42 protein-coding genes are annotated in these 41213 nt (G+C 43.2%); 11 read left to right on the forward strand and 31 right to left on the reverse strand.

Annotation, left to right across the window (positions count from 1 at the left end; all coding sequences use genetic code 11):
* Positions 1-47 precede the first annotated feature (47 nt).
* The gene (locus CCS02_RS13470; RefSeq protein WP_100636846.1) at positions 48-584 is read right to left on the reverse strand and encodes a DUF3750 domain-containing protein; all 537 of its coding nucleotides are present in this window, start codon (positions 582-584) and stop codon (positions 48-50) included.
* Between the two features lie 183 nt (positions 585-767).
* Positions 768-1406 carry an NAD(P)H-dependent oxidoreductase gene (locus CCS02_RS13475; protein ID WP_072838481.1) on the reverse strand — a complete coding sequence of 213 codons (639 nt, stop codon included), beginning with the start codon at positions 1404-1406 and terminating at the stop codon, positions 768-770.
* 223 nt (positions 1407-1629) lie between these two features.
* Here CCS02_RS13475 and sstT point away from each other — a divergent pair, with 223 nt between their 5' ends.
* On the forward strand, positions 1630-2853 hold the full coding sequence (gene sstT, locus CCS02_RS13480) for a serine/threonine transporter SstT (protein ID WP_072838480.1): 1224 nt from the start codon (positions 1630-1632) through the stop codon (positions 2851-2853).
* A gap of 99 nt (positions 2854-2952) precedes the next feature.
* Here the strand turns inward: sstT and CCS02_RS13485 are convergent, their stop codons facing one another.
* A complete protein-coding gene (locus CCS02_RS13485; protein ID WP_198432034.1) occupies positions 2953-4602 on the reverse strand; it encodes a methyl-accepting chemotaxis protein in 1650 nt (549 codons plus the stop codon).
* A gap of 223 nt (positions 4603-4825) precedes the next feature.
* On the opposite strand from CCS02_RS13485, the gene CCS02_RS13490 reads away from it, so the two are divergent.
* Positions 4826-6064, forward strand: a complete 1239-nt coding sequence (locus tag CCS02_RS13490; protein WP_100186186.1) for an MFS transporter — start codon at positions 4826-4828, stop codon at positions 6062-6064.
* A 127-nt stretch (positions 6065-6191) separates the two neighbouring features.
* Positions 6192-6710, forward strand: a complete 519-nt coding sequence (locus CCS02_RS13495; protein WP_072838478.1) for a glycine cleavage system protein R — start codon at positions 6192-6194, stop codon at positions 6708-6710.
* A 30-nt stretch (positions 6711-6740) separates the two neighbouring features.
* Here the strand turns inward: CCS02_RS13495 and CCS02_RS13500 are convergent, their stop codons facing one another.
* Positions 6741-7640, reverse strand: a complete 900-nt coding sequence (locus tag CCS02_RS13500; protein ID WP_100636847.1) for a LysR family transcriptional regulator — start codon at positions 7638-7640, stop codon at positions 6741-6743.
* A gap of 98 nt (positions 7641-7738) precedes the next feature.
* Here CCS02_RS13500 and CCS02_RS13505 point away from each other — a divergent pair, with 98 nt between their 5' ends.
* Positions 7739-8680, forward strand: a complete 942-nt coding sequence (locus CCS02_RS13505) for a DMT family transporter (RefSeq protein WP_100186184.1) — start codon at positions 7739-7741, stop codon at positions 8678-8680.
* A gap of 29 nt (positions 8681-8709) precedes the next feature.
* Here the strand turns inward: CCS02_RS13505 and CCS02_RS13510 are convergent, their stop codons facing one another.
* The 3 genes from CCS02_RS13510 to CCS02_RS13520 form a co-directional block, all read right to left on the reverse strand.
* The gene (locus CCS02_RS13510) at positions 8710-10275 is read right to left on the reverse strand and encodes a cryptochrome/photolyase family protein (RefSeq protein WP_100636848.1); all 1566 of its coding nucleotides are present in this window, start codon (positions 10273-10275) and stop codon (positions 8710-8712) included.
* Positions 10276-10277: 2 nt separating this feature from the next.
* Positions 10278-11603 (reverse strand): DASH family cryptochrome, encoded by a 1326-nt coding sequence (locus tag CCS02_RS13515; RefSeq protein ID WP_100186182.1) that lies wholly within the window; start codon positions 11601-11603, stop codon positions 10278-10280.
* A gap of 68 nt (positions 11604-11671) precedes the next feature.
* Positions 11672-12574: a LysR family transcriptional regulator gene (locus tag CCS02_RS13520; protein WP_011978170.1), complete on the reverse strand. Its 903-nt coding sequence runs from the start codon at positions 12572-12574 to the stop codon at positions 11672-11674.
* Positions 12575-12677: 103 nt separating this feature from the next.
* Between CCS02_RS13520 and CCS02_RS13525 the strand changes: the two genes are divergently transcribed.
* Positions 12678-13796: an FAD-dependent monooxygenase gene (locus CCS02_RS13525; RefSeq protein WP_072838470.1), complete on the forward strand. Its 1119-nt coding sequence runs from the start codon at positions 12678-12680 to the stop codon at positions 13794-13796.
* A gap of 1 nt (position 13797) precedes the next feature.
* Here the strand turns inward: CCS02_RS13525 and CCS02_RS13530 are convergent, their stop codons facing one another.
* The gene (locus tag CCS02_RS13530) at positions 13798-14190 is read right to left on the reverse strand and encodes an MAPEG family protein (protein WP_011978172.1); all 393 of its coding nucleotides are present in this window, start codon (positions 14188-14190) and stop codon (positions 13798-13800) included.
* Positions 14191-14404: 214 nt separating this feature from the next.
* Here CCS02_RS13530 and CCS02_RS13535 point away from each other — a divergent pair, with 214 nt between their 5' ends.
* Positions 14405-14746: a zinc ribbon domain-containing protein YjdM gene (locus CCS02_RS13535; RefSeq protein WP_100636849.1), complete on the forward strand. Its 342-nt coding sequence runs from the start codon at positions 14405-14407 to the stop codon at positions 14744-14746.
* Between the two features lie 109 nt (positions 14747-14855).
* On the opposite strand, the gene CCS02_RS13540 is transcribed toward CCS02_RS13535, so the two are convergent.
* From CCS02_RS13540 to CCS02_RS13555, 4 genes are all read right to left on the reverse strand, one after another.
* Positions 14856-15131, reverse strand: a complete 276-nt coding sequence (locus CCS02_RS13540) for a DUF3817 domain-containing protein (RefSeq protein ID WP_100636850.1) — start codon at positions 15129-15131, stop codon at positions 14856-14858.
* A 157-nt stretch (positions 15132-15288) separates the two neighbouring features.
* Positions 15289-15756 (reverse strand): GNAT family N-acetyltransferase, encoded by a 468-nt coding sequence (locus CCS02_RS13545; protein ID WP_157808001.1) that lies wholly within the window; start codon positions 15754-15756, stop codon positions 15289-15291.
* 201 nt (positions 15757-15957) lie between these two features.
* A complete protein-coding gene (locus CCS02_RS13550; protein WP_100636852.1) occupies positions 15958-16146 on the reverse strand; it encodes a YgaP family membrane protein in 189 nt (62 codons plus the stop codon).
* 251 nt (positions 16147-16397) lie between these two features.
* Positions 16398-16721 (reverse strand): winged helix-turn-helix transcriptional regulator, encoded by a 324-nt coding sequence (locus CCS02_RS13555; protein ID WP_100636853.1) that lies wholly within the window; start codon positions 16719-16721, stop codon positions 16398-16400.
* Positions 16722-16878: 157 nt separating this feature from the next.
* Here CCS02_RS13555 and CCS02_RS13560 point away from each other — a divergent pair, with 157 nt between their 5' ends.
* Positions 16879-17208, forward strand: coding sequence for a nuclear transport factor 2 family protein (locus CCS02_RS13560; RefSeq protein WP_100636854.1), 330 nt, complete (start codon positions 16879-16881; stop codon positions 17206-17208).
* Positions 17205-17987 carry an SDR family oxidoreductase gene (locus tag CCS02_RS13565; protein WP_100636855.1) on the forward strand — a complete coding sequence of 261 codons (783 nt, stop codon included), beginning with the start codon at positions 17205-17207 and terminating at the stop codon, positions 17985-17987. Before CCS02_RS13560 ends, CCS02_RS13565 begins: the two co-directional genes overlap by 4 nt.
* A gap of 18 nt (positions 17988-18005) precedes the next feature.
* On the opposite strand, the gene CCS02_RS13570 is transcribed toward CCS02_RS13565, so the two are convergent.
* The 17 genes from CCS02_RS13570 to CCS02_RS13650 form a co-directional block, all read right to left on the reverse strand.
* Positions 18006-18200: a type II toxin-antitoxin system Phd/YefM family antitoxin gene (locus CCS02_RS13570; protein ID WP_100636856.1), complete on the reverse strand. Its 195-nt coding sequence runs from the start codon at positions 18198-18200 to the stop codon at positions 18006-18008.
* A 3-nt stretch (positions 18201-18203) separates the two neighbouring features.
* On the reverse strand, positions 18204-18404 hold the full coding sequence (locus CCS02_RS22275; protein ID WP_198515380.1) for a hypothetical protein: 201 nt from the start codon (positions 18402-18404) through the stop codon (positions 18204-18206).
* Positions 18397-20058, reverse strand: coding sequence for a KAP family P-loop NTPase fold protein (locus tag CCS02_RS13580; RefSeq protein ID WP_100636857.1), 1662 nt, complete (start codon positions 20056-20058; stop codon positions 18397-18399). Before CCS02_RS13580 ends, CCS02_RS22275 begins: the two co-directional genes overlap by 8 nt.
* 38 nt (positions 20059-20096) lie before the next feature.
* Positions 20097-20351, reverse strand: coding sequence for a Txe/YoeB family addiction module toxin (locus tag CCS02_RS13585; RefSeq protein ID WP_100636858.1), 255 nt, complete (start codon positions 20349-20351; stop codon positions 20097-20099).
* Complete coding sequence (locus CCS02_RS13590; RefSeq protein WP_100636859.1) at positions 20348-20602, reverse strand: type II toxin-antitoxin system Phd/YefM family antitoxin; 255 nt, start codon at positions 20600-20602, stop codon at positions 20348-20350. Before CCS02_RS13590 ends, CCS02_RS13585 begins: the two co-directional genes overlap by 4 nt.
* Positions 20603-20841: 239 nt before the next feature.
* Positions 20842-22389 carry an alkyl hydroperoxide reductase subunit F gene (gene ahpF, locus CCS02_RS13595; RefSeq protein ID WP_100186171.1) on the reverse strand — a complete coding sequence of 516 codons (1548 nt, stop codon included), beginning with the start codon at positions 22387-22389 and terminating at the stop codon, positions 20842-20844.
* A gap of 92 nt (positions 22390-22481) precedes the next feature.
* Positions 22482-23039: an alkyl hydroperoxide reductase subunit C gene (gene ahpC, locus CCS02_RS13600; RefSeq protein WP_100636860.1), complete on the reverse strand. Its 558-nt coding sequence runs from the start codon at positions 23037-23039 to the stop codon at positions 22482-22484.
* Positions 23040-23146: 107 nt separating this feature from the next.
* On the reverse strand, positions 23147-24229 hold the full coding sequence (locus CCS02_RS13605) for a response regulator (protein ID WP_072838462.1): 1083 nt from the start codon (positions 24227-24229) through the stop codon (positions 23147-23149).
* A 5-nt stretch (positions 24230-24234) separates the two neighbouring features.
* Positions 24235-28095 carry a hybrid sensor histidine kinase/response regulator gene (locus tag CCS02_RS13610; protein WP_100636861.1) on the reverse strand — a complete coding sequence of 1287 codons (3861 nt, stop codon included), beginning with the start codon at positions 28093-28095 and terminating at the stop codon, positions 24235-24237.
* Between the two features lie 36 nt (positions 28096-28131).
* Complete coding sequence (locus CCS02_RS13615; protein ID WP_100186168.1) at positions 28132-29292, reverse strand: ABC transporter substrate-binding protein; 1161 nt, start codon at positions 29290-29292, stop codon at positions 28132-28134.
* A 135-nt stretch (positions 29293-29427) separates the two neighbouring features.
* Positions 29428-30351, reverse strand: a complete 924-nt coding sequence (locus CCS02_RS13620; protein ID WP_100186167.1) for a biotin-dependent carboxyltransferase family protein — start codon at positions 30349-30351, stop codon at positions 29428-29430.
* A complete protein-coding gene (pxpB, locus tag CCS02_RS13625) occupies positions 30341-31045 on the reverse strand; it encodes a 5-oxoprolinase subunit PxpB (protein ID WP_100636862.1) in 705 nt (234 codons plus the stop codon). Before pxpB ends, CCS02_RS13620 begins: the two co-directional genes overlap by 11 nt.
* A 3-nt stretch (positions 31046-31048) precedes the next feature.
* A complete protein-coding gene (locus CCS02_RS13630) occupies positions 31049-31816 on the reverse strand; it encodes a 5-oxoprolinase subunit PxpA (RefSeq protein ID WP_100186165.1) in 768 nt (255 codons plus the stop codon).
* A gap of 36 nt (positions 31817-31852) precedes the next feature.
* Positions 31853-33160, reverse strand: a complete 1308-nt coding sequence (locus tag CCS02_RS13635; RefSeq protein ID WP_100186164.1) for a TRAP transporter large permease — start codon at positions 33158-33160, stop codon at positions 31853-31855.
* Positions 33160-33678, reverse strand: a complete 519-nt coding sequence (locus CCS02_RS13640) for a TRAP transporter small permease (RefSeq protein WP_100636863.1) — start codon at positions 33676-33678, stop codon at positions 33160-33162. The genes CCS02_RS13635 and CCS02_RS13640 overlap by 1 nt, the downstream gene beginning before the upstream one ends.
* A 125-nt stretch (positions 33679-33803) precedes the next feature.
* A complete protein-coding gene (locus tag CCS02_RS13645) occupies positions 33804-34781 on the reverse strand; it encodes a TRAP transporter substrate-binding protein (protein WP_072838454.1) in 978 nt (325 codons plus the stop codon).
* Between the two features lie 101 nt (positions 34782-34882).
* The gene (locus CCS02_RS13650) at positions 34883-35683 is read right to left on the reverse strand and encodes a putative hydro-lyase (RefSeq protein WP_100636864.1); all 801 of its coding nucleotides are present in this window, start codon (positions 35681-35683) and stop codon (positions 34883-34885) included.
* A gap of 241 nt (positions 35684-35924) precedes the next feature.
* On the opposite strand from CCS02_RS13650, the gene CCS02_RS13655 reads away from it, so the two are divergent.
* Positions 35925-37205, forward strand: a complete 1281-nt coding sequence (locus CCS02_RS13655) for an amidase family protein (protein ID WP_100636865.1) — start codon at positions 35925-35927, stop codon at positions 37203-37205.
* Here the strand turns inward: CCS02_RS13655 and CCS02_RS13660 are convergent, their stop codons facing one another.
* Positions 37206-38111, reverse strand: coding sequence for a LysR family transcriptional regulator (locus tag CCS02_RS13660; protein ID WP_100186159.1), 906 nt, complete (start codon positions 38109-38111; stop codon positions 37206-37208).
* 158 nt (positions 38112-38269) lie between these two features.
* Between CCS02_RS13660 and CCS02_RS13665 the strand changes: the two genes are divergently transcribed.
* Both CCS02_RS13665 and CCS02_RS13670 read left to right on the forward strand, forming a co-directional pair.
* Positions 38270-38851: a DUF502 domain-containing protein gene (locus tag CCS02_RS13665; protein WP_100636866.1), complete on the forward strand. Its 582-nt coding sequence runs from the start codon at positions 38270-38272 to the stop codon at positions 38849-38851.
* A gap of 103 nt (positions 38852-38954) precedes the next feature.
* Complete coding sequence (locus tag CCS02_RS13670) at positions 38955-40199, forward strand: TIGR03862 family flavoprotein (RefSeq protein WP_100636867.1); 1245 nt, start codon at positions 38955-38957, stop codon at positions 40197-40199.
* 99 nt (positions 40200-40298) lie between these two features.
* On the opposite strand, the gene CCS02_RS13675 is transcribed toward CCS02_RS13670, so the two are convergent.
* Positions 40299-40844, reverse strand: coding sequence for a porin family protein (locus tag CCS02_RS13675; RefSeq protein ID WP_100636868.1), 546 nt, complete (start codon positions 40842-40844; stop codon positions 40299-40301).
* Positions 40845-41213: the final 369 nt, after the last annotated feature.

Consider the following 41213-nt stretch of genomic DNA (forward strand, 5'->3'; position numbering starts at 1 on the left):
CTGACTTAATTTCCGAGAAGCTCACCTCTCGGAAATTAATCGTTAGGTTAGTTGTCTGCGTAACCGCTGCCGATAGCATTAAAAGGCATATCAAGATTGAGTTCTGGGACTTGTAAGCCAATCCAGGTTGGGAAGGTGTTGCTGTTTGGACCAGGGAATACCGTGTATTCGTTTGCCCAAGGATAACGTTTCACTGCTTCGTTGATTTTTGGAATCAATGCTTCCGCTTTTGGGCCAATAATTGAAAGAACTTTCTCTGGTTTTGCGCCAAACCAATAGCGATCTGGCGTTGTGGTTTTATATTCAGATAAGGCTGGAAGTCCTCTATCTACTCTCCAACCAACGACTTCATGAACAGTATATTCGGCCGCGTTCTTCTCTTTGGTTGCCACCCAAGTATGGACTGCAAACCAACCGCGCCAGCTGAAAGCGTCGGCGGCATAAAATTCGATAACAGCGTCTTTTTCTTCTTCGGGTGATGGGGCTATGCCTGCGGGTTCTCGGCTTGCGGTGCGCCAGCTATCGTTAGAAGAGCAAGCGCTTAAAAATAGGGCGATAAATAATAGTCCTAAATACTTTGTCATGCTTTGTCCTTGGGCTGTTAGATCGTTTTAATGCTATTAACATACGCAAGTTTTGCTCTATTTGGGCCATTATTTTTTATCAAATATGTTTTATTTCATGGTTTTTGCCCAGTTCAAAAATTGGACATAAAAAAACGCCAGAAGACTGACGTTTTAGGTTTGTTGTTTCAACGAAACAGCAAATTAGTTCATTTCAGTAATAAAGTCTTCTGCTGAACGACGTACTTTTTTCAGGCCTTTTAACCAGTCACCTTCATCTGCGCGGTAACCTAAAGGAAGTAGAATCACAGAGCGAAGTCCACGTTCAGTTAGACCTAGAATTTCGTCTACTTTTGCAGGGTCAAAACCTTCCATTGGTGTGCTGTCTACGCCTTCTTCGGCGGCCGCGATTAATGCCGTTCCAAGACCGATGTATGCTTGACGGGCTGCGTGTTGGTAATTCACTTCGGCCTCGCGAGGAGGGTAAGCGCCTAAAATCATTTGACGGTAGTTTTCCCAGCCTTCGTTTTTAAAGCCACGTTCGTCGTTTACTAAGTCGAACATCTTGTTGATGCGTTCTTCTGTGTAGTTGTCCCATGCCGCAAAAACTAATAGATGAGAACCATCAGTAATTTGCGCTTGGTTCCAAGCGTGAGGCACGATGGCTTCACGTAATGCTTTGTTTTTTACTACGATGACTTCGTATGGCTGAAGTCCGCTTGACGTTGCTGTAAGACGAATCGCTTCTAGAATGCGGTCTACTTTTTCTTGCTCAACGGCTTTGCTTGAGTCCATTTTTTTAGTGGCATAGCGCCAGTTCAATTTATCTAACAAATTCGACATTTCAATTCCTTGGTAAGGTTTGTATATGGAAGCAATATGGGTCTAATGTTAGTTAAGTACAAGTGTTGTTTTAAGTAGAAAATGAGGAAGTTGAATGATCGGTTAAATGCCGAACTTTGTTGGTATCTTGCAATAGTTTCTTTAATAACGCCCTAAAATGGTTCATTTTTTTTGCGAGATGCAGTAAGGTGCGATTTCGTAAACTTCAATGGACCCCTTTTAAATGACGTTAAATCATAAATCATCAATATTACAGCGTTATTTGCGCGGTAGCTTAGTACTACAAATTGCTATCGGTATTATCTGTGGTGTCGTGTTGGCATACGTTTCACCTAACACCGCTTTATCGGCAAGTTTACTTGGTGATTTTTTTGTTAAAGCACTAAAAGCTATTGCTCCGATTTTGGTGTTTTTATTGGTAATGGCATCTATTGCTAATCATAAACAAGCTCAACAAAGTCATATTCGTCCGGTACTTGTCCTTTATTTGTTTGGTACGTTTGTTGCCGCTTTAACGGCAGTGGTGTTTAGTTTTGTGTTTCCAACACAGCTGCATTTGGTTGCTCCAGACTTAAGCCAAAGTGCGCCTCAGGGAGTAGGGGAAGTCCTGCGTACACTAGTATTTAAAATGGTTGATAACCCAGTAAATGCACTTGTTCAGGGGAATTATGTAGGCATATTGACTTGGGCTATTGGCTTTGGATTGGGTTTGCGTCATGCCTCCGAAGCTACAAAAGCATTGTTGCAGCATTTAGCGACCAGTGTGACAAGTATTGTGTCGGTGATTATTCGCTTGGCACCATTTGGGATCTTTGGCTTGGTTGCTAGTACAATCGCAGAAACTGGTTTTGATGCCTTATTTGGGTATTCTCATCTGTTAGCTGTATTAATTGGCGCTATGTTGTTTATTGCATTCGTTACCAATCCATTATTGGTGTTCTGGAAGATTCGTCGTAACCCTTACCCATTGGTTTTTAAGTGCTTAAAGGAAAGTGGCGTAACGGCATTTTTTACGCGTAGCTCTGCAGCTAACATTCCGGTCAACTTAGATCTGTGTAAGCGTTTAGACTTGGATGAAGATACCTATTCTGTGTCTATTCCATTAGGCGCGACCATTAATATGGCTGGCGCTGCGATTACCATTACGGTTTTAACTTTAGCGACGGTAAATACTTTAGGTATTACATTGGATTTTGGTACGGCGTTATTGCTTAGTGTGATAGCGGCTGTGTCTGCATGTGGCGCATCGGGCGTGGCTGGTGGTTCATTATTATTGATCCCATTGGCGTGTAGCTTATTTAATATTCCCAATGAGATTGCGATGCAGGTTGTTGCTGTCGGTTTCATTATCGGCGTATTGCAGGACTCCGCTGAGACTGCGCTGAATAGCTCGACGGATGTACTGTTTACCGCAGCGGCTTGTCTTGCTAACGAAAAAGCGAGTTGAAATTGAGGCTTGCTTGGTAAATAGGATCACAAAAAGAAAGGGAAGCATTTGGCTTCCCTTTTTTGTTTGTATGGTTTTCTTGTCAATTGGCTGTTTGTTTTAAAGCTTGAACTGGGTAACCAATTTATCAAGTTGAACAGACAGTTTTTGCAAGTTAGTACTTGATGCTGTCAGTTCATCAGCTATCTCAGAAGTTTCTGTTGTTAGTTGGTTAATCTCTTCGACGTTTTTGCTCATGTCATTTACCACAAGCGCTTGCTCTTCTGTGGCGGTAGCAACCTGTATGTTCATATCGCTAATCTGGCCAATATGTTTGGTGATTTGTTCAAGCGAGCTGTTTGCTTCGTTTGCTTGACCAACTACAGTAGTGCTTTGGTCTTGTCCAGATTGAATGGTCGCGACTGTTTTCGCTGATTGCTCTTGTAGCTTGTCGATCATTTTTTGAATTTCATCAGTGGAAGCGGCAGAGCGACTTGCAAGGTTTCGAACTTCATCGGCAACTACTGCAAATCCTCGACCTTGTTCGCCAGCACGAGCGGCTTCAATCGCAGCGTTTAAGGCTAACAGGTTAGTTTGTTCAGAGATGCTACGAATAGTGTCTAGGATGCTACCAATCGAATCTGTCTGCGTTGCTAATGAACCAATGTCTGAACTGATGTGCTGTATTTCTGTAGACAACGCCGTTACGCCTTGGCGGGCGCGTGCGACCAATCCTGCACCTTGATGGGCTTGTTTATCGGCTTCTTGTGCAGCTCTTGCAGCTTGAGAGGCATTTTCTGCGATGTTTTCTACCGTAGCCCCCATTTCATGAATTGCCGTGGCAATCTGAGTAGTACGATCGCGTTCATTTAGACAGTTAGTGTGCGTCGCCTTGGCTTTCGCTGCGACATCATTTGCGGTGTGAGCTAGCTGACGCGAGTTCTCGGCTACGTTTTCGATGGCGGTACGTACTTTGGTAATAAATTGGTTAAAGTGCTGAGCAATGTCGCTCAGTTCATCTTTGCCATCTAGTTTCATCACGGTGCCAAGGTCAAGTTTGTCACTGGCACTTGAAATGTGTTGCTGAAGATAAGAGACACGGCTATTAAGACGACGTAACATTAGCCAAGCTAAGATAATAGAAGCCGACAATGCTAAGATAATTAAGACAATCATGTTGTTGCGACTGTTTTCGTAATTTACTTGGCTTTGAGCATAACCTTGCTGACCTTGTTCAAGTAAGTCATCAAGTATTTTGTTGACGGCTTTACGCATTACACCATAGCTGTCTGCGTATTTTGTTTTGTATATTTCTTGAGCTGTGGTCAGGTCATTATTTTCTATTGCCGTTAGCATTGGAGCTAGTTCATCGCTTTTGACTTTAGCAAATATATCTATGACCTTTTGTACTTCTGCGCGCATTTTAGGGTTCACTTGAGAATCCAACGCTTGTTTAAGAGCTATATCCATCTCAGGAATATCTTCTGCTCGGGTTTCTTTTACGCGAGTGAGTGCGCCTCGTTTATCCTGCATAGCTGGAATTTCTTGCAGCAAAATAATATCGATACCAACACGCATGCGTGGAATGCGCGAAGCAACTTCCGCAAGAGATCTCATTGGTGCACTGGTGTTTTGGGCAAGCTGTTTTGTTTGTTCTTGCACGCTAGAAAGGCCGCGTAAACCAGCCCAACTGACAAGCAAGAGTACAAGGCAGGGGAGTGCGATCACAGATATAAATTGTGTTTTTAGAGACATTTTGTTGAAGATCACGATGTGTTACCTGCTGATTATTTTTTTGAATGTGGAATTACTGTGAAACTTTAAATCTACTGTCGTTTTACAGGATAGGATGTGCTTCGTTAATTGTACAAGAAAGTATCTTTAATAAATGTTTTTTTACTCTCTGTTATTAGTTTGTCTTATGTTATATCCAATAAATGACACTTTTTAAGTGATAAAAGGATATTTCGTTGAATAGTCAAAGGAGTTTGAATTGAGCAGTACATTTCGGTCTCTATCCAATCCGAATTATCGGCTTTGGTTTGGTGGCGCGGCGATTTCGAATATTGGCGCTTGGTTGCAACGTACTGCTCAGGACTGGATCGTCATTGCTGAGTTGTCGGATAAAAATGCTTCGGCTGTTGGTTTGGTGGTCTTTTTGCAATTCGCCCCGCAAATTCTTTTATTGCCGCTTACAGGTTGGACGGCAGACCGTATGGATCGACGTAAATTACTCTTTATTACTCAATCCTTAATGGCGCTACTGGCTTTAGTGCTGGGCGTGTTGGTTCTGAGTGGACAAGTGGTGTTGTGGCAAGTTTGCGTTTGTGCGTTTGCTTTGGGTTGTGTTGCTGCGTTTGATGCGCCTGCGCGCCACGCCTTTGTGTCTGATATTGTCAGTGAAAAAGAATTATCAAACGCGGTGGGGTTAAACTCGGTGGCGTTTAACTCGGCTCGTTTGGTTGGGCCTGCTATTGCTGGGATATTGATTGCGTTGATCGGCAGCGGTTGGGTATTTATGATCAATGTGTTGTCTTTTATTCCGTTATTAATTGCCCTCCATAAATTCAAAACGCGTCTGCCAGCTGTTGTTTCAGATAACGGCAAAGCAACACCTGATATGGCGAAATTTTTTGATGGTTTTCGTTATATTTGGCAGCATCGAGAAATGGCCGTCATATTGGTAATGTCTTTCTTGATTTGTAGCTTAGGGATGAATTTCTCTGTGTACCTATCTGCGATGACGGTGCATGTATTTCAAGGTCACGCGGATCAATATGGTTTCTTAATTTCAATGATGGCGATTGGTTCTATTTCTGGTGCTATGGTGACAGCGAGCCGTCGCTCTTCGCCGTCATTTCGCTTTATGATTTATGTGGCAGCCATGTTCGCTGTTAGCTGCTTTTTGGTTGCTATCAGTACGTCGTTTTGGGCGTTTGCTGTGCTGCTTATTTTCCTTGGGCTCAGTTTGCAGTTGTTTACCACTTCTACTGCGTCTTACATGCAGGTTACAACGGAAAAACGTTATCGAGGCCGAGTAATGGCTGTGGTTCTGGCAACTGCGTTAGGGAGTACCGCACTAGGCGCGCCTTTGGTTGGTTGGATTGCTGATGTATTTGGTGCCCGATGGGCGATTGGCATGGGCAGTATTTCGGGTATTGTCGCGGCTTCGTTAGGCTTTTGGTTTTTGCGTCGACAGGCTCAAACAGAGTTGAAAAACAAAATGCTTTAGTACGGCGTGAATAACTTAAATAAATTGCAGTCGTCTATAGTGATTATTTAGTGTACTTTTTATAAATAGCATCGCATGAAGTGATTCACTCTTTTGCATAATTCTAAAAATATTGATGGAGAAAGCCATGTCACAGCATCTTGTACTGAGTTTCATTGGAGAAGATCGCCCCGGTCTTGTTGAGCGTTTATCCGATACTATCGCTCGCCATAATGGTAATTGGCTGGAAAGCCGTATGGCACATCTAGCCGATAAATTTGCGGGTATTTTAACCGTGACTGTTCCGTTGGAGCATCAAGAAGCACTGGTTAACGCATTACGTAATTTCGAACAACTTGGTCTGCATGTCACGGTAGAAATGGCAAAACAGAGTGTGACGGAAGGATCGACTTTGTCGCTGTCTGTTGTTGGCAATGATCGTCCCGGCATTGTCAAAGAAGTATCTCAGGTGCTGCATTCCTTGATGGTTAACGTCAAAGAACTCACTACCACTTGCGAACCTGCGCCGATGAGTTCCGATATGCTGTTTAAAACCGACATGGTGTTGGCTGTGCCGAAAGATCTACCTTTATCAGAATTGGAAGCTGCACTAGAAAAAATTAGTAGTGATTTAATAGTGGAGCTATCCGTTAATCAGTTTGCCTAGTTACTTAATTTTTATGACATGTTTGTTGGTTTATAGCGGTTTTTCGTTAAACCGCTTAACCATAAAATCGATTAACAAGCGTAACCGAAAGGGCATGTTATCTCGGTCACGATAGAGCATTTGGCAACCGCGAGGTTGGTTGCTCCACTCAGGTAAAACTTGTTGAAGCTCTCCCGAATCGATCAATGGCTGCGCATGATAATCAGGCATAAAACCGATACCTAAGCCATCTTGTATGGCGCGCGTAAGTAAGCTGATGTCGTCTACTTTTAGGCGAATATTATGGTTTGGTTTATGGGTTTGCATCTCTCCAGAGATCGTGTGTTGCAGCTTCCAGGTGGACATGGGCGAGCACAAAACAGTAGGAAAACCTTCCAAATCACAAGGCGTTTTTAGGCTAGACATGTCTAAACGGGCAGAACCACAAATAACAAAGCGAATGTTCGTTAAGTGTCTGCCAATCCAATGGTCTGCATTATGGTCACCGACACGAAACGCGATGTCGATGGCTTCTTCCTCAATATCGATGTTTTGATTTGAAAGTCGCAAATCCAAATGGATGTCAGGGTATTCGATCAAAAAAGCATTAAAATGCTGAGCTAAAACTTGCACGCCAAAATTCACCGGCGCAGAAATCCGAATAGTACCTTTGGCTTGGGTTTTGTCCTGCAGAAGGCACACAGCAACATCGTCTAATTCCTCAAAAAGAGACGCGCTCCTTTCGAAATATCTTTGCCCAGAATGGGTGAGCTGGACTCTATGAGCGTCACGGTTTAGCAATCTTATTGCCAAGTCTTCTTCTAATTTAGCGACTCGTCGACTCAATGTGGAAAGAGGAATCTCCAATGCCGCCGAAGCTTGTTTAAAACTGCCGTGTTGGGCAACCGCGCAAAAACAACGCATATCATCTAGTGAATAGTTAAATTTCATATTTGGGATCTATTGTCTCAATTTTGTCTATTTATTCCGTATTTAAAATCTATACACTGTGCCTTATATTTTCAAGTTTTCTTTTAATGGAGAAAGATATGAACCGTTCGGCGAGTACTAATGCCGTATTACTATTGTTGCTATGCACGTTTTTCTGGGGAGCGTGTTTTCCTGTGGGTAAGCATGCGTTGGGAGAAGTGCACGCGCTGACTTTGGTCATTTGGCGTTTTGCCATTGCTGCTGTTTGTTTGTTTATTTATGCCAAGTGGAAAAACATGCCAATGCCTAGCTTAACGGCAAAACAATGGGCGTGGGCTATTAGCGTTTCTATCATTGGTGTTGGTGGATTAAACCTGGGTTTGTTTACTGGTTTGGCGCAAACAGATGCCAGCAATGGCGCCTTGATCATGGCGCTTAGTCCATTGGCCACCTCTTTGATTGGCTCTTTGTTGCAACGTAAACTGCCAGCTCGCGGCGCGGTTTTTAGTTTGGTGGTTTGTTTATCCGGTGTGTTGCTGGTGTTAACCAATGGCGAGCTAAAACGCTTGTTGGGTTTTGAGTTTAACCACGGCGATCAAATGATCTTTCTGGGCATGTTGTGCTGGAGCCTTTATACCTATTTAACGCAAGGTGTGAGCCGCTGGATGCCAATGATTCCTTATACTCTGGTTGGTATGTTATCAGGACTAGGTGTGATCTCTTTGGTCACGGCGTTTAGTGCTGAGGTTCACCCTTTGCAAGAGAGTTTGGCGATCAGTGGCAATGTTTTGGGTGACTTACTGTTCATCGGTGTGTTTGGTACTGTTGGTGGTTACTTGTTGTGGATCTCGGGTGTGAAGCAACTCGGTGCTGCGAACGCTTCCTTGTTCTTCAATTTTGTGCCTGTCTTTGCGGCCTTGACGGCATTCGCTTATGGTCAAACTGTAACAAGCTTGCAGCTATTAGGAGTAGCGATTGTGATTGCCGGTTTGTTGCTGCCAAGAGTCGTTAAATGGCAGCAACAGCGTTTTAATCGCCAAGAAGCTACATCGGTTAATTAAACTTTCAATCAGAAAGTAAAAAGTAGAAATTAGAGCGCTTCAATGTTTTCCAAACACCATTCGGCTCTTTCTAAGACGGCATGCTTTTGCGCGTCGTCTTGCTTATCCCAGTTACCGTAAATCATGCCGATACGATGATTCTTCGCAAGGCGTTCTCGATGTTTCACCATAAAGTGCCAATATAGACTGTTTAGCGGGCAAGACTCCGCGCTGGTTTTCTCTTTTACCTTGTAATGGCAATCACCGCAGTAATCGCTCATTTTCTGCATATAGCTGCCGCTCGCCGCATAGGGTTTGGAGGCAATCCAACCACCATCAGCAAATTGACTCATGCCGCGCGTATTAGGTAATTCCACCCATTCCAACGCATCCACGTAAATGCCTAAATACCATTCGTCGACTTGCTGCGGCTGAATTTCGGTTAATAAACAAAAGTTGCCTGTCACCATCAAGCGTTGAATATGATGCGCATAAGCATAATCAAGAGATTGCCCAATAGCGCTAGCGATGCACTTCATTTTGGTTTGTCCGTTCCAGAAATAGCTTGGTAAATCTCGCTCGGCGTTTAGGGCATTTTGTTGTTCATAGTCCGGCATATTGATCCAATACATGCCGCGTACATATTCGCGCCAGCCAAGTATCTGCCGAACGAAACCTTCTATTTGGGCGATGTCGATATTGTCATTTTCTTGATAAGCCGTAATGGCGGCTTTGATAACATGTTTTGGGCTGATCAATTTAGCGTTGAGTGCAAAAGACAAACGCGAATGGTACAAACTCCAACTGTGTGGTGTTTGGTTTGTCATCGCATCTTGGAAACGGCCAAAATTTGGCAGCAAATGCTCGCAGAAAAAGGTGAGTAAATTCAGCGCGTCTTGGCTGGTGACAGGCCAAAGTAAACTGGATTCTGCTTTGCCAAGGGAAGGAATATTGTGACGTTGAATGCGTTCAAGCAAATGTGTCACATCATGCTGAAAACACAAAGGTGTTGGTATATCTGCTAGATCTTTTGCTTTGAGTTTATTGCGATTGGCGCTGTCATAGTTCCATTGACCACCTTCAGGTTTTCTTTCATCGGCCATCAATATGTTAAACCGCTGGCGCATTTTACGGTAAAAATGCTCCATACGAACGGTACTTTTGGCCTGAAAAAAGTTAGGGATTTCGTTAAAGGGTAGTAAGAAGTGCTCGCTATCGACCATGCTAAATATAGGCTTTGAGTCACTAGCGATCAGCTGATGATATTGCTGTAAGACACGATATTCATCGGGACGTTGTAGTTCTACATGATCAATATTATGTAGCTTGGTGAGGCTTAAGATTACTTCTTCTAAGCTTTGGTTTTGAGTGTCATCCAAAGTGAGGTAACACACTTCATGGCCGTTTTCTTTTAAGGCGATAGCAAAGCGTTCTATCGCGAGGAAAAACGCACAGAGCTTTTGAATGTGGTGCTTAACGTAAGTCGCTTCCGGGTACAGTTCTGCGATCAGATACAGAACACCTTGATCTTGTGCTTTAAACCAAGAGTGAGCGGCGTTTAATTGATCGCCAAGAATAATGCGTAACGTATGATATTGAGGTTGGCTTTTTTTCATCATTAATTACTAGATGTCGGGAAAATTGGCCAGTCGGCAGCATCGACCGAATCCAATTGGGTATCAAATATTTGGCCTTGCCATTTATGAATAAAATGCAGGTTTGGGTCGTATTGTTCGGTTTGTTTTTGCAAGTTGAAGTGACGGCCGCCTCTTGGATCAGCTCCTACGCCAGCTATGTATTGCCAATTAGCCCAATTGGAACCGACGCTGTAATCAATCAGTTGTTCTTCAAAGTACGCCGCGCCATAGCGCCAATCGATGCCTAATTCATATATCAAACAGCTAGCGACAATTTGGCGGCCACGATTGCTCATAAAACCAGTTTCATTAAGCTGTTTCATGCAGGCATTCACTAAAGGATAAGGCGTATTGCCCTTGCTCCATTTACGAAAGCGCTCTGCGTAATAACTGCCCTGAGTTTGTTTGCCAGTTACGCCGCCGGGCAAGAAAAGTTGTTTGCCGTAAAGGGTTGCGTACCAATGAAAATACTCGCGCCACAACAGTTCGAAATAAATCCAATACGTCGATTCATTTGCACCATGATCGCGCTCGTAAACGTCGATACTGGCTTTGATTTGCCTGGCTGATAAACTACCTTGTGCTAACCAAGGAGAGAACTTGGTTGAGTTTTCCCAACCGTCTAATTCATTACGAGTTTCTTTATAATGACTTGGTAGATTGGTCGAGAAGTAATCACTTAGTTGATCAACAGCAGCGCGTTCTCCACCAGTAAACACGCTATTGTCTTCTATTTGCTTAAGCTGCCAAGGGCGAATGTGTTGAATGTTGAACGCTGGTACTGGTGGTAGTTTTTGTAATGCAGGCAAGGGGGTTAAAACGTCTAAGTTCTCGATTAAGCGACGGAATTTTGAGAAAGAATCCGGTAACTGCGCTACATCAAATGGTAGCTGGGATGGTGTAAATAAACTCAAACCATGGTCTAGGTGAATACGCACGTCAGTGTATCTGCTTTCGATGCGATTAAGAGTCTGCTGCTCATCCCAACCTCCATGATGATTGCGATATAGGTGGGAGATTGGTATTTCGTTGAGAAGCAAATTCAAGCTGGTGGCCGCATCCATTGAACTGACGAATAAGGTTTGACCTAACGCTTGTAATTGTAGAGCCAAGTCTTGAATGCCTTGGTTTAAAAATCGTCGACGATTTACGGACATGCCTTGTGTTGCATAACGGCTAGGGTGATTGTTATGAGGTTCATCGCAATAAAGGCAGATAAGATAATCCACCTCCTGTACTGCTCTCCATAGCATGTTCTGATCTGCACAACGCAAATCATCCCCGAACCAAACCAATCCTAGTTTCATATAAGTGCTCCCATTTCATCTTCATCATTTGAAGTCTAGTACGTTTTATTCAGGAATTTAGATTGGTTTCAGTCAAGTTCGTTAAACAGGTCCGAAAAGTTAAAGTGATCTAGCAAGGCTGTTACCTTTTGGGGAGAGTATTTTAACTTGCCTGAATACGCATAAAGGACGAGATCTTCCGGTGTCTTTTCAAGCTCGATAGCAACCAGTGTGCCTTGGTGTATTTCTTTTTGGCACGATGGTTCGGCTAAGATCGCCATGCCCAATCCCGCTATAGCGGCTTCTTTTGCCATATTGGCGCTGTTGGCCCGATACTGTGATGTGACATGTACTTTAGTCGAATGTCGGCTGTCTTTGAATATCCATGGCGAACCTTGTAATGCACTGAGGGTCGTGATGCAAGGTAAGGAAGGTAAATTCTGAAATGACAAATGACTATGATGCCGCTCAACAAACTCAGGCGAGGCGACAATGACACTGGGCCAACGAATCAGTTCTTTTGCCACCCAGTCGGAATCCATTAACTCTCCGCGGCCAAACTGCATCACCAAATCGAAACCATCGAGTAAGCCTTGATGTGGAACTAGACCTGTTTCACAGCTTAACTTGAGCTTAGGGTAAAGCGCACAGAAACTAGCAATTTGCTGGGCGATAAAGGGTAAATCCGGCATTAATATACGTAAATGGCCAGAGACCTTGTCACTCTGATCGCTAATGGCTTCGAGCTGATCATCAAGAGAGCGAAGCAGCGGCAAGCTTTGCTCATACAGTGTTTGCCCTGCCTCAGTGGGCGACATTCGTCGAGTGGTGCGTTCTAATAAACGCACGTTTAGTGTTTCTTCAAGCTGGATGATATGGCGGCTGACGGTAGAAGAAGGCTGTCCTAGCTTCTCTGATGCCAGTTTAAAACTGCGCTCCTCAAATACTGTATGAAAGCTAAGTAGCCAAGAGAGTTCTATTTTTTCAATCATAATTATTGCTATAAATGGGATAGTTAATCCAATAGTCCCATATTTATCATTTTAAGATGCTGGTAGATACTGCAGATTCATTTTTTATTATGGAGTGCTCAGTATGTCGAAACGGATTGCCATCGTAGGTGCGGGAGTGGCTGGTTTAGCCTTTGCTACGTTGGCGGCAAAGCAAGGTAACCAAGTCGATATCTTTGAACGTCGCTCCCAAGCGGGCAGCGACCTAGGGGCAGGTGTGACACTTTGGCCAAATGCCATTTTTGTTTTAACTCAAATGGGACTACTGAAGGCGATTCAAAAGGCATCTGGAGAACCTATGACTATGACCCGCTATGATCTAACTACCGGTGTGCAAGGTGAGCTGTCGCTTCGTGGCCTGAACCAATCAGCGGGTTTTAACACACTCACCATATTGCGACGTGATCTAATGGCAATATTGTTTGCCGGTGCTGATCAAGCGGGTGTGCAAATTCATTTTGGTGAAGCGATTAATCTAGACAAGTTGTCTGAATTGGAGAATCAATACGACTGGGTGATTGGTGCTGATGGAAGGATGAGTTCTACACTACGCAAGAAAATCAGTCCTGTCAGTCAGCCTGTTTATCAAGGATTTGTGAATGTAATTGGTATATCGCATTCAAGCCCGATAAGACCACTTAATAGCCAGTCAATTCAAGATTATTGGGGGGATGGGGAACGTTTTGGCATAGTGCCGATTGATGCATCGGCATGCTTTTGGGCAGCAGGTTGGGCGGAAGTTGAGAAACAGCCAAATAGGATGTTCACGCTTTCAGAGCTAGGCGAGCGTTTCAGAGAATGGCCAAGCGAGGTGCTCACTGTGTTACAGCAGGCAGAGCAAAGCAGCTTGCATACCGTTTATGTTCATGACCTTGATCCAATGACATCGTGGTATCGAGGTAAATGCATGGTGATCGGCGATGCGGCTCATGCGGCATTGCCTACATCTGGGCAAGGTGCCTGCCAAGCTTTAGAAGATGCTTGGTGGCTAGCCAAACTTATGCAAGAGGAAGCCACCACAGACCGTCTGTTTGCTCGCTTTCAACAGCAACGTTTGGAGAAAACAGTTGCCATTCAAATGACGGGAAGACATATTGCCCAAGCCATTTTTCATACCCCCGCCAACCAACGTCCTGCTCAAGGCAGTGTAACAGAAGCGTCACTTGATGCGATGGCTGCATTCTGGATGACTGGCTTGGTTTAATTTAGAACCGGTAACCAAGAGCAAGATGAGTCAGGATCAACAAGGCGGCGATTAACATTACTAAGAAGGTCATCACCATGCCGCTTTGTCGATAAATGAGCGGCTCTTTGGGCTGACTTACACCGTAGGCGTGGGACAAGCGACCAAGACACAGCAAAATGCCCATTATGTTTACTAACAATGTAGAGCCCCCCGTACTTTCGTACATCCAAACCAGCAATAAAGCATAGGGAACGTTTTCCGCGAAGTTGCCATGTACGCGAATCGCTCTGGTCAACATGGACTGATCGCCATCACCAATGCCAACCTTGTACTTCATGCGCAATTTGATCACACGAAAACTCAAGAAAATGTAGAGAAAAACCAGTAACGCCGCGTAAATGGGAGTGATCATTGAGAATCCTTACCTTAACTGAAGGTCTGTTATTGTTGTGCACTCAGTGTTGAGAAAATCCTTAATTTTGTCTATGACTTTTTAAGGAAAAACATCTTTCCGATTAAGCCTAGTGATTAAATAGGATTTTTTTATTCGAGAACAAAAAACCATAGTGAAAATAGGGTTATAATAGGTCAAATTTCCCGTTTTACGTTAGAAGGTAGTGATAATTATGAGTCTTCCAAATTGCCCAAAATGCGATTCCGCTTACGTGTATGAAGATCAAGCTATGTTGATTTGCCCAGAGTGCGCGCACGAATGGAACCCTAATGAAGCTGTAGTAGACGAAAATGCGCTCATTATCAAAGACATGGGAGGCAACTTACTGCAAGAAGGCGATAAAGTTACTTTGGCGAAAGACCTTAAAGTAAAAGGCTCTTCTCAAGTGCTAAAAATTGGCACCAAAGCGACTATTAAGCGCCTTGTAGATGGCGACCACGACATAGATTGTAAATTGGATGGCGGCGGCGAAATGATGTTGAAATCTCAGTTCGTGAAGAAATCTTCTGTTTAAGCCTGATTGATCTGTTATAAAAGATCAGAACAATGACATTAAAAGCAGAGAAGAAAATTGTCTTTTTCTCTGCTTTTTTATTGGCTATATGTAATTGAAAAGGTACTCGTTAGTATTTATTTAAGATCTTCGCTTTAAAGACATAACTACCAAATGGTACCAATGACGCAACAAATCCTATCAAGGCGTGTTTTGACGACACCCCATATCGAGACACACTTAACATCAAAAGAATGTTAAACAAAATAAACAACCCACCATGAATCGGGCCAATAACGCTCACATACTCTGGCATGTCCATCAGGCGTTTTAATGGCACAGCAATGAAGAGCAGCAATAGAAGCGATGTGCCTTCTAAAATGGAGATAAAACGTAACATTTTCATACTATGTCTCTTTTGTTGAAGTGTGTTGAAAGAATGTATTCAGCCCTAATAAGACCCCAGAATAGCATTTTAATTTCATCATAAGGTCGGTTATTTAAGGTGTGGAATAATGCTGGCAGAGTCATTAAGCGTGAGAATCTATACAGTATGTTTTTTTCTATCCAAGCCTTAGTGCCATCACTGCTTTTTCAACACCTTTGTCATTCATTCTGTGTATCACTTCAAAATCATGCTTTAAATACAGATCGATATTGTGTTGTTCGCATTGCAGATAAAGGTCTGGAATACCTAGGTTTTTAGCATGATTGAGCGTGTGTTGAAGAATTAGGCAGGAATAACCTTGCCCACGTTTATCAGCTGGAACGAAAACACCACCGAGCCAATGCTTGTAATTGGGAAAATCAGGATGTTCATGGAACTTCAGTTCTGCCACCGCAAGCAGCTCGTCATGGTCATGCAAGACAAAAGAGATGGGGGGCGCGGCTCTACTTTCCGCCATCACCGTGACTTTTATTGCAATATCCTCTAGCGATCTGTTGGGCGTTAAACGTCCCCACTCATTGAAATACCACTGAGCAATGGTTGGAATGAAGTGTTTTTGATCGGCTAAAAATGAGACTTTCATCATTGTCCTTAAAAGAATAATGGTATTGAATGATATAAAGAGTATTACCATCAATCGTATAGATTAAATAATGTTCTGTACCTATTCATCTTTATTTAGCCCAATCATTTATGGATTGCCGTAAATCAAAAACAAAAAACCGACTCTCAGTGTTACCTGATGTCGGTTTTAGTCTTTATAGTGTTCGTTTTAAATTAGATGTTATTTTTTGGTTTTACAAGTTGAAAAACCAAAAGGTAGATAAGCTGGGCAGATGCTAAATACGCCTGTGGCAAGCAGCACAATGCCGATTACACCCCACCATGAATTGAAATATACACCGATTGCGATGACGACGGCGCCCATTGCGATTCTGACCACTCTATCTGTTGTACCTACGTTATAAATCATCGTCTTCTCCTGTTTTTGTTGCCTTAAGTCGTGCGACGAAAAGCGGTATTGCTTATGCACTAGAGTGCAATCGGGAAGATTGGCGTTTTTTAAACGAGGTTTGCGGAGCGTGTTTGCCAATATCACCTTTCTTAGTGTTGCATCGACCATACGCCCTGTTGATGGTTTAAGCTAAGGCTTTAGGCATTGTTTGATTGTTTTTTGATCTGTGTGCTGATTTAGCAACAAATTCCATTATTGATATAAAACGGTCATTTCTTATTTTCAGCCCACTTAAGCAAGGCGTCTAAAGCAGGGCAAAGCTCCTGTCCCCAATCCGTTAAACTGTATTCTACTTTGGGCGGTACTTGATGATAGATAGTACGCTTTATTACCCCGTCTACTTCCATCTGACGAAGCTGTTGGATTAGCATTTTTTGTGTGATTGCTGGAATAGCTTTCTCTAATTCAGAGAAGCGTTTTACTTGTCCGCCAAAGAGGTGAAAGAGTATTACTAACTTCCATTTACCTTCTAGAATTTTTAGTACTTGCTCTACGCCATTAGCCGCTGAAATTGGCGTCCATTTTTTTGTCATTTTTTTTATGGCCTTAGCCCTTATGAGATCAAAAACTTACTTCAGAGTAAGTACCCTACTTTTTTGTCGGTTCTTGTTTTCCAGATAGCTTAACGCCATTCTTTTCAGACAGCAATTTGGCGTGTTTTAAGAAAATGATTTTAAGTAGAGGTGTTTTATGATGACTATTGATCTTCCAAGACCAATCGCAAACTATTTCCAAGCAGATAAAGGGAATAGTGAGGCAATTGTTGCCTGTTTTTCCGATGAGGCAGTGGTAAAAGATGAAGGGCAGACTCATACGGGGCTGGACGCAATTAAACAGTGGAAAGTGAATGCATCGACGAAATATACCTATACGGTTGAACCGCAGTCATTAAGCGAAAGCGCAGAGCAAACGATAGTCACGGGTTTAGTGACAGGGAACTTTCCTGGGAGCCCTGTGAATCTTCAATACGCTTTCACGCTGGATGGCGACAAAATCACGGCACTGGAGATCTCCTTATGAGTTTTGATCTTGAATTAAATGGGCGTATAGCTTTGGTTACTGGCGGAACTAAGGGCTTGGGAGCGGCAGTCGTTGAGTCGTTACATGGCGCGGGAGTCAGTGTTATTGCAGTTGCTCGGTCTGTACCTAAAGAGGTTACAGAAGGTATTTCATACATCAAGGGTGATTTGCTAAGCGCTGTCGGTTGTACTGCCGTTGTAAACACCGTATTAGATAAGTTTGGTGGTGTTGATATTGTTGTCAATGTGCTGGGCGGCTCAAGCGCTCCCAGTGGCGGTTTTGCGGCGCTTGATGAGCAAGAGTGGGAAAACGCATTGAGTCAAAATTTACTGTCTGCGGTACGCATTGATAGGGGATTATTGCCCTCAATGATAACAAAAGGCTCAGGTGTTATTGTTCATGTCACATCGATACAGAACAAACTTCCTTTGCCTGAATCGACCACCGCTTATGCCGCAGCGAAAGCGGCGTTATCCACTTACAGTAAAAGCTTATCGAAAGAAGTGGCACCAAAAGGCATTCGCGTTGTGCGTGTATCGCCTGGTTGGATAGAAACAGAAGCATCGGTTCGACTTGCTGAGCGGCTTGCGGATCATGCCGGTACAGATTATGAAGGAGGTAAAAAGATTATTATGGAAGCGCTCGGCGGCATTCCTTTAGGGCGTCCAGCACAACCTTCGGAAGTGGCGGATTTAATCACTTTTCTAGTGTCAGCGAGAGCGTCCTCTATCACAGGTACGGAATACATTATTGATGGCGGCACCGTACCTACGGCCTAAAAGCTTTGCTCATCATTTTTACTTAAGGCGAAACAAAAAACGCCCTTTTGATCGATAGGGCGTTTTCTCATACGCTTGAAAGTCTTCTAAGCTAATCAATACGGCTGATTTGCCGCCCTGACGAGTAATGAGAACAGGCTTATGATCGTTATTTACTTTATCAAAGGTGCTAGCAATATTGGCTCTAAAAGCTGAGTAACTTAGCGTATCCATATTTTACTCCTGCACGTCAGTGTTTAATTTTTCCGTACGCAAAGATTTTTTTGCATGTCTTACTGGCTGTGAAGAGTCGGTGACATTCTTCTGTTGAATCTGCCACGCATCGACTCGTTTTATAGCAACGGCATTGGTTTCAGCCTGTGTGCCTTCCTCTTCAAGGAAATCATCAAAGGAAGAACCTATGTGTTTGTTAGTCATTTTTGGGCTCCTCTTCTATTAGGTCTAACGCGGAGGCCAGTTCTACATAGTCTTTATAAAATTTGGGTAATATTTTATCGAAACCATATTGGTGATATATGAAGTCTAGCCATACCATTCCTTGATTATCATCATTATTTTTTTCAGTAATAAATTGTTTTTGGCGTATCTCCATAGGAGATTCTTGTGGTCTACTTTTATCAGCTAACATACCTGAAAGATCTGTCTCATCACTTTTAAAATGTTTTGCAAAGAATTGCTGAAAATAGCTAGTTAGGTTGAATGTATAAATTCTGTTTTTATAGCCATGAGTTATAGGGTTGCAATATTTTAGAAAAGTTGGAGCATAGGCATCGGGATTGATGTGTGTTTTAAAATAAGCTTGGTTGGAACTAAATCGATACTTTAAATAGTGTACAAGCTTTTTATCGTTGCCAGCATCATCTTTGTATGTAAATGACTGTCGAACTATTTTGTGAAATTTTTCAACATCTTCTTCGTAAAAACACAGCAGTGTCGTCAGCATCAAAATATCAATCTTTGAGCCGCTAGGCATATTGGATATGGTTGCCACAACGCGATCTGCAATTTGAATCGCGGTTCTGGGTGGCATGTTAAAGGCATCTAAAATTACGGAAATATTACTTAGTGTGACCTTTGCATTTTCGTTTGAAGGGAGGATTTGAATCCCCGCGCTTGTTAAGTACTCGCCCGATAATTTGCTGATGTCGGTATGCACTTCCAAAAAGCTTTTTAGGTCTGGCGCTTTAAGACTAAAGCGGCTATTGAAGAATCGGCCAAGGTAAATGCGAGCATTGAACCCTTCCCCGTAAATGGCTTTTACGGCATGTTGCAGTTGCTCTGTGTCTGTGGCGACCACAAAGACAATGCCTTTGATATCAAAGATATGCTTGATGGTTTCGAGCATTTCGACCGCGTAACTAGGACGGCAACGATCTAATTCATCAATAAAAATAAAGGCAGGATATGCCAGTTCTTGTGTTTCAGTAACCGTTTTAACCCAATTTGCCACATGAACTTTTAAGTCATCAATGGCTTTCTTTTTTCCATCATGCTCATCAATTAGCTGTTTCACCATTGTTGAAGCTAACTCGCTTAGGTCGATGGGATTCCCTTCGCTATCCTTAGCGTCTTTCAGTTCTGAGTCATCGTCAGCTTGCAAAAATGCTGCGAGATCCATATCCAAGTAGCGTTTTGCCATGCTTCGTGCAAAGCCGGGAGCGGCCGCTTTTAGAAGCCCTAATGCTTTTTTCGGAAGTTGAAACTTTGGACTGCTCTCAGGCATACCAGCTTGTTCTCTAAGCTGTTTGATAATGGACGAAATCGCCGTCATCAACGGATCGTCAGAGTAGTCTTGTTGCCATGCATCGATATAGACAACAGGGAAATGCGCTTTTAGATCGTGCGACCAGCGTTTAAGAAAGTAGGTTTTACCAGAACCCCATTCAGAGTTCAGGTTGAGAACATAATTACGCTTTTGATCGTCTTTCTCTCTCGTCTCATCAAAGCCTTGTCCGACCAGAAACTGCGTTAAAAACGTAGCGTATTTGGCTCGATTCAATGTGTCTTTCGGAAAAGACTCTCCGTCAAACTCCAGTTTTTCCGACCAATCTAAATAAGTATTTTTTTGCATTGTAAGGCGTCCTTGCGGCAACGGTTAAAAGGGAGCTGCTAGTAGTGATAACGACACTGAACGATAAACAATTGGTTATCATCGACTTTATAGACAAGTCTGTGTTCTCGATCTATACGGCGTGACCAATAGCCAGACCAGTTATGTTTTAGTGGTTCTGGGTCACCAAGTCCTTCAAAAGGTTGTCGAGTGACGTCTTTGATTAATGTATTTATGCGTTTTAACGTCTTCTTATCTTTCTGTTGCCAGTAGAGATAATCTTCCCATGCATTTTCAGCCCAAGATAAAATCATTCCTCAATCAGTTCCCTTATCTGTGTTTTGCCTGCTTCCACTTCGGCAATGGCTTCGTTTAAACGAAAAGCATTTTTTGGACTTGCCATCAAATAGGCTGTTTCTTCATAGGCCTGGAAATCTTCTAAACTAATAAGTACGGCAGGCTTGCCTCCCTGACGAGTAATGAGAACGGGCTTGTGATCGTCATTCACTTTATCAAGAGTGCTGGCAAGATTGGTTCTAAATGCTGAGTAACTTAACGTATCCATAATATACTCCTTCAAGTAAGTACCTAAAATTGTACTTGTACTTGTTTTTGTACGCAATGCTTTGTTTAAAATTTAAGCACAGTACTAAAAACTCACGCCGAGCGGTTTTACGCGCTTGCACGTAGAGCGAGGCGGGAAATTTTTTCTGACTAACCAACAAAAAACCGCCATCTCGCTAAGCCAGATGGCGGTTTGTGTGGTCGGTTCGGGTGTTGCTGAAGACAGGTTATCCCCGTTGCCTAGTTACGAATCAAGTAATCAAATGCACCAAGGGCTGCTGTTGCGCCAGATCCCATGGATATGATGATCTGTTTGTATGGCGTTGTAGTAACGTCACCGGCAGCAAAGACGCCAGGAATAGAAGTCTCTCCGTGAGCGTTGATCACGATTTCGCCTCTGTTCGTCAATTCCAATGTGTCTTTTAAGAACTCGCTGTTTGGTACTAAGCCGATTTGTACGAAGATACCAGCAACGTCTACAAGGTGTGATTCGTCGGTTAGGCGATCTGTGTATTTTAGGCCAATAACACGCTGACCATCACCGATTACTTCGGTTGTCATGGCGTTCTTGATGATGGTGACATTTGGCAAGGATTGCGCTTTTTTAACCAAAACATCATCAGCACGTAAGATGTCACTAAATTCCAGTACAGTCACGTGCTCTGTGATGCCAGCAAGGTCGATTGCTGCTTCAATACCTGAGTTACCACCACCAATCACAGCGGTTTTCTTGCCTTTGAACAATGGACCGTCACAATGTGGGCAGTAAGCTACGCCTTTGTTACGGTATTCTTGTTCGCCCGGGACGTTCATTTCTCTCCAGCGAGCGCCAGTGGCTAATACGACGGATTTACTTTTCAGGATCGCGCCGTTTTCTAATTCCACTTCGATGAATTCTTTCTTCTCTAGACGAACGGCTTTTTGCAGTTTCATCAGGTCAACATCGTAATCCAATACATGCTGTTCAAGGCCCGCGACCAATTTTGGTCCGTCTGTGGCTTTCATTGAAATGAAGTTTTCAATCGCCATGGTGTCACTGACTTGTCCACCAAAACGTTCAGCAACGACGCCAGTGCGGATGCCTTTACGAGCTGCGTAAATAGCAGCGGCTGCGCCTGCTGGACCACCACCAACGACTAGCATGTCGTAAGGCGCTTTTTCGGCTAGTTCTGCAGCTTGTTTGTCTGCAGCGCCGGTGTCTACTTTGTTGACGATTTCTGCCAATGTCATGCGACCCTGGCCAAATAACTCGCCATTAAGGTACACAGAAGGCACGGCCATGATGTTACGTTCGTTCACTTCGTCTTGGAACAAAGAACCATCGATCATGGTCGCTGTAATGTTAGGGTTCAAAACCGCCATTAAGTTGACGGCTTGCACAACGTCTGGACAGTTGTGGCAAGAGAGGGAAATGTACACCTCAAAATTCAATTTAGAGTCTAGAGACTTAATTTGCTCTAGTGTCTCTTGTGCGGCTTTAGATGGATGACCGCCAGCTTGTAATAGTGCCAATACGAGAGAAGTAAACTCGTGGCCCATAGGAATGCCAGCAAAACGCACACGTGCTGCTTCGCCTTTTGGCGCGATGGCCATTTGTGGCGCACGACCTTGTGAGTTTGTATCAACCGTTAGGGTGATTTTGTCGTTTTTTAGCTCAGTGATTTCATGAGCCAATTCAAGTAATTCTTCTGATTTTGCTGAACCGTTTGTGGACACAGTAATTTCAATCGGATTAACGATATTTTGCAGGTATGTGCCCAACTGCTGTTTTAAGTTTGCTTCTAACATGATGATGAAACCTGTGTTTGATTGAGTGATTTACTGTGCTGAGAGTAAAAAGGGGTCAGGTGTGACCCCTTTATCGTTCTTTGTTCGACAGTTTAGATTTTGCCAACTAGGTCTAGAGAAGGTGTCAATGTTGCTTCGCCTTCTTTCCATTTTGCTGGGCAAACTTCACCTGGGTGAGCGGCTACGTATTGCGCTGCTTTTACTTTGCGAAGTAGGTCTTGTGCGTCACGGCCAATACCTTCAGCAGTGATTTCCATTGCTTGGATAGTGCCTTGTGGATCAATCAAGAAAGTCGCGCGGTCTGCAAGACCTTGGCCTTCACGCATTACGCCGAAGTTGTTAGTGATGTTGCCTGCTTGATCGCCAACCATGTAGTACTGGATTTTGCCGATTGTTTCAGAGCTTGCGTGCCATGCTTTGTGAGTGAAGTGAGTGTCTGTAGAGACAGAGAACACTTCTACGCCGCGAGATTGGAGTTCAGCATAGTTGTCAGCAACATCACCAAGCTCAGTTGGGCAAACGAAAGTGAAGTCAGCTGGGTAGAAGAAGAATACAGCCCATTTGCCTAATACATCTTTTTCAGAAATCTCTAGGAATTCGCCGTTTTTGAAAGCTGTTGCATTGAATGGTTTGATTTGAGTGTTGATCATTGTGTTTCTCCTAATGTGTGTTTGAGTGCGTTACCAACAGAACTCATATTAGGGAAAGTGACTTGATAGGTAAAATTGTTAATAACTAAAGTTGTAATTGTTAAAAACTATTTAGAGATTAGATCTTTCTCTCTATCGGGATATTGTTGTCGAATGGACACAATTTGAGAGCGAAGGTTTTTAAGAATGGGGACTAAATTTGGGTCAAAATGGCTACCTGAGTTTTCTTCAATGTAGGTAAGGGAGTCGTCTAGTGTCCATGGTTCTTTATAAGGACGTTTTGACATCAATGCATCTAGTACATCAGCAATAGCAACAATACGTCCTTCTAATGGTATTTCTTCTCCTTTTAAGCCATTAGGATAACCACTTCCATCCCATTTTTCATGATGGGTGAGAGCGATGGTTTTTGCTATCTGTAGCATTGGGTCGTCATCTTCTGAAAAAATTTCACCACCATAGACTGTGTGAAGTTTCATCTTTTCCCATTCTTCTGGTGTCAGCTTTCCGGGTTTTAAAAGAATGGCGTCAGATATGCCGATTTTGCCAACATCGTGCATTGGGGCAGCTTGGAAAATTTGATTAACCCACTCTTCATTCCCACTATATTCTTGTGCAATCATACGAGCATAGTGACTCATGCGAATAACATGAGCGCCAGTTTCATTGTCTTTGAACTCTACGGCACGACCAAGATGATGAATGATGCGGAGTTGGCTGGCTTGCAGTGCTTTGGTGCGCTCGTCTACTTTTTTCTGTAATTGTCTGTTTTGATCGTATAGCGCAAGATGGGTACGGACTCTTGCTCGCACAATAGGCGGACTAATAGGTTTGATAATGTAGTCTACAGCGCCTAAGGAAAGCCCTTTCTCTTCATCTTTTATGTCGTGTTTGGCTGTTACGAAAATGACCGGAATATTGGCCGTTACGGGATTACTTTTTAATCGCTCACAGACATCGTATCCATCCATTTCAGGCATCATAACGTCTAGCAATATAAGGTCTGGGCGTGGCGATAAAGAAGCAATAGACAATGCTTTCATACCATTTAATGCAACTTTGATTGTGTATTCATCAGACAAGGATGCAACTAATACGTCAATGTTTTCTGGCGTATCATCAACGATCAAAACCGTTAATTTGTCTAACGGCTGTTCAGTTTTCGATTGTTTAAACGTCGTTTCTGTCATTGTGTCTACTGCTCAAAGTTTTCAAGATTAATACTAAGACTTTTGAAGTGCTTCGCTGCCTGCTCAAAGTCATAAAGTTTTAGGGCCGAGATGACTTTCACCATACTTTTATTAGCATTTTTGTCGGTGATATTTGGAAGCAATTTCTGCGCGAGAAAAAGTGCTTCAACAACATTTTTATCGATATAAGTAGCTAATATCTTTATGTTATTTCTAAATTCACTTAGCTCCATAGACGATGTTGTTAGGATCTCTTTCTCTGAATTTACATTATTGACCGCATGCCACGCTCTAAGGTCGTTAAATATGATATTCAAATCATGTTCTACGGATATCAGTATAGGCGTTATATTGATATTTTCTTCTTCGAAAGCTTTTTCCAGTTTGGCTGCAGATGCTGCTAGTTCAATCATGCCTAGTGTCGCTGCGGTTCCCTTTAGTGTGTGTGCCAGTCTAGTGGCTAATACGAGATCATTTGTTTTTATAGCTGTGTTACATTCATCGATGAAGGAAGTTTGTGTTTCCAGAAAACGCTTTAATAATCGGCTGTAAAGTGGTTTTGTAAGTGTTCTCAGCAAGCCTAATTCAGTATCAATATGAATGCTGTCTGGTAGTTCTATCTTGCTTGTATTGTTTTGCAAGGCCGTGGTTAAAGCGGTGCTGCTGTTGTTTGTGCTGGTTTTGACCCAAGTGCGCAAAGTATTAAACATGGTTTCAAAATGAATGGGTTTGGCGATGTGATCATTCATGCCAGATGCTTTTGCATATTTGATGTCTTCCGGCATGACATTGGCGGTCATAGCGATAATAGGAATGTCTTTATATTGCGTCATGGCTCGTATTTTCTGAGTCGCGGTATAACCGTCCATTATCGGCATTTGGCAGTCCATTAAAATACAATCAAAGTCATCAGATCCTAGTAAGTCTATTGCCTCTTGACCATTTTTCGCAGAGGTAAAAAGAATGCCACTGCGCGATAGTAATTCCTCGGCCAATTCTAGATTGATTTCGTTGTCTTCAACCAATAAAACTTTTGCTCCTGCGAGCTCATAGGAGAATGAAATGTCGTTGCTATTGTTCCTATGGTCTATTAGAGAAACTGATTCAGGACCACATAACTGTATGATTTGATCGAATAGACTTGAGGTGGTAACGGGCTTAGTCAAATAGGCTGAAATGGGTAAACCAGATCCGGCTTTTCGAGCGTCATCTTGTCGATGAGCGGTTACCATGATAATGGTTAGAGTCGTATCGTCGCGGGTTTCAGCAAGGATGGCTTTACATGTGTCTATGCCATCAAGTTCAGGCATTTTCCAATCAATTAGCATCAGTGGATAAGGCTGCGAGCTGGCTTTTAATGAAGCAATATATTGAATTGCTTCGTGTCCACTGCTGCAGGCATGACAGCTAAGCCCGAGCGCTTCTACGCTAGCTTTTAATACGTCTCTTGCGCTGTTGTTGTCATCAACGACCATGACTTGGCTTAAATTGGTATGGCTGTTTAAGGCGTATTGAGAAGGCACATTTTCGGCTGCCTGAAGATTTATTGTAAAGTGAAAGGTACTTCCTTTATTCTCTTCACTTTCTACCCAAATATCCCCACCCATTAGCTGAATAAGTCGTTTTGATATGGCAAGCCCAAGACCTGTGCCGCCGAAGCGCCGTGTGGTTGATGTATCGGCTTGAGAAAAAGATTGGAAGAGATTGTTTTGCTTGTCTTTACTGATGCCTATTCCAGTGTCTTGAACCGAGAAGTGGATAATGTTTTCATCCTGATTATTTTTTGAATACGCGGCGCGGATGATTATTTCACCTTGTTGAGTGAACTTAACCGCATTATTGCCGAGATTAAGCAAAATCTGTCGTAGTCTGGTGGGATCTCCAATGACTTGCTGAGGCACTTCAGCATCAATATCTATAATCAGCTCTAGGCCTTTTTCTTCTATTTTTAGCTCCAGTACGTGCGCTACCTTGTGGATCAAGCTAGGTAGCATGAAAGGCACGTTCTCAATGTCCATTTTACGCGCTTCAATTTTTGAAAAGTCTAAAATGTCATTAATAATGTTGAGAAGTGATTCGGCAGAATGACTGACTTTTTCGATATAACCACGTTGTTTATCATTTAAAGGTGTTTGCAGTGCTAAAGACGACATACCAATAATGGAATTCATTGGTGTACGGATCTCATGACTCATATTGGCAAGGAATTCGCTTTTTGCTTGGTTGGCATTTTCTGCCGCTTCTTTTGCTGTTTGCAGTTCCGCTGTTTGCAATGCAATGTCATTTTCGAGTTTGACTTTATATTGGGCTAATGACTGCTGTGACATGAATTTTTCTGTCACGTCTCGCCAGGAGATAATAGTGGCAGGATGGTTATTAAAAGAAATCGATAGAATAGTCATATCTGCGTAGATCAGCTCGCCATCATGGCGCTGGAAAACCCATTCAGTTCTAGTGTTTCCACATAACCTTACTTGTTCAAAATGGCTATTTAAACTTGATGACGAAAGCACGCCATTGGTTTGTTTTTCTGGAGAAATGTCACACATTTCTGAGCCTAATAAGGCTTCTTTTGTTGGGTATTGAAGTGCTTTAACCGCGGCGTTATTGCATTCCACCATTTTTTGATTCATTAGAATCCATACAGGGTCTGGTGTGATTTCAAACATCGAGCGGAAACGTTCTTCACTCTCTATAAAACCAGAAAGTTGTCGAGTGACTTTACGAGAAATAGCCCAGGCTAATAGCAATAATATGGTGATAGATATGCCACTAATCCAAAGAATACGAGTTTTAACTTCCGTTAATTGATCTTCGATTTTTTGCTCTAAGTTTTTTGAATTAAGTTGAACGAATTCGCCAATTTGATCCATTAATCTTGGTAAGGGTAAAAATGTTATTTCTAATAAGTTGATGAGTTCAATTTTTTCTTCCTCAAGAGAAATGTGTTCTATTCGCTCTTCAAAAAGACCGCTTTGCCCCAATTTTATGACCTGTTCCGTATTATCAAAAAAGTATCCTTCACCAAAAAGTGTATTACCTAAAGCGTTTCTTTCTTGTTGTAATTTTTTGGCCGTTTCTGGATGGATCTTTGCTGACTCTGCAATAACGTAATCGAGGCGATCTAGAGAAGACTTGATTTGATTATCTTTGAGGTCTGTAATGACGCTCAATGAATTTGAGACAATCATGACATTGAGCGCAACTTCAAGCGTGCTAATGTCTTCCATAGCGGTATTTAGGGCGGACTCAAGGCGTGATAAGCGTAACTTTAAATATTCTCTCGCAAGTTCATCTCTTTTTTCATAAGGAGAAGTGTTGTATTGGTAGATTAGAAAGTTTTCTTGTAAACGATTTTGACCTGTTATGGCGTAAGTTAAACTTTTTAATTGATTTAAGTGACTTAGGGCTTCGTTTTTATAGTTGAGTTGTTCCTCATCTAAAAAATGGCGAGATCGGCGGTTGTACCAGTCAGTAATTAGCTTTGTTGTGTCTAATATTGTTTGTCCTCGGTCTACTAATTGCGAACTGAAAATTTGTGTTTGTGCATCATTAGATTCTGATTCAAGTGTAGCAATAGCTTGGTAATAAAGGTCGATATTATATTTGTTATTTGCTGTGGGATCTGAGCCTTCAAACAATGCCTGGCGAAGTTGGCTGCGGTAGGCTGGAACTATCTCTCTCAATTCTGCGGACGCATTTAATAATTTTGTTTGCTGTGTTCTTAGGTCCAATCTTTGTTTTGTGAGTTCTTGTAGGGTAATGGTTAATATTGTTGCGCCGATGATTGATGATATTAAGGCAACGAAGGCTAAGAGCCACACCAAAGGAGAGATGGATAAGTGATGTCGATCTAATGTCATCATAATGTGAATCTACTAAGTTTCTCGTTTAATAACTGGTCACTGTATGTCAGCGTAAGATAATTCTTGTAATACACCATTGGTAATAAGTTGCACCCAAATATGTCGTTTTTTGATGTTTAAAACATACAGTTCGTTTTGTTCCTGAGAGTCATAATTATCCCTCGCAAGTTTTTTTAAGCTGTCTTCAATTTCTTTGCTGGTAGGAATGTCTTTTAATGGCAAAAGAGCTTGTCCAACAATGAGAGCATTAATGTAACCTTCCAATTGCATTGTTGTTGGAGGAGCCATGTCTCCAAAGCGAACCATGTCTTTTCTCAGTTGTTTGATGATTGGCGATTTCCAATTATTTAGCGAAGGGGTTGTTTGAGTCATTAATATCTTTGCCTTAGTGTCGCTAATTTGTGCTTGTAATGCCTCCAATCCCGTAAATGAAAAAGCAGCAAACAGTGGTGAGATGTCAAAGGCCTCAAGCTGCTTAATAAAGTTGGCGCTTGTGTCATAAGTGCTGATCATGATAATGGCTTTTGGTATCGGAAAAACACCTAAGACATCTGCAACCGAATTACTTACTTCGCTACTATTTCGTTGATGTCGAATCTGCAATATTGACGCTGGATCTTTGAGTCCAGCGCCAGTTAAAGCTTCTATTGTGCTGGCTAATCCTGCATCGCCGTAACTGTCCTTCTGTGCAAAAATCGCAATTTCATTCGGCTTTATACCTAAATCATTTACCAGTATGTTGATTAAATAACGGGCTTCTTCTGTGTAGCTTGCCCGAGTGTTAAAAATGAAGGGTGACGACCTCTCGGCTCGAATAGATTGTGCACCAGTGAAAGGCTGAATAAGTGGTATATCGTTTTTTGATAAAACATCAAGAGATGCAAGGTTGGTTGGTGTTCCAACGCTGCCTAACATTGCTTTTACCCCATAATCCTTGATTAGAGTAGTGACTTGGGAAGGCGTTCGACTTGGCTCATAGCCATCGTCTAAGGGAACTAATAAAAGTTGATAGTTCAGTTTCTTGCTGTCATTGATACGTTTAAAGCCTAACTCTATGCCGCGAATCACCTGAGTTCCCGTAAAGGCATTTGGACCTGTTAATGGACCAGTAAAACCAAAACGTAACTCGGATGAATAGGCTTTTTCACCCAATAAAAAAAGCGACAGAGTTAGGCAAACAAGGACTCTTAATATCATAAACAGACTCAATCCCGCCGATACGATAGGCAAAGTAGTGAGTTATCAGTCTAAGATAAAAATACAGGAATGAAATGTAAGTTTGGTAAGTAAATGTCAAAGCTGGTTACCCAGCTTTGTATTGATAAGAAAATATTAACGCCACTGAGTAAGTCGAGCCATTTGCAAATGGCGTTCTTGCTCGGCCTGATCGACAGTGATGGGAGTGAACTGGATAATATCGCCCGGCTTTTGTTGGGCAAGAATGCCACCGCCAACACGGGTTACGCAGCCCATTTTCGGGTAGCCACCGATGGTTTGCCTATCTTGCAATAAGACAATCGGTTGGCCATCTTTTGGAACTTGAATCGCACCATAAGCAATGCCTTCCGAAATAATTCCTTTCAGGTCGCTGTGTACTTCTTTGCCTTCCAAGCGATAGCCCATGCGGTCTGAGTTGGACGATACTGTGTAATCGCTAGAGAAAAAGTTGGCGCGATCTAACGAGGAAAAAGACTGATACTGATAACCTAAAATGACCGGTATTTCTTTGTTGCCATAATTTGGAATCGCTAAGCGAGGCACTGATCTTTTTTCATGGCCCGAGAAAGCTTGATAGGCTAATAGATCGCCTTTTTGCAGTTTGTCACCTTTGCCAGTGAGTCCGCCAATTTTTTCACGCACCACCGTGGCAACACTGCCTAGCGTCGGCTCGCAGTGAAAACCGCCTTTTACTGCGAGGTAAGCTCGCAAGCCCCAAACTGGCTGGTGGAAGGCTAATACATCGCCTTTTTTAATGGCGTAGGTTTGCCAAGGCGTGATGCTTTTGTCGTTCAGCGTTGCTGCAAGATCCGCTCCGGTGATGGCGATGCTGGTATCGGCTTGCGCTTCTAATATGAACATGCCAAAGGTGATTTCGATCTCTGGGCTATTACTGTCGTTATCGAGTAGAGCGTTGGCCCAACGAAAGGCAACTTCATCCATCGGTCCGCCAGTGGTTAGGCCAATAGATTGATGACCGTGGCGACCCAAGTCTTGAATCAGCGCCAACAAGCCGGTTTTGATTACTTTAAAAGCCATCGAGCTGACCTCCTAGTACTAAGAATTCATCCCGAGAAATAGGCTCGAATCGCACCGAATCTCCCATGGCGATTAGTGCGAGATTCTTGCTGCCCCAATCAATCAAATTGACCGGAGTGCGACCGATAATTTGCCATCCACCTGGTGTCACGCTTGGATAAACCGCCGTTTGATTTTCTGCTAACGCCACGCTGCCAACGGGAACTTTTAAGCGCGGCGTGGTTTTTCTTGGCACATGAAGTTCATCGGGTGTATTACCCAAGAAAGCAAACCCCGGCGTAAAACCAATGGCGTAGGCTCGATAGGTTGTCTCTTGGTGACGTTTAATCACTTCGTCTATGCTCAACTTGCAATGACTAGCAACGTCTTCGATATCTGGCCCTACTTCCTTGCCGTAATACACCGGAATGACGACTTCACGCTGATCTTTGACTGAAAAGTCATTAGGATCAATAGTTTCTATGGTCTGGCGAATGGTTTTAAAAATCGCAAAGCGGTCATAATGATCGTCATCAAATACCACCAAAAGCGTGGTGTAGGATGGCACCAAGTCCACAATCCCCGCCAGCTTCACCAAGTGTTGTGTGACTTGAGCAATGTAATTGGAGGTCGCTTCGCTAATCACCTGACTAAAGGTCAATAAGCAGGCCTGATTACTGACCATTTCTATGTTCGGGAAATCTTCATGGCTCATAATTTATTTCGCGTTTTTCTTACTTGGCTGATTAAGATTTAGTCGATCAACCAGAGTCCGAATGCGTGTAACAGCATCCACCGCATGAGCACCATCGCCATGCACACAAATAGTGTCGGCGTGGATCGCCAGTTGCTTGCCCGAGGTGGTCGTTAATGTGCCTGTTTCGCATAATTGCTCGACTTGCTTTTCGATCAAGTCAAAACTGGCGTGAACCGCGTTTGGTTCTTTGCGTGGCGTCAGGCGACCTTCGTCTGTGTATAAACGATCAGAAAAAGCTTCAAACCAAACTCGGATACCGTATTTTTTTGCCATCTTCTGGATTTCAGGGGCTTCTGGCACGGCCATCACCATCAGTGGCATGGTCGCGTCTAGCTCGCTCACCGCTTGCATCACCGTGTCTAATACAGAGAAATCCGCCATCATGGTATTGTACAAAGCACCATGAGGTTTTACGTAATCTACTTGGGTGTTTTGGCTTTCACAGATACCTTTTAACGCGCCAATTTGGTATTGAATCAACGCCTTTAATTCCGCAGGTGCGATGTCCATATTACGACGACCAAAGCCGACCAGATCTGGATAAGCTGGATGCGCGCCAATGGTGACATTATGTTGTTTTGCCAAGGCAACGGTTTTTGCCATGGTCAGTGGATCGGAAGCATGGAAGCCGCAAGCGATGTTTGCTTGGTCCACAAACGGCATGATTTTATCGTCTAAACCCATTTTCCAAGCGCCGAAAGCTTCGCCCATATCGCAATTTAATTTCATGTTTGGTTCCTCGTGCCTTTTTACTGTTAAAAGAGGTTAGTTTTGAGACATGGTCGTTGGTAAGTACGTGACAATTTCAGGAAAAATACTGATTAACAAGATGGCTACGCCAATCAGTAAAAAGAACGGCAGGGCAGCTTTTGCCACATACAAAATATTTTTCCCTGTCAGAGCCTGAATCACAAAGAGATTGAAACCAACGGGCGGGGTGATTTGCGACATTTCCACCACCAACACTATGAAGATACCAAACCACAACAGATCAATGTTCGCAGCTTGAACCATAGGTAAGATGACCGCTACAGTGAGTACCACCACAGAAATACCATCCAAGAAGCAGCCTAAGATCACGAATAGTACAGTGAGGTATAAGATCAATTCCATAGGCGACAAAGACATGCCTGAGATCCACAAAGCTAAGGCTTTAGGAATACCCAAAAAGCCCATCGCCAGCGTCAAAAAGTGCGCGCCAACTAGGATAAAACCAATCATACAAGAGCTTTTCACTGCACCTAATAAGCTGTCCATAAAGCTATGACGACTTAATGATCCAGTGAATGCCGCTAGTACTAAAGCACCGGCCACACCAATGGCAGCAGCTTCGGTTGGCGTCGTAATACCACCGTAAATAGATCCTAAAACAAAGCCGATCAACCCCACGACAGGCAAGAGTTTACGTAAACCTTTGATGCGTGCTGACCAGCTGGTTTCATGACCCGTTGTTTTAGGCAATTCGTCCTTATGTAGATGTCCCCATATCATGGTAAAGCCCATAAATAGGGTGACTAATAACAAGCCTGGCAAAGCGCCAGCGATAAACAAACGTGCAATAGACACTTCTGCCGCCACGCCATACACAATCAAAATAATCGATGGTGGAATGAGCAGGCCCAAAGTCCCAGATCCTGCCAAGGTACCGATGGCCATGCGATCGCTGTAACCTTGCTTGCGAAGCTCTGGCAAAGTCATGCGTCCAATGGTCGCAGCCGTTGCCGCAGAAGAACCAGACACCGCAGCAAAAATGCCACAGCTAAGGATATTCACGTGTAGCAATTTCCCCGGCACACCGCCCAGCCAAGGCGACAGACCTTTGAATAAATCTTCTGATAAGCGCGTACGAAACAAGACTTCGCCCATCCAAATAAACAATGGCAAAGCGGTAAGTGACCACGCAGTACTTGCACCCCAGCTAGAAGTCGCGAACAGCAAATCTACCTGATAATTTTCGGAAAGAATTAAGCCCAAGCCACCAATGGCGATTAGGGTAAAAGACACCCAAACACCAAGCGATAAAAGGGCGAGCATGGCAAACGCCAACAGGATAGAAATCCACATCATATCCATTAGATTTCCTCCAAAGACAGAGCGTCTTCTTGTTCACTATAAGTGGGTTTTTTGCCCCGCAATACTGTGATTAATGCATCTAAAATGGCGAGGTTAAGCGCGATCATACCAATAGCCACAGGCAGTTGCGGAATCCAAAGTGGAATAGGCACATAGCCATAAGACACTTCGTCATAAATATAAGATTCGTACACCATGCAAGAGCAGGCGTAGGATAAATAGCACAGTAACCCGAAGGATAAGATTAGAATCACGACTTCTTGTATCCTGCGAGGTAGCGGAGAAAATCGTTGAATCAGCAAGGTGACACGAATATGGCCGCCTTCACGAAAGGTATAAGCCAGCCCAAGAAAGGTTGATGCCGCAAGTGCGTAACCTGCAAAATCTTCCGCAGAGGGGACAATAAAACCGAATAAACGACCGACGATTTGTGCTAGTAAAAGCAAGGTAATAATAACGATACACAAACCGGACAACAGGCCAGAACAGAGGTAAAGTTTTTCTTTTAATTGGCTCATAGTGTTCACTTTTTGCTTGGAAGACACCACCTAGCTTCATGTTGTAACCAACAAAAAAACTAGGGGTGTTGGGAGGACGCGTTTTATCCAAGAGTCTTTTGTTACCAGTTAAAGACTCTTGATAATCAGTTCTGGTAACGAGTCAGGATTTCACCAATTTCTTTTGGTGCTTCTGCTTTCCATTCTTCTGTCATCGTTTTGCCAATGGCTTTTAGTTCTTCAACTAATTGAGGCGACGGATCCGATACCACCATGCCATTTTCAAGCAAGGTTGCTTTGTCTTTCGCCGCGCGTGCCGCGATTTGAGTCCAGCCTGCCGCTTCGGCGTTTTTCGCTGCGTCTAGTACTACTTGTTGAGTCGCTTTATCCAAACGACGGAAAGCTCGCTTATTCACTACAACGATGTTTTTTGGAATCCACGCTTTCACATCTGTGTAATAGTTCACGTAATCCCAAGCTTGGCTATCAACGCCTGTTGATGGCGAAGTGATCATGGCTTGGATAATACCAGTACTAAAAGCTTGAGGAATATCAGGCGTTTGAATGGTCATTGGCGTGGTATTCATTAAATCAGCAAGGCGAGATTGCGTTGGGCTGTAAGCACGCATTTTTTGACCTTTTAGATCGGCCAAGCTGTTCACTGGCTCTTTGCTGTAAAGGCTTTGTGCTGGCCACGCAACCGTATAAAGCAGCATCATGCCGTCCTTATCAAGTTCCTTGGCGATGGATGGTTTAGCCGCTTCCCACAATCTTTTTGCGTCTTCAAAAGACGTCGCTAAAAATGGAATATTATCGTGTTTGTAAATCGGGTTTTCATTGCCCAAAATACCCAAGAATACTTCACCCATTTGTACTTGTCCTGATTTCACAGAACGTGGAATTTCAGTGTGCTTTACCAAAGAACCACCAGAGTGAACCGTGATATCAAGATCACCATTGGTATTGTCTCTGATTTCTTTGGTGAAGGTATAAGCGATTTGTGTTTGTAGGTTGCCATCACCATAAGGCGTTGGCATGTGCCATTTTTCGGCAAAACTGGCGGTAGAAGTAAGGCCGCCAATAGCGACGCTGCTAATGAGTAATGCGTTGGTTAATTTTGACATAGTATTCGTTCCTATTTTTTGATGTTGTTGTTGTTCGTTTTTTATTATCAAAGACGCGGTAGTTACTACCTGCGAGGTATCATTCAAGGTCCTGAAAAACGCTATAGCACAGCGAGATCCGTATCTAAAATATCTGTCACCAGCATTTTTCCTGGTGCGTGTGTAATGCAAATCGGTGGCTTGGCATTGCGAATGGCAACTTGTGGTGTGACGCCACACGCCCAAAATACAGGGACTTCTCCATCTTCAATGCTTACTGCATCGCCGTAATCTGGCTTGCTTAGATCTGCGATACCAATGTCTTGTGGTGAACCAAAGTGTAGTGGAGCACCATGAGCTTTTGGAAAGCGTGTAGTGATTTGAATCGCTCGAATGGCATCTTTTGGAACATAAGGGCGCATGGTCACGACTGTGTTACCAAAAAAACGACCTGCTGGTACGGTAGCAATATTGGTTTCGAACATAGAGACGTTCACGTCTTCTTCTATGTTTCTTGGTGTGAGTCCAGCTTGTGATAACGCATGTTCAAAAGAAAAAGAGCAACCTAATACAAAAGCCACCATGTCGTTTTGCCATAAATCTTCAATGTCTGAGCGGCTTTCGACTTTTTCACCATTGCGGTACACGTAGTATTCTGGGATGTCGTGGCGCATGTCAATGTCGTTGCCGAGTTCTGGCATCCTAAAATCACCGACTTCAGATACGCCAATCAAAGGACAAGACACCGGGTTTTTTTGGCAATAAAGTAAAAAGTCATTTGCCCAATCGGCTGGTAAAATCACCACATTACCTTGCATCGCGCCTTGAGCTAAGCCGCTAGTAACGCCTGTATGTGCCTTGCTGCGTATCGCTTGGCGTAAATCAGACGTTTGTTGCAGTAATGGTAATGTAGCTTGCTTCATTTATGCTTTCCTTTTTTTTGCCACAATCTAGTTCACTAAGAGTAGATCTAGCTTACCTTAAAAGTCTAATCGTGTTTTTTTGGGTAATTTGATCAATTTTTTTTATCAAATCTGCAGTGATGATTATTCTCCCTTTGACGGAACGTATCAAGCGAGGTAATTTCCTAGACCAAATTAGGATGTGGTTTTATGAAATCATCGTTCAAAAAACATCCAAAAACGTCTAGTAGCGAGCTAATTTATGACGCAACCAAAACCATCGAATTTTGCTTGGCAGGATAGAAATCTTATTGCCAAGTGGAAGAGTGCTTTAGATATTATCGATTCAAAAGGCCAAGCGGTTTTTACTGAGCTTTTTGATTATGTTGAGCCTCAACAAGGGCCGTTGAATGGAGCTATTGTCTCGATCAAAGACCTGTTTCAAGTGGAAGGCTATAAGACGCAAGCAGGCTCGGTGTTTATTAGCCAACAACTTGCAGAGCAAGACTCCACTGCTGTGGCTCAGTTAAGAAAAGCCGGTGCAAGTTTCTTGGGTCACACCAATATGACAGAGCTGGCGTATTCGGGATTAGGTTTGAACCCACATTATGGTACGCCAGATAACCCGATTAATCCTGGACGCATTACGGGAGGATCGACCAGTGGCGGCGCGGCGTCGGTTGCCTTGGGTGTCGCCGATGCTGCACTTGGCACAGATACGGGCGGTTCATTGCGTATTCCAGCGGCATTTTGTGGTCTGACGGGATTTAAACCGTCACAACAAACCGTATCGAGAAAAGGCTGCTTGCCATTATCAGACTCGCTTGATTCAGTTGGCCCTATTGCTAAAACAGTAGAAGAGTGTGAGCTACTGTGGCAAGTATTGTCTGGAGTTGCGTTGTCAGCGGATACAACAAAAAGAATGGATTCTTCTCCGCTTTCTCAATTGAAAATAGTGGTACCGAGTAACTTTGGTATGAATGATTTAGATGCGCTGGTTGAAGAAGGTTTTGCCGAGAAACTAGCTCAGCTTGAAGCGGCTGGTGTGGTGGTCGAACGACGTTTTATTGATGCGCTAGAAGTTTACAAAACCTTGCCGGTTTGGCAGTTTTCAGCGTTTGAAAGTCAGGCTTTCTATAGCCAAGATTATGACTTGGAAAAAGCTGACATTGACCCACGAGTGGCTTCTCGTCTCGCCCGAGCTAAAACCATTAATGCTGAGGATTTTCAGCAGACTCAAGCAGCTCGCAAGGCGTTTATTAAACAGGTGGCAGAGGCTGAGCCAAATACGGTTTTCTTGCTGCCGACCGTTGCTGTTGCCGCACCTAAATTGTCTGATTTAGAGCTAGATTCCGAATACGATCGTTTAAACTTATTATGTCTACGCAATACTTCGTTAGCCAATGTGTTAAACGGTTGTAGCATTTCTTTGCCGTTTTGTTTTAAACAAGAGCCGATGGGGCTGCTGTTGACAGCTGGCAATGGTATGGATCAGGTATTATTGGATCTGGCGAAAAAATTGGAGTCTATTCTAAGACGCTAGTTATTGAGTTTGCTTCTTGCTGTATTCCTGGGCGGCGATCACTGCGAGGTCGGTTGCTACTTCTGCGAGAGGGTTAAATGGCTCATCAGAATAGGATGCGGTGAAAGTAAGGTCGCTGGGAGTCCAAACCGCTCTTATTTTGCGTAGGCTTCCAGCCTCTAATTCTTTTGTAATCATGATGTTAGGTAGGGTTGAAATCCCTACTGCATCAATGGCTAAACTGCGGCAAGCGGCCAATGATGTCGAAGCAAAAAAGTGTGCCGGAGGTCCATCGAGCTCGCGGAATTTTTGATTGATTTCTACATAAGGTTTGGTGGCTCGAGCGTAAGTAATGATGGGCCACTTAGCTAACTCTTCTAAATACAAAAGTCGATCCGGCAAGTTCAAATTCGGGCTGGCGACCCAAGATAGAGAAAAAGTACAAAGCTCGCGATTAACGATGTTTGGCTCGGAAATTGGCCCCATTAACAGCCCTAAATCCAAAGATCTGTCTTTTATTCCATTGCTCAAATTGGCCGTAATATCGACTGTCATTTCCACATCAAGGTTTGGCATGTCTTTGTTGAGGCGTGACAAAAAATCAGGCAGCCAAGTGTTCACTATAGTTTCTGACACGCCCAAACGTAATACGCCAGAATAGGCGGTGGAAAGGCCAGCGCGTTTTCGTAATTGTTCGGTTTGATAAAGAATTTTTTCTACGTAAGGGAGTAATTCTTTGCCTTTCGATGTCAGCATAATCGGGCTGGAACCGCCTTCTCGTTCGAAAAGTTTGACGCCTAGCTCGGCTTCTAATCCAGAAATTCGAGCCGAAATGGCGGGTTGCGTAGTATGAAGTCGCTCTGCGGCTTTACGGAAATTGCCTAACGAGGCAACCCAGACGAAGGTTTCTAGGCGTTTATAGTTCATATTGTTACTCCGTAAGGGCCTTAACTAAGTAGTTATTGCACAAAAGGGTATAAGGCTGGCGATGTTTCGGCAATCTTTTCGTTAAGTCTTGCCAGAGTCATAGGAGTGGCACAAAGCTTGCGGTATGCTGTGAACAATTTTATAGGATCATTTTAAACATGAACAAATTGATTACGTTATTGCTTAAAGGGTTAGTGGCAGTTTTACCAATTGGTTTGACTGTGTATCTGATCTACTGGTTATTGGCGACAGGCGAAGCCATTGCCCAGCCGTTGTTATTATTGCTGATCCCAGATGCGCTGTATTTTCCAGGGTTAGGTCTAATTGCCAGTTTGGCGATGTTGGTCTTGATTGGTTTTTTAGTGAATTTATATGGCTTTCGTTATTTGGTGAAGTTGAGCCATAACATTTTTGAGCGTATTCCGTTAGTGAAGTCCATATATGGTGCCATTAAAGACATGATGATGGTATTTAACTTGGCGGAAAAGAAGGAAATGAAGAGCGTTGTGGCAATTGAATGGAATGGCGCTCAGGTAATTGGTTTCATTACCGGTGAACAAACTGGACAACAGCTCTTTGGCGAACAAAATTTAGTGGGTGTTTATGTGCCGTTAAGTTATCAAATTGGCGGCATGACACTTTATATTTCCCGTGATCGTTTGACCGAATTGGACATTGGTGTAGAAGAAGCTATGCGCCTTGCCTTGACGGCAGGGGTGCAGAGTCGACCTAAGTCTTAACTTTTTAATATGTGTTTTTTGCTAGAAATCATTGGGGCGTGAGTCAAAATTCTTTATCATGCACTTCTTTTTTTAGTAACTCTTTAAAGTGATGTTGGCTAGTATGCAAGAAGCGGTGCAAAAGCAAAAAACAGTCATTGTTGTCGGTGCTGGCCCTGCGGGCTTGATGGCAGCAGAAGGTATTTGTGCCGCAGGTCATCAGGTCCATGTGTACGATGCCAAACCCAGTGCATGCCGTAAATTTTTATTGGCAGGTGTTGGTGGCATGAATATTACTCATTCAGAAGCCTATCCTGAGTTTATTCAGCGTTATTACGACAAAGCCGAGTGGCTGGATACAGCGATTAGCCAGTTTAATGCTGATGCCTTGTGTGATTGGATTCATAATTTAGGCATCGAGACATTCGTCGGCACATCTGGCCGAGTTTTCCCCAAAGACATGAAAGCAGCCCCTTTGTTACGTAACTGGTTAAAGCGCTTACGTGACGCCGGTGTGCAGTTTCATATGCGTCACAAAATGGTCGGCTTGTCGGCAAATGAGGTGGTGTTTGATCATGCTGGAGAAAGCGTGATTGCACAGGCTGATGCGATTGTATTAGCAATGGGCGGAGCAAGCTGGCCCAAGTTGGGCTCAGATGGTGCGTGGCTTCCGGTATTGACTGAAAAAGGCATTGATGTCGCGCCTTTGCAAAGTGCCAACTGTGGTTTTTACAGTGAGTGGAGTGAACACTTAAAAACGAAATTCGCGGGTAGTCCTCTTAAAGACGTGGCGTTTTCTTTTACCTTAGAAGACGGGCAAGTGGTAACGAAAAAGGGTGAATGTATTGTCACGCAAGACGGGATGGAGGGCAGCTTGATTTATGCTTTTTCTAAATACTTGCGCGATGGCATTAACGACTCAGGTCAGTCGTCTTTGTTGATGGATTTTCTGCCGCTGCAAAGTGAAGAGCAAGTTATCAAAAAACTGCGCAATACCAAGCCAAAAGAATCCTTTAGTAAATACTTAAAACGTACGCTGAGTATCACTGGCGTGAAAGCTGTGTTGTTGCATGAATCCTTTCCTAAAGAAGCTTTTCAGACGCCAGAAACCTTAGCTCGATGTTTAAAAGCGGTGCCTGTTAGCTTTTACAAAACTAAGCCGATAGAGGAAGTTATTTCGAGCGCTGGTGGAGTATGTGAAAGCAGTGTTGATGACAAGCTAATGCTAAAAGCTATGCCCGGTGTTTTTTGTGCTGGTGAAATGCTGGATTGGGAAGCGCCAACTGGCGGATATTTATTAACGGCTTGCTTTGCGACAGGGTGTTTAGCTGCCAAAGGGGTCAATGAGCATCTTGCGGCTAAACGCTGATTTTACCTAGCTCTCAAACAAAAAATGCCTCATGGATACATGAGGCATTTTTTTGTCGTACATCCATGTCCGAGAATGATTCGATTATCTTGCGACTAATTAATTAGACTCTTGTTGGTTTGGCATACCGAAATTGTACTGCACACCAACAGAGGTTACGTTATCTAAATGGCTGTCTTCAATATCTTTCACCAAGCGGAAGTCTGCTCGAAGATCCACATCGCTGTTAATCGCATATTTAACACCACCACCAGCGTTAACTAGTAGGTTGTTTGAGTCGCCATCAACGTCTGTTATACCAACACCCGCTGCTACGTATGGCGTTAGATTTACCGTAGTGAACTCAGGAAGGCTGTATAGGCCATCAACTCGGTATTGATTTAGGTCGTTGTCGCGTCCGTGTTTGCTGGCATCTGAATGAAGGTAAACAGCTTCTAGAGCCAATGGGCTGTTAGTTTGGTAACCAACACCAATGGAGTAAGACGTGTCATTGCCTGCTTGTCTATCACCATCTGTATTGTAGTAGCCGATGCTTGGCGTTACGGTGAAGCCTTGTTTTGGTGTTTCAGCATATGCCATTGTAGCGAGAGATGAAGCAATTAGGACACCGCTAAAAAGAGTGCGTTTTTTAAAAGATGTAGACATATTAATTTCTCCTAATGAACATAATGTTTTGTTGTTCGCTATTTAGATTACGCGGATTTTTAGCATTGAAAACCCCACCAAAAATGCGTAAAAAATAGGACATGAACCTCTGCTGCTCAATCATGACGCAAGCTTTACTGAAGTGGTGATATTCAAGCAATTGAGTGATTAAAAAGTGCTCTAAATGGTGTAGGAAATGCGCTGCTTATTACAGTAAGTTTTCACTTAAAAATGGTAAAAAGTAATTGTGACGAGACTAAGTACATTTGGCCACAAAGTTCCAAATGTTCAAACAAGCGTCAGTACAGGATCGTTGAGTTGTGTTTAAATTTTATTATTCAAACAGTAAAAATAAAAAAACGCTCGATA

It is taken from the genome of Marinomonas sp. ef1 (assembly GCF_002806845.1).
GTDB classification, from domain to species: domain Bacteria; phylum Pseudomonadota; class Gammaproteobacteria; order Pseudomonadales; family Marinomonadaceae; genus Marinomonas; species Marinomonas polaris.

Bases quoted from the DNA above. Each gene is read 5' to 3' on its own strand.
- CCS02_RS13470 (WP_100636846.1), bottom strand. From the start codon at position 584: ATGACAAAGTATTTAGGACTATTATTTATCGCCCTATTTTTAAGCGCT.
- CCS02_RS13475 (WP_072838481.1), bottom strand. From the start codon at position 1,406: ATGTCGAATTTGTTAGATAAATTGAACTGGCGCTATGCCACTAAAAAA.
- sstT (WP_072838480.1), top strand. From the start codon at position 1,630: ATGACGTTAAATCATAAATCATCAATATTACAGCGTTATTTGCGCGGT.
- CCS02_RS13495 (WP_072838478.1), top strand. From the start codon at position 6,192: ATGTCACAGCATCTTGTACTGAGTTTCATTGGAGAAGATCGCCCCGGT.
- CCS02_RS13500 (WP_100636847.1), bottom strand. From the start codon at position 7,640: ATGAAATTTAACTATTCACTAGATGATATGCGTTGTTTTTGCGCGGTT.
- CCS02_RS13505 (WP_100186184.1), top strand. From the start codon at position 7,739: ATGAACCGTTCGGCGAGTACTAATGCCGTATTACTATTGTTGCTATGC.
- CCS02_RS13510 (WP_100636848.1), bottom strand. From the start codon at position 10,275: ATGAAAAAAAGCCAACCTCAATATCATACGTTACGCATTATTCTTGGC.
- CCS02_RS13515 (WP_100186182.1), bottom strand. From the start codon at position 11,603: ATGAAACTAGGATTGGTTTGGTTCGGGGATGATTTGCGTTGTGCAGAT.
- CCS02_RS13520 (WP_011978170.1), bottom strand. From the start codon at position 12,574: ATGATTGAAAAAATAGAACTCTCTTGGCTACTTAGCTTTCATACAGTA.
- CCS02_RS13525 (WP_072838470.1), top strand. From the start codon at position 12,678: ATGTCGAAACGGATTGCCATCGTAGGTGCGGGAGTGGCTGGTTTAGCC.
- CCS02_RS13530 (WP_011978172.1), bottom strand. From the start codon at position 14,190: ATGATCACTCCCATTTACGCGGCGTTACTGGTTTTTCTCTACATTTTC.
- CCS02_RS13535 (WP_100636849.1), top strand. From the start codon at position 14,405: ATGAGTCTTCCAAATTGCCCAAAATGCGATTCCGCTTACGTGTATGAA.
- CCS02_RS13540 (WP_100636850.1), bottom strand. From the start codon at position 15,131: ATGAAAATGTTACGTTTTATCTCCATTTTAGAAGGCACATCGCTTCTA.
- CCS02_RS13545 (WP_157808001.1), bottom strand. From the start codon at position 15,756: ATGAAAGTCTCATTTTTAGCCGATCAAAAACACTTCATTCCAACCATT.
- CCS02_RS13550 (WP_100636852.1), bottom strand. From the start codon at position 16,146: ATGATTTATAACGTAGGTACAACAGATAGAGTGGTCAGAATCGCAATG.
- CCS02_RS13555 (WP_100636853.1), bottom strand. From the start codon at position 16,721: ATGACAAAAAAATGGACGCCAATTTCAGCGGCTAATGGCGTAGAGCAA.
- CCS02_RS13560 (WP_100636854.1), top strand. From the start codon at position 16,879: ATGATGACTATTGATCTTCCAAGACCAATCGCAAACTATTTCCAAGCA.
- CCS02_RS13565 (WP_100636855.1), top strand. From the start codon at position 17,205: ATGAGTTTTGATCTTGAATTAAATGGGCGTATAGCTTTGGTTACTGGC.
- CCS02_RS13570 (WP_100636856.1), bottom strand. From the start codon at position 18,200: ATGGATACGCTAAGTTACTCAGCTTTTAGAGCCAATATTGCTAGCACC.
- CCS02_RS22275 (WP_198515380.1), bottom strand. From the start codon at position 18,404: ATGACTAACAAACACATAGGTTCTTCCTTTGATGATTTCCTTGAAGAG.
- CCS02_RS13580 (WP_100636857.1), bottom strand. From the start codon at position 20,058: ATGCAAAAAAATACTTATTTAGATTGGTCGGAAAAACTGGAGTTTGAC.
- CCS02_RS13585 (WP_100636858.1), bottom strand. From the start codon at position 20,351: ATGATTTTATCTTGGGCTGAAAATGCATGGGAAGATTATCTCTACTGG.
- CCS02_RS13590 (WP_100636859.1), bottom strand. From the start codon at position 20,602: ATGGATACGTTAAGTTACTCAGCATTTAGAACCAATCTTGCCAGCACT.
- ahpF (WP_100186171.1), bottom strand. From the start codon at position 22,389: ATGTTAGAAGCAAACTTAAAACAGCAGTTGGGCACATACCTGCAAAAT.
- ahpC (WP_100636860.1), bottom strand. From the start codon at position 23,039: ATGATCAACACTCAAATCAAACCATTCAATGCAACAGCTTTCAAAAAC.
- CCS02_RS13605 (WP_072838462.1), bottom strand. From the start codon at position 24,229: ATGACAGAAACGACGTTTAAACAATCGAAAACTGAACAGCCGTTAGAC.
- CCS02_RS13610 (WP_100636861.1), bottom strand. From the start codon at position 28,095: ATGATGACATTAGATCGACATCACTTATCCATCTCTCCTTTGGTGTGG.
- CCS02_RS13615 (WP_100186168.1), bottom strand. From the start codon at position 29,292: ATGATATTAAGAGTCCTTGTTTGCCTAACTCTGTCGCTTTTTTTATTG.
- CCS02_RS13620 (WP_100186167.1), bottom strand. From the start codon at position 30,351: ATGGCTTTTAAAGTAATCAAAACCGGCTTGTTGGCGCTGATTCAAGAC.
- pxpB (WP_100636862.1), bottom strand. From the start codon at position 31,045: ATGAGCCATGAAGATTTCCCGAACATAGAAATGGTCAGTAATCAGGCC.
- CCS02_RS13630 (WP_100186165.1), bottom strand. From the start codon at position 31,816: ATGAAATTAAATTGCGATATGGGCGAAGCTTTCGGCGCTTGGAAAATG.
- CCS02_RS13635 (WP_100186164.1), bottom strand. From the start codon at position 33,160: ATGGATATGATGTGGATTTCTATCCTGTTGGCGTTTGCCATGCTCGCC.
- CCS02_RS13640 (WP_100636863.1), bottom strand. From the start codon at position 33,678: ATGAGCCAATTAAAAGAAAAACTTTACCTCTGTTCTGGCCTGTTGTCC.
- CCS02_RS13645 (WP_072838454.1), bottom strand. From the start codon at position 34,781: ATGTCAAAATTAACCAACGCATTACTCATTAGCAGCGTCGCTATTGGC.
- CCS02_RS13650 (WP_100636864.1), bottom strand. From the start codon at position 35,683: ATGAAGCAAGCTACATTACCATTACTGCAACAAACGTCTGATTTACGC.
- CCS02_RS13655 (WP_100636865.1), top strand. From the start codon at position 35,925: ATGACGCAACCAAAACCATCGAATTTTGCTTGGCAGGATAGAAATCTT.
- CCS02_RS13660 (WP_100186159.1), bottom strand. From the start codon at position 38,111: ATGAACTATAAACGCCTAGAAACCTTCGTCTGGGTTGCCTCGTTAGGC.
- CCS02_RS13665 (WP_100636866.1), top strand. From the start codon at position 38,270: ATGAACAAATTGATTACGTTATTGCTTAAAGGGTTAGTGGCAGTTTTA.
- CCS02_RS13670 (WP_100636867.1), top strand. From the start codon at position 38,955: ATGCAAGAAGCGGTGCAAAAGCAAAAAACAGTCATTGTTGTCGGTGCT.
- CCS02_RS13675 (WP_100636868.1), bottom strand. From the start codon at position 40,844: ATGTCTACATCTTTTAAAAAACGCACTCTTTTTAGCGGTGTCCTAATT.